The organism is Fibrobacter sp. UWR4, assembly GCF_003149045.1.
GTDB lineage: Bacteria > Fibrobacterota > Fibrobacteria > Fibrobacterales > Fibrobacteraceae > Fibrobacter.
On the sequence record NZ_QGDU01000030.1, the window covers coordinates 1 to 44317 of the forward strand.

A 44317-nucleotide genomic window follows, 5' to 3' on the forward strand; every position below is an offset into this window, starting at 1 on the left:
ATTAAATTTTAGAAAATAGCCCATTTTTTGTTTAATTTAGGCGAAAGTCAACAAAAAAGGGTGGCGAAGCCACCCACACATGTTGATGAAGAGCCTTATTTTTCCATACATCCTTGGACATAAATCCATAAGGCGTTACTACGAAGCTTCGAAGTTTTTCACCATTTCTAATACTTCTCCAATCGTCATTTACATCTGTTTTTCCGGTATAAATTTCTTGTACATAAGATTGTGTAAGCATATTTCTTAAGAACATTTCTTTAGAAACCGGACTCTTTTCTCCAAAGGTATAGTAGGGCGTTGTCACGGTCAACTTCCTTTCTTGCAAACCATTCGGAGCAGCAACCTTTGCAAGAGTTGCTGTCGGGGAACCTGTAACTGGATCAAATCTGTGGTTTTCCATTTCAGTTTTAGTCAATTTAGATTCATAATTTATCGTATCAGAAATGTCATAACCAGTCATCGATATTGTGTTTATCACGAATGCAGGGTAGCGAATATACGTAACGAAAGAAGATACTGCCTTGTCATTCTTTTCATACAAGTAGGGATAATTCTTCTCACAAACGTCATCATCACCAAAGCCCTTATCATTATCACCACAACTTAAACGATTTTCAACATTCCAATGTTCAACCTGACGACCGACTTTCTTCTTAATGTCAGTATTGTTTGCATCTACAGCACTATCAAGTACATCCGTTGCCATTGTACTGAAAACGGTGGAATCAGCCTTTATTACAATTTCATTCTGATTTCCACGGAAGAATGTTGTCTTATAGTTTAAGCCGAGGAATGCAGTCAAATCATGGTAAGTTACCTTCTTTTCAATATCTAACTTGACCTCTTCTTTGTCAACATCACTCTTTTTAATTCCCTGCAAAGTATACCATTCCTTAGAATACTCAACATTCTTGTAAAGAATGGGGAAATAACCATCTTTGTGTGAGCGAAACCATTTCTTATGAATCTTTAAATATTCCTTACCAAATTGCGCATCATTTGAAATAGCAATCTCGTTATAATCCTTAAGAGAACCCTTTAAATCAATTGTATTCGAAAAGGAAGTTTTAGGATTAATTGAAACAGTAACCTTAAGTTGTTCAACGTCTCTTATGTTATCTGCATAGAAATAAACAGATTTATGTTCATTTTCAAGCATCGGAATACATCTTTCCTCTTCAGCAATACGAGCAGAATTGCTACCAAGCAATTCATAGCAAACCTTGTATGAACGATACGTCTTTTCATGAGATTTTTCACCCCAATACATCAGCTGAGCATTTATCTTCAAGAATGGTTTTAAAAGTTTCGCAGTTTCAGAATCAACAAATTCTTTAGGAACACCTGTTTCTGGAGTAACATATTTGAACTCGGTTCGGCCATTAACTCGAGATGTATCTCCTCCCGTAGTATTCTTGACAGAGACCACAGGATAAGTAATTTTAGAACCAGGAACAAAATCAATATCATCATCGTTAAATCCAACAATTCTTGACATAGGTTGCATGGAAAGATCCGGCAATGGGTACATAACTTTTGTTGTATAATACCTATTAGCCAAAACTGCATTGTACGCAGAATCAGGAAGCAAGGCTAATTCACCAACGCCATAGTCGTAAGAAGTTTCTGCAGTTCGATCAATGTCATATCTTTTAAGTTTCGTAACACGAATATCACCACCTTTCATTATATCAAGGCGATTTTCCGCCCACATAAAGCCACCACGGTCTTTTTTTTGTGTTTTCCAATCATAATCAGGATCAGGATTAATCTTTTCTGCAGCGTAAACAAAAGCATCACTGATGGTTTTATAGTCTCGATTTAGAACAATTAACTTTGATTCTTTATCGTTTCTATCTAGAATATCAACAACTTTACCGTCTGCAACAATAGCAGCAGAGCGAGGTCGATCACAAGTTGACCAAATACCACAATCAACAGTAGTTTTTACACCTGATGTCAGGTTAAAATAAAGGTTGCTTTGCTTAGCTTTGTCAATACCAAGGTATTCGAGATATTCAAAGCCGTCACCTGTATATCCAACAGGTTTTTTGACATCCCAAAATTCGGCCTTTGGACCAAGACATTGTTCACGCCAATACAACTTTTGTATTTCAACGCAAAGATTCTCTTTCAAATTATCAGCAATTGTTCCAACGACACTGTATTCACTGCACTTATTAAATCCAATCACAGGAACATATTTCTTATCATCCCCATAATCTTCGCCATTACCATAAGTGTCTCGTTCGTATTCAACCTCCATTACGCCACCAGCAGGATCAATGACCTTGTTTAGGCTCCATGTTGCCGCACTATAATCTGCCAGCTTTTGATTAGTTTTATGGTTTTCCTCGGTAGCTCGATACTCCCAGAAGCCCCATTCGTCAACAGAGTTGTTTGTTGCCAAAATTGAAGCATCCACATCTGTAATACTACTATAGTATTCCTCAGGATACATCTGCGTAACGGTTTCAGAAGAACCTTCTGTTATGCCCTTTGCAAGAGTAGTCCATCCATCTTTTGAACTGAGTCGTGTCGACGTTTCAGAAGGAGAATTATAGTCAAACTTAAACGGCGGAAGGCTTGCACAACGATCGCCCAGACAGCCATATTCTGTTATACCTCTTAGAGTCAATTTTCCATATAAATAATTCTTATCCAGATTTTCCGCACAAACATTAAGGCCAACGGAATCCGGAGAATTTACAATATCATCATTAGTCAACGGATAATGGTTATCACAATATGAGTTTAAAGTCTTTGGTTGTAATGAATAGTCGTAAGCAAATTCAAACTTCTTGTACGGCTTCTCTACATTTTTCTTATAAAAATCAATTCTCTTAAGGTAACGCATGGAATTTTCGGCGTCATTTTCAAGATCTTTATTCCATACCATATTACCCCAGTTTATGTACAGGTTTTGTTTATAATCACCATTTTCACCCACAATCAAACTTTCATCTTGTTCTAAAGAAGGGTTGTCACCCTTTACTTCCTGGTGGAAGGTTATTTTACTCTGTGGTGGTAGTGAAACCTTTAATCTATAAAGTCCATTCTTTACATCTGCTCCTGTAGTTTTTTCTACCTGCGACGTATTTTCATCAACTCGTACTTTTACAAGTTTACTATTTAATCCAAACATGTCATTATCTAAGCCCAGTATATTTATATAGCCACGCTTTTTCATGTTGGCAATCACAGCATCTGGAATTTCAGAATTTACATAAAGCCATCCATCCTTTGCGACATATTCGTACTTAGTCTTATTCGATGATTTATTTTTACCTTGATACTTTAACACTAAACCCAAAGAAGCTTGGATAAAAATGGGAATTTGATTATTCTCACTTTCGACATCAGAAAGGGATTTTGGCATAAATCCTTTGCCATCTACTCTTTTTTCTGTCGTTATATCATTTAGAACAAACTTCGCCTTGTGTGTTGAAGTTTCAATGGAATCCAGGTAAACATATTCCTTCACGCCCATTGCAGCCTGATACATTCTTGTGTCGCATCCACTGGGAGTAAACCCGTTTTTGGGAACACGACTGTTTGGCATATCTTCTGGCATGATATCCGGACGAGCAAAAGGTGTTCTCCAGCGGTAAATTTGAGGCTTAGTATAGCCAAACTTCACATTAAAACCAATATTTTTCTCTATGTTATTTTCATCAAGCTTTACGAAATCTGCCCCCTGAATTTCTGTAATCAGCCATTGGGTTGCAAATGGATTCGTATTAACATTGTAAGAAAAGAAATATTGATCGTCTGATTTACCATCAACATCGATACCTTTACAAATGTTTTCTACACTTTCGCCAGAAAGATCATCCTGCCATTGCTTAATACCAAAAATCGAATATCTTGTTATTCCATCGATCCATCGGTTTACAACTCCCTTTGCAAACTCGCCAACGCCCTCTAAGATTGTTTTAAGAAAGTCCTCATCGGCATCTCCATTCTTATCCCGAAAAACAGGGACTCCCTTTTCAGCATTAAGAGAGTAGTCTATTTTCAAATATGATTTCACAGGTTGGGTGAAGAAATATTTTGCACCGTCAGATTTTGTAACTACAAACCCTTTAATTTTTCCAACCGGAGAATCATCTTCCAAGATAGGTTCTATTTTTCGAGATCCATAAAGAGCGTAGGTATAGTCACCGATTTTCTTGCTGAGGAGCAAAGAAGACACACTCTTACGATCAGTTTTCTTTACATTTTCGGGGACGTCACTTTCATAGTAGCCGCCAGCATCTCCTGCAAAGAGGAAGTTAATGCCAGAGTGAATCGTATCCTTTACATCCTTATTTTTCCTATATACAAGCCTATTACCACCATTTCTGAAACGAGTTTCATAAAGGGCGTACGGGGAACATGATTCCTCACTCAGACAAAATCCATAATCATAATTATTCTTTTCCAAAGGATCAACAAATTCATTAACATATGAAAATCCATCAGCAGAATCCATAAGAACTTGAGTATAATCCTCTGAATTATTTTTTGTTGTCCGTTTATCGCTATGATATACATAGATGCTATGATTTTCTCTTGCAAATGGTCTAAACGAACCAGACAAGCCCTCTGAAGAAACAGAATACATATCATACGCCGGAGACATGTTTTGACGGCCTACAGTTTCAAGAGATCTTCCCTTTATCGTCCAATTCCATGGGATATCACTACCACTTTCCCTATAGTCCTCCATTCCTTTAGGCAAGTAAGAAATTTCATTAGCACCATCAGCAACAATTGCCGGTCCTGCTTGATACATATATCCATATAAATAATCGGATGTTGCTGATCTTAAATGATATTCATGCAAGGATTGACTATAACCAAACGAAAAAACGCCGACATAGGTCGGAATAACCAGGGCAAAGCCCGCAGTAGATGTCTTATTATGGCCTTTGGAGTTATTTGCATTTGTTACAGAAGCCTCAATTGGTTTAGATGCAATGGTTTTACCTTCTGAATCTTTAAGTGTATTAGACGCTTCTATACCAACACCACTGGAAGATACTGTCATTCCAATACGATTCGTTTCTGTCACATCTGTATTGGGGTTTGTCTTAGAATCGCTGACGCCAAAACCAACACGATTAGACACCTTCTGTCCCGGAGTATATTGAACCCCAGCAGACACATCGACTGTCGAGCCTAAACGGCCGCCAACACCCACAGTTGGTGTCCCATCTTTCGTCGAGAACATCAAACTTGTATTTACACCGACATAATCGTTTCCAACACCGGCACTTAATCCGATTGCATCTGTGCCTACAGTAAAGCCAACGTTAACGACACCGGCAATCTGTGTACCAACAGTGGCTGAGTAACCCATGCCACCCTGACTTGTGCAGCTCATTCCGGCACTTACTACGCCATAACTCCAACCAAGATTAACACTCCACGTGCGCATTGCAGAGTATTGATAAATAAATCCTAAGGTTCCACCATGAAACTGATCATCAGGAACACCTCGAATATCACGGTTGATAACACCAGGATTCAAAACCCAGCCAAGTCCAACCCACGTTGCTTCCTGATTTGGAGTAATTCCAGCATGGTATGCAATGCTAAGTGGATAATTACCATATGGACCCGGCACTTCACCAAGCGGCAATGAATACGCAAAATCACCAGTTTGCATATTAACCATATCTGACATTTTTGAAGGTTCAAACTGCATGTAATCAGGTTGAACAGGTCCCCCCCTGCAATGCATAAGAATAAATACTTACAAGGACTAGAAAAACAGAACAAAGTTTAAGCTTATTCATATTTTTTACTTTAATCGGATGTGTTGACAATTTTTTGCTGTAATTACAATGTTTCCAATTCGATCATTATAATTTTGAATGTGCAATTCAGTTTTTTGAGGTTTTTCACCAAATACAAAAGAAAAAGAATCCGTATTACCGGTTTCAAAAAGAGGCGTTTTTCTTGTTGCTAAAGGTCTAATGGTGTCCTGTTTAGAAAGAATAAAAACGTCACTAAAAACAGCATCACTTCTTGGATAAACCCATAAAAGAACCCTATACGAAGAATCTAGAGACGAGCCCCACTTCGCCTTTTCATAACCTGGGGTCAATTCCATAATCCTAAAGACAAAATCACTTTGATTTACTTCCGACATGCATCTAGACTCGTAGTATTTCACATAAGTGTCTTTATCCAACTCTGTGGAACATGCAGAAAACACCCCTATAAAGGATGCCAGGAAAAGAAATCTATTCATAAAATAAGATTTCATTTTTACTTAAATCTTTTATTCAGGAAAACAAGGAAATCTGCCGTGATATCAGCCTTTGAACCATCTCCATATACAATACTACCATTGCTAGAGGCAAAAACAACATCCAAGCCTTTTTCACGGGCATAATCATTCATGGCTGTATTAATTTTTTGGTAAATACTACCAAGTTTTTCAACACGCATATTTTGTATGCGATTAGAATAAGACTGATTAAAACGGCCGAGTTCCTCAATTCGACGAACTTGTTCATCTTTAAGCTCAGTCTTCTTTTTTACAGAGGCTGTATCATAAATCAAAGAGACTCGTTGTTCAAAAGCCTTAAGAGAGTCTTCAATGATTGTTCTACTTTCAACCCATTTTTTTTCTTCGGCCCTAATTTCTTCCATTGCACGGTTGGATTCAACAAAGGATTCAAGAAGTTTTTCTGTATTTACAAAGCCATAAGATATTTGACTCTGCTTAGAAATTCCCAACACTAAAAAGCCTGCTATTGCTGCTGCAATAGCAAGTAAACTAATCACGTTCTTATTTTGCATTTTTACCTTCCATAAATTTGATGAAACTATTTGAGACATCAGCTTTACTACCTGTACCAAAAACAATCGTGTTATTGCTGGTGCTAAACAAAAGGTGTAATTTGTTTTTTTTGCAATATTTGGCAGCCATCTTATTAAACATGTCAATGGATGTTTTCAACTCATTTTGAGCATAAATGCTTGTTGAGTCAACAAGTTTATGTCTTTGTATATTGCTTTCTAGATTAAGCAAATTCAACAGCTCCTCTTCTTCACCTCGACGAACAGAGAGAGAGTCCATTAATCTTGCCAAGGAATCTTCATAAACCTTCATCTTATTTTCAATTTCTTGATCCCTGACACGTACCGCGTCATTAGCCAAAAGCAATGGTTCGTATTTTGCTAGAACTTGATCAGAATCAATGAACGCAAAAGGCTCTTGCTGCTGATGAAAAAAAAACACCGCAAGAATCAAAAAAACTGTGGACAAGCCCAAAGCCAAAATATTTAACGAGTTTGTTATTTTCATATTCATCACAAATTATCTAAAAGTCCCCTGTTTCTAAACAAGGAAAAATTTTCTAATAATGGAAATTAAAAATCCTCCAGAATAACCCACATAAATTAGTCCTATCCCTCCTTAGATAAGAAAATCTACAAAGCCGTCGCGAAGATAGAAAAAGCCAACAAAAGTGACAAGGCTCACACTTTGTAAAACAAACAAAATCAACAAACAATTTATCAACACAAACAACTCTATTTGTTAACAAACGTTTGGTTTATATTTAATTTGAAAATCATAATAAACTACGTAATCTCATAAACCACAATGAGTTGCTAACTTATAAAAAAACGTTTGTTTATTTTTACATTCTTTGTCTAATTAGGAATAAAAAAAGGCGGGATTTTCATCCCACCATTACTGTTAAAATCAATCCTTCACGCAACGAATGTACAATCCAACAGGTTTGTAATTTGAATAAGGTATGAATGTGGAATCGTAGTTTACCGCATAGCGGTAATACGCGTTACCTTCATCGATTTCCGCGGTACTCCAGAAAGAGCCTTGTTCTCCCTCTTTTAAATAGCGTCCATTTATACCTCTTACACCACCAGGCAGAACGGTAAAGCCGATTTCGTCATAGCCGTCATAACGGGCAAAAAAGCCTCCCTCGTCAAGCCAACCACTAGTTGACTTGAGAATGCCGCCCACATTCGGGCATTTTTCCGTATCGCCGCATTTCTTACCGCCAACAACGGTGGCAAAACTCGACCATTCCGCCAAAGTAGGCACATGCCATCCTTCGGGGCACACACCTCTATGAGGCACATTTGGCGTACAAGTAGTTTCATTACCGCACGCAGCGTCTGCGTTCGCAGAGGAAACCAATCCTGCGCTATCCATTGCAGCACTCCAGGAATAAAGGCGGCCATATTTAGAGCAATTTCCAGCATCGTCATTGAAGCACCAACTTGAGGAATCGGTCATGCCCTTCCCTTCACAGCAATCATGTTTCACGCCCACATAGCGATAGTTCAGGTTCTCGGCCATCCAAGTCTGTCCACCAATAGTCAAGGTCTTGTAAGACTGACCATCACGAGAGTCCGTCAAGGTTCCATAGGTTACATTGTCATCAGCGCTACTTGAAGAAGAACCACTTCCACAAGCAATCAACAAAATAGAGGCCAACGATGCTACGCAAGCTCCGATTAAACGATTTTTTTTCATAAAAATCCTCCTGTAAAATTGAACTTAAATATAAAAAAAATAAAGGCCTTCATCAAATTTTAAAGAGTTCCCAACAAAAACACATTGCAACAAAAAAATAATATTGATTATCAACAGTTTTTACTAAATTTGGCGGCGAACGGGGGTTCTCATGAAGAAATTCTTTTTTCTCTTAATACTCGCATCGCTGGCAATTTCCATTACCGCATGTCTTCAAGATGAAGACAGCGACAACCGCATTCCTGTGCGTTACACGGTGATCGTCACCGACAAGATTTCTGGCGAATCCGTCAAGGATGCCAATGTGGAATTGACAAACGAAGTTCAGGCCGCACAGAATCTCAAGACAAACTCCAGCGGCACAGTGATCTTCCCTTCTGAAGAAAGCTATGTGAACCAGATTGTCGTCACCAAGGAAGGCTACTTCCCCAAGGACACGGTGGATGTGATCAGCAATCCCGACACGGCACTGAACATTATTCTGCGTTCCATCAGTTTGTTCCTTGTTCCGACCGACACCGCCGACACCGACAACGATTAATCCAATCGTTCAAACTCCAATGTCCTTCGAGCTTAAGAATCCGCCTTCACAAAGCGCCTTGCGTTTCTTGACGCAGGAGCAGATGCTGCGGTTTTCCGCATTGCCGGTGGATTACAACGAAGAGTCCCGCATTCTTTCTGTAGCCGTAGCCGATCCCTACGATTTTGACTTGATCAACGATATCCAGGTTTGCGCAGGCGTTTTCATTCGCCCTATCCAGGCCAGCGAAGATAAGATTGTTCAGTGGATTGCCGCCTTCGCCGAAAGGGCTGTTCCTAATTTCGGTTCTGATTCTGCAGCAAACAAGTCAAACTCCCCCGTTATCCGACTTGTGAACGAGATTATTTCCGAAGCCATGCATACTGGCGTTTCCGACATTCACTTCGAGCCGGGCGAAAAATCGTTTCTGGTGCGTTTTCGCAAGGATGGTGTGCTGAAGGTGGCCCGTAAGCTGCCTTTGCGTTCCATTTCCGAGGTGATTTCTCGTTTGAAGATTATGGCAAGCATGGACATTGCCGAGAAAAGACGCCCTCTCGATGGTCGTATTCATTTCGACGATGGCACCAAGAATGTGGATATCCGTGTTTCTGCACTGCCCACGGATTACGGGCAGAAGATGGTTTTGCGTCTTTTGGACAAGGGCCAGATTATCCATAAGCTGGATTCCCTGGGTATGAACCCGCAGCAGATTGCCTTGTGCGAAAGCGAGATTCGCAAGCCCTACGGCATGTTCCTGATTACAGGGCCCACGGGTAGCGGCAAGACTACGACATTGTACACCTTATTGCAGATGATCCGTAGCCCGGAACTGAATATTTCCACTATCGAAGAACCGATCGAATACAAGCTGGATGGTATCACCCAGACCGCTGTCAACACCAAGATTGACTTGACTTTCGCGGCAGCATTGCGTACTTTGCTTCGCCAGGATCCAGATGTGATCATGGTGGGTGAAATCCGTGACAGCGAAACGGCGGAGCTGGCTATTCGTGCGGCTCTTACGGGCCATCTGGTTTTCAGCACCTTGCATACTAACGACGCTCCCTCTGTAGTGGTGCGCTTGATCGACATGGGTATCGAGCCGTTCCTGGTGGCCTCGGCGGTGAACTTCATTATGGCCCAGCGCCTGGTTCGTAGGGGTTGCCCCAAGTGCGGCGGTAAGGATCCCCAGTGTCTGACTTGCGGCGGCAGCGGTTACAAGGGCCGCGTTGGCCTTTACGAAATGATGCCCATGTCCGAGACTTTGCGCGAGATGGTTCACAAGAACGCCACCTCGGCGGAGCTCAAGAAAAAGGCCATTGAGCTGGGCATGAAAACCTTGGCTGTGGACGGTGCCGAAAAGGTGGCCGCAGGCCTTACCACCGATGCGGAAGTTTCTGCAGAAGCCATTGTGTAGGACTTTATGTTTGGCAGCAAGCAAGGCTACACTCTGCCACTGACCATTGTCATTTTGCTCGTTATCGGGTATCTTTCCTTTTCTTTCTATGAAATGGTAAAGCAGGAGCGCCAGGATTCCTTCAGACGATACAAAAATATCCAGGCGGAGCTGGAGCTGGAATCTGCAGCCAATTATTCCTTTTACCGTATGGCCCAAGAGGGCAAGCCCTGGCGAACGGACTCCTTGACTTACTCCTCCAAGGACAGGTCTATCGGATTCTTTATTAGGCATTTTCAGGATGGCGCCTTTGCCAGGTTGGAAGCTCATAACAGGGACTCCTCCAAGACGCTGTCGGTACACACCGGATTTATACCAAAATCTCGCCCGGCACTGGTGTTAACCGCCCCACAGTCATCCATCGCCTTAGTGGGTGACGCTCGAATTGAGGGTGGTACCGCCACAAAAAGGGGCAGCGTTTCTTACAGCACAAACTACAAGATGAGAGCCTCCAAGGAGGCTTTCTACGACACGGTTTATGTGGGTGACACCCTCCCCTATTTCGACACCTTAAAGTACTATCCAGAACTTAGCAGAAAAAACTTTGCCGATAAATTTTCTCAGCAGAACTGTGTTTTTGACGGCGTAGACTTGGTGCCAGAGGAACTTAGCTGCGCTACAGTCGTACTGCAGGGAGATTCCCGCTGCAAGGGCTGCAAAATTCAAGCAGAACGGGTCTTTATTAGGGAACGTTCAAAAATAGAGCATGGCGATATTACAGCAAGAACTATTTCTGCCAAGGAAAATGTCAGACTGAACGGTGTATTTTTCGCACAGGATTCTTTAGAAATCAACGTCAATACGGTGCAAAACGCCAAGAACACTTTTGTGCTTCAGGGGCGAAAGGTTAGCGACGTTGACTATACGGGAAAAATGGCCTTCAAGAAATTAAAGGCCAAGGACGCATCCATTATTTTCCTGGGAGACAACTGGGATGAATCGCTGAGGGGCATTCCGGTGGAAATCTCTGGAGAGGTGGACATTACAGGTGCCATCATCGTCAACGGCACGGTCGATTTCAGAGGAAAGCTGAAAGGTTACATGACCATTTCCAACTTTTCATTTTATGAAGGAGAAACGCTGTGGCGCGGGTTCCTTCGCGGTGGTCAAATCAAGGGCGACACGTCGGTACACGTGATGTTGCCAGACATGGTCTATTTCGGCGGGGATCCTAGCTATGAATAAAATTTGCATGGCCGCCCGAGGAAAACGCGGATTCTCCCTGATGGAAGTGCTTATCAGCTTCGGTATTCTGGTTTCTACCGGAGTTCTGCTTTCTGGTTTCTTGTACAAGGGTCCCGTGACGCAGAAAGCCCGCAACGAGAATTACGGCATGGAGCTGGGCAAGGTAACGCTCCTTACCGAGAACGTTTCAAGCGACACGATTATATCCCACCGCGACGGCAAGGGTATCGCCTGGGAGATTCTAGTCAAGTTGACTGAAGATGGGGACGAAAAATGCTTCAAGGCTACACCCGTCAGGAACATAGTTGACTCCACAAGAACTTTGTTCTACTGTCGCTACAAGGTAAGCAATGGCAAGTAAGCGCGGATTCACACTGATCGAGTTGATAGTGACCATGGCTGTGTCTGGTATTTTCTTTACGCAGGCCATGAACATGTTCAGCACGGCCAACGGTTCCTTCGTAAGTTACAAGAAGGCCCACGAGGAATACTTCGAATACAATGTCAAGAAGGCCAAGGCCAACAGGATGCTTCTGGATAATACAGGCTCCTGCCAAGAAAATGGCGAATTCCATTTCACTGGAGATTCTGCGGATTCCCTGGATATGGAGTTTCCTTTTCCTCAGCCAAAGTGCAAGGATGTAGACCGCAAGAGAACCTTGGTCTATTTCCTAGGCGCCACCGATTCTACCTCAAAAGAAATCGTTGGATATAGCCACTTCTATTTAAAATAAAATTCAGAACGCAAGAATAAGGCGAAAAAAAACGACGCAGCCCGAAAGCTACGCCGCTCTTTGTGGTCTCCTAACCAACAAAGCCCCTAACCATAAGCTTCATTAACCACAATCATTATACGCAAAAACAGGAGAACCTGCTTTAGGCAAACCGATAACGACAATACACCAAAATGTCAAGGAAAAAACAGGCGGATTAACCACCTTCCAAACACCCCGCGGCAAAGGAAGAAAAAAACTTTGTTTTCTTCAATAAAATCAGGGAATTCTACGAAAAGTCCTATGGATAAGTTGTCTATAGAAAAAAAAGAATCCCCCGCATTTTCTGCGAGGGACTCTTTCGCTAAAGCTGATGCCGAACCAAGTTCGGCATGACCGCTGGATTACTTGCCAATGGTGAACAAGGTAACGGTACGCTTGCCAACCTTAACCGGCTTGGAAACGTCCACATCCTTAGCCTTCTTGGAAGGATCGTTAGCCCAGCCTTCCTTCAGCTTTTCGGAAGACTTGTCAAGAACCTGCATCTTAGCCTTACCCTTGAAGCCAGGAATGTCGAGCTTCAGTTCGTAATCGCTGTAGGGGCTCTTGTTGATGACCATGAGGGTCTTCTTGCCACCGTTTTCGGTGTAGTAGGTGGTCAGGAGAGATTCCTTGTCACCCTTGATTTCGGTCTTCAGAAGCTTGCCGCGGAGAGCGTCGGATGCCATCTGGAATGCCCAGTAGCTGGGACGCGGGCAGTTCATGCATTCTTCTGCAGAACGAGTCAGGTAACCATAGTCACCGCCTTCCGGAGTGATGTCGTTATGGATATCCCAGTACTGAGCATTGTCAACATTTTCAGTTGCAAGCATACCGAGGTAGTCAGCAACGAACAGACCGTTTTCGAGAGCGATGGTCTGGGGACCCGGGTTGAAGTCAACGGAGTTCCATTCGGTGAGCCAGAGTTCCAGCTTCTTGTCCTTACCCTTAGACCACTTGTCAACAGTCTTGTGGAGACGGCTGTAGATCGGGGTCAGGTCCTGCGGAGCGGAGAGCATTGCGAAGTCGTTTTCTTCACCGTAGTGCTGCGGATAGTGATGGACGATGATACCGTCGGCAATATCGGCAGTTTCCTTAAGAACGTTGTCGTTCCATGCGCCATCGAGAACGCCGAGCACAGCAACCTTAATGGTCGGGTCAACCTTCTTCATGGCTTCGATGAACTTACGAGCGCGCTTACCGTAGATGGTACCGCCATCCTTACCATACTTTTCGTAGTACGGATGCCAGTTACCGTAGACTTCGTTACCCACTTCCCAGTACAGGATGCCGGCCTTCTTGTCAACGTTGGTATGCTTCACCCATGCTGCAGCTTCTTCCGGAGTACCAGAACCGAAGTTGACAGTGAACATAGCATTGGAACCAGTCTTCTTCAGCCATTCGAGGAATTCGTCGGTATCGACCATCCAGTCGTGGTTGTCGAGGATTTCCTTCCAGTGGTCGTCATCAGCACGGAGACCACCCGGATAACGGATAATGCCGTGGTTGATGCGCTTTGCATATTCCCAAGTCTGGGTCTTGAACTTCTTGTTGTCCAGCATGTCGCCATCCCAAAGGGCAGCGTTGATACCGAAGAGGCCACCAGAGATGTTCGGGTTGAGGACGTCGGAAGTACCCTTCACGTCAACCTTAACAACTGCCGGGCGTTCAGCCTGCTTGACTTCCTTCTGGTTGGTGAGCTTAATGTTGTCGATTTCGAAGGAACCGTTGGAGCCTTCTCCACCCGGTTTGAAGTCGAGGGATACAACACCCTTGAGGTCAAACACGCCGTTTTCCTTAGCGGTAGGCGGCTGGTAGTACGGGAACTTGCTGAAGGTACGGAACGGAACGATCACAGTGGTACGACCGCGAGGTACACCAGTGTTGGAAACGAAGAGTTCGTTACCAGCGTCGCCGATCTGGACAGTGATGGACTGCCATGCACGTTCAGAGTAGACGTCGAACTGAATGCCCCAGTGGTTGGTCCAGTCACGACCCTTAGCGTCGTGGTTTGCACCGTTCTTGGTGAAGTCGAGAACGAAGTCAACCCAGTCGGACATTTCGAAATGCTTAATCCAGAGAGAGTTGCCATCGAGGTTTGCAGACTTGTGAGGCATTTCGATTTCGGCCTTGGACTTAGGACCGAAAGACGGTTCCCAGTTATCCTTAGCGAACTTACCTTCGAAGTCAGAAATAACCATATCCGGAGCCTTGGACTTCCAGTTATCCCACTTGATATCCGGGTCAACCCAGTCGATGGTTTCGGTGAAGGTAATCTGGTCAACGAAGATGGTCACAGGAGCCGGCTTACCCGGTTCGCCCTGGTTTTCACCCTTGCCAACAGAGAAACGGATTTCCTGGATCTTATCCCACTGGATATCCTTAGCAACTTCGGCCTGCTTGTTAGCGTCCCAAGCCTTACCCTTGTCGCCGAACTTCTTCAGAGGAATCTTAACCAGCTTCCAATCGGTGCCGACCTTGGAGCCTTCGATCCAGTCGTTGAGGCTAATCTTGGTCTGGCTCTTGATATCGTTGCCCTGGTTGTCCAGAATACCAACGTATACCTTTTCGCCACCAAGCTTACCCTTGATCCAGAAGTAGAGACCACCCTTGTTACGGACGTTCTTCAGGTTGATGTACTTGCCTTCACCCAGAGAGTAGGTAACGCCAGACCAGTCATTGTTATCAATGTACATGGCCAGAACGTTCGGGTTACCCGGGGTCTTGGAATCAGCTTCGCGCTGAGCGGAAAGACCACCGTAGCTGTAGCTGAAGCCCTTCAGGCCGTTGGAGTAGAACACGCCGTTAGCAACCGGCTTAACCTTGCCGTCCAGCTTTTCTGCATTCTTCGGGCCATCGATGACGTCTTCATTTTCATCCCAGTAGACAATCTTTGCCTTGGGCTTGGCCTTCTTGTTGCCCTTCACCACTTCGATATTGTCAACCCAGACTTCGAAGTCGCCTGCGCCGCTCTTATCGATGGAGAAGCGGATTTCAGCGATCTTGTCCCAGTCAATACGAGAGGGGAATTCGGACTTGCGGGTGTTGTCCCAGTAGAGACCACGATCCGGGAAGTCAACCAGAGGAATGGAAACCTTCTTCCAATCGGTAGTGACAGCGCCACCTTCGATGTACTTGTTCATGGGGAGAACGACCTGAGTCTTCTTGCCGTCAGAAACTTCTTCATCGAGGAGACCAATCTTCAGCTGTTCGCCGCCCTTCTTACCCTTGATCATGAATTCGATCTTGGAATCAAGCATGAACTTGTTCAGGTCGAAGGTTTCGTTGTAAAGGCAGACGGAAGCACCGGAATATTCGCTGGGGTCCAGCTTAATATTCAATGCAGCCTTAGACTTATAGCCGCCATCCTTAGTAATGGTGATGCCCTTACTCTTGCCACCGTAAGCGTAGTCAAAGCCCCCTGCGCGATATGCATCGTCAAAGAACTTGTAAGGAACTACACGAGGAGCTTTCGGCTGGGCCATGGATGCAGTCACACCGAAACCGAGAACGGCTACGGTAGCTGCAGTCAGTGCGCGCTTCATCATATATCGTATCCTTTTGGGTTAGATTAGTTAAAAAAATCAGTTGTAAAATAAGTTATTCAGTTCAACAAAATGCGCTCGCGACCTGAAGTCGCGTACACAGAAAGAACCAGAATTACTTGGCTTCCTTCAGGAGCTTTTCAACCAGATCCGGGCTGAAGCGATCCTGACGCTTACCATTGATGTAGAAGTTCGGGGTACCCTGTACGCCGACCTTAGCACCCAGGTTGAAGTCCTTGTCGATACGTGCATTCATCGCATCGTCGAGAACACGGTCCTTGTTGAACTGGTCAATATCGAGGCCCACTTCCTTAGCCACAGCGACGTAGATGGAGTCGCCCAGTTCACGGGAGTGCGGTGCCAGAGCATAACGGTATTCCCAGAACTTACCCTGCTTCTGGGCTGCAATTGCAGCAGCTGCAGCGGGCTTAGCATTGGGGTGGAAGGACAGGGGGAAGTTCTTGTAGACGAACTTGATTTCGTCCGCGTGCTTGTCCATCAGTTCCTTGACAGTGGGAGCAATGCGAGAGCAGTACGGGCACTGGAATTCAGTAAACTCAACAATAGTGAGCTTCGGGTTGGTGGTGTTGCCGAAAACCGGAGATTCGTCAACAGGAATGTCCCAGACCTTGTTGGCTTCTTCCATTTCCTTCTTGGCATCTTCAATAGACATGCCAGCGCGCTTTTCCAGGATGTAGCCTACAGCTTCCATGCTGGCTTCCATTTCGGCAACCTTCTTTTCGAGTGCGTCGATACGGGCAGCAGCATTGTTGGAAACAGCACCACCGGCGGAGGCCTGATTGCAGGCGACCAGTCCAGCAGCAAGAATTGCAGCAGCGGCAATAGAGAATCGTTTCATGTTTATCCTTTTAGTTAAAAGTCTAGCAGGCGCAGTCCGCCCGCAGTTTTGTGGAAATATATATAATAGAAGTGAGCCGCGAATAGCGACTCACTTATTTTAAAGGGGATTTTAAGGCTATTTATCGTCTGATAAAGTCCATTAGCCCTGGGAAGTTTCCGCGAACTTCAAGTTCTCGTAGTTCTTGATAGCCAGGTTCAGGCGATATTCGTTGGGGAACAGACAAACTAAGTTACGTTCCTTGTCGAACATGCAGTCCATGGCGTATTCTTCCGCAAACTTGCTCACGTCCTTTTCGGGACCGGAGACCCAGCGGATGCCGTGGGCAGGCACGCGGTCCAGGGACACGTCGGCGCCGTATTCACTCTGGAGGCGGAACTTGAGCACGTCGAACTGAAGCTCACCCACCACACCGATCACGGGGATTGCGGACTTCATGGGTTCGTACAGCTGGGTTGCGCCTTCTTCGGAAAGTTCCGCCAGGCCCTTGGCCATCTGCTTGCTCTTCAGCGGGTTCAAGAGGGTCACGCGGGCGAAGTGTTCCGGAGCAAAGTCAGGAATGCCGGTGTAGTTGATCTTTTCGCCATCGGTAAGCGTATCGCCAATGCGGAACAGGCCCGGGTCGTTAATACCCACGATATCGCCTGCCCAGGCGTGGTCGATGACTTCCTTGTCCTTGGCAAGGAATGCGGTAGGCGCAGCCAGACGGATGTCACGACCGGTACGGACGTGGAACACCTTTTCGCCACGGGTAAAGCTACCGGAGCAAATGCGCAGGAATGCAGTACGGTCGCGGTGCTTGGGATCCATGTTAGCCTGGATCTTGAAGACAAAGGCACTGAAAGCTTCCTCACCCGGATCCACAGGACGCTTGTCCGTATCGCGGACCAGGGGCGGAGGGGCCAGATTAGCAAAGGCGTTCAACAGCTGGCGCACACCGAAGTTGTTCACGGCAGAGCCAAAGAACACAGGGCACATCTCCCCCTTCAGGAACTTTTCGTGGTCGAACGGGTCCATGGCTCCGGTGACCATCTCGTATTCTTCCTTGAACTGCTCCACCCAGTTCTCGCCACACATTTCCACCAGTCGAGGATCATCGGGGCCAGTCATCTGGATGAGCTGCTGCTCCCCTTCTTCCTTGTTGAAGGTGTGGAAGGTGTTGTCGGCGATGGAATACACTCCCTTGAAAAGCTTCCCTACGCCAATGGGCAAAGTAAAGGGAGCCACCTTGATCTTCAGGATGTTCTCGATTTCGTCCAGCAGGTCCAGCACATGGCGACCATCCAGGTCCATCTTGTTGATGAAGGTGATGATGGGCGTGTGACGCATGCGGCAGACGTTCATAAGGCGGATGGTCTGCTTTTCCACACCGTTCACGCTATCGATAAGCACCAGGGCAGCGTCCACGGCAGTAAGGGCGCGGTAGGTGTCTTCGCAGAAGTCCTGATGCCCCGGGGTATCCACCAGGTTGAACATGCAACCTTCAAAGGGGAAGTTCAGCACGGAGCTGGAAACGGAAATACCACGCTGCTGTTCAATCTTCATCCAGTCGGAAACAGTGTAGCTGCGGTTGGACTTTGCACGGACATGGCCCGCTTCGCGGATGACGTTTCCGTACCACAGGAACTTTTCCGTAATGGTAGTCTTACCGGCGTCAGGATGGCTGACGATAGCGAAAGTACGGCGTTTGGAAATTTCTTCGTTCATAAATTGCCCGATTTAAATTTTACGCCGCAAAGGTAGTAAAAATTACATCTCAGTGTAAATCTGATAGCTGTTTCTACCCGAGTTCTTCACTTCGTAGAGAGCCTGGTCCGCACGGTCAAACACACCCTGGTAGCTCATATCCAGATCATCCGTAAAGGCAGCGCCAATGGAAATGGAAATCGAGTTCAACTTAGGATCATTGCTAAAGGTTTCATCCACCCTAGAAATCAAATCGCTGATACAAAGAGTAAGTTCGGAGATGGTTGTTACGTTGGGCAGAAGCACCGTAAACTCATCACCGCCGAAGCGACAGATGGTAGCCTTTTCATACTTGTTAAAAACAGACTTGAGGATATCTGCAAGCTGCTTGAGGGCCCTGTCCCCTTCCAGATGACCATAGGAGTCATTGACGTATTTCATGTGGTCCATGTCCACCACCAGGAAGGCAGCCTGGCTATGCTGCACAACGACATACTTATCGAAGGCTCGGTCTACATAGCGGCGATTCCACAAGCCCGTTAGCTGATCCGTATAGGCCTCTCGTTCCGTATTGTTCAGGCTCACTTCGCTTGTGTACATCGTACGAAGATGCTTGATCATGATTTCGTTAATGAAACAGCCGCCGGTAAACATTATCAGAAATTCGATGGTCTGCCCACCGACACGTCCAATGAACCATGGAACCGCATCAATGTCGATACGCAAATTGGCGGAATATTCAGCGATTTGCCAGTTACTTACAAGCAACATCGCATATCCGAGTGCGCTCATGAGAAAGAACGTCCTGCGGCTGCAGTAAAGCAGACTTATCATGGGAACAAAGAAGTAACTCAGGTAAATACCAATATTGTCGACGCACATGGTATAGATGGTCACAAGGGTTCCCAGAAGGCCGATATACTTGATAATAGGACTTTCGGGTTTGAACTTAAAAAGGACCGTATGACCAATAGCAAAAGCCAGCGTCACCAGTAAAGCCTGCAGGCAAGCACCGTAAGAAAAACCATTTTTTTAGCGATGGTGATAAGGATGATTCTGCATAACCATCTGAACGCGATAAAGCTGTTCTGCAGTGATAATGCGTGCGTGGTCATGAGTGAAGGTCAAGGGAGACAAGCTAAGCAGCATATCCGCAGACTTCTTCAGGTTTTCATCGATACCGTATGCAGATCCTATCAGAAAAACCACATTCCCGGGAAATCGGTCACGAAGTGTATCGGATAATTTAACAGTATCCATCAGCTTGCCTTCCTCGGACAGGATCACCCGCTTGAATTCTGCCTTAGGGAACTTCTTCTCGAAAAGTGCCGCTTCCTGGGCAAGGGACTGCAGACGGTCGTCCAGCTTGGATTCCTTCAGTTCCACCACTTCCAGAGGGACGGCTCCCCCACGAAGCCGCTTGACGTACTTATCCACCTCGTCGGCGATATAGGGCGAACCCGCCTTGCCAAAAACAGCTAGAACCCAACGCATTAGCGACCAACAGCCAGACGTTCGATGAGGAAGCTGGGCATACCGGCCTTACGCATGCGTTCCTGAGTTTCCGCAACATCGTAATCCACACGGATCAGTCGGACGCATTTGGTTTCGGAATCCAGCAGGCACCAGCAGGAACGGGGATCTCGGTCGCGGGGCTGCCCCACGCTACCCACGTTCACCAGCAGGCGTTCCGTATCCTCGATGGTGTATTCGTATTCGTCCAGAATCTTGGGAATGGCCATGGGGCGGCTAGCAACGATTACAGGACTATGGGTATGACCCACAAAGCAGTAACGACCGCTAAAATGGTCGAAAGCATCCAGGGCGTCTTCCAATTCCGTAACGTACACCCAGTCGGCAGGGCTCAAGGGAGAAGCATGCACATAGCAAATATCATTATCTTCGTAGATATAGGGCAAGGTGCGCATGTACTCGATGGATTCCTTGGAAAGATTCTTCTGGGTCCATTCGATTGCCTGCTTGGCATAGGGATTAAAACCGGTGCTGGACTCATACTTGATAGCAACGCTATCATGGTTACCAATGAGACAGACATCCATATTTTCACGGGCAAGACGAACACATTCATCAGGATCAACGCCATAGCCCACCAAATCACCAAGACAAATTCGACGTTCCACCCCATTTTCCTTCATGGATTCCAGGACCGCCTGGAAAGCCACGGCATTGGAATGGATATCAGAGCAAATTCCATATAGCATGGGCTTAATTTAATAAAAGTATGAAGTGGAAGGTAGGAAGTAAGAAGTATTTTAGCTAATTCTGCAGGGGATTGCCTACGAAACGTACAATGAAAATTCTATCTTTAAAATTGTATGGAAATAATTCAAGACAAGCTGAAGGTCAGCATTGCCTACACATTGAAGGAACTTTCTGGTAAAATCCTCGAAGAAGTTCCTGCGACCCATCCTTTTGTCTATATCCACGGATACAACAACATTATTCCGGGTCTGGAAGAAGCTTTGACAGGCCACAAGGTCAACGACATTTTTTCCGTGGAAATCCCTACCGAAAAAGGTTATGGACCGTTCCGTGAGGATCTGGTCATCGAAGTCCCCAAGGAAGAACTGCGCGAAATTGGCGAAATCTGGCTTGGCATGGAACTGGAAATGTGCCAGGACGAGGATATTCGCGAATTCCAGCTGCCTGAATCCGAGGACGAGTTCATCGAGGGACTGAACCTGGACAGCGACGAAGACGAAGCCGATGGAATTTACACCATCAAGGAAATCCGTAAGAATACGGTCCTCGTAGACGGCAACCATCCTTTTGCCGGCAAGGACCTGATTTTCGACGTACAGGTGGTGGCAATCGAATCCCCCAGCTTCACCGAACTGGAATCCGGATTCCCGGATAAAAACGAAGACGATTTTAATGAATTTGAAGACGAAGACGGCCAAGGCTTTGGTGACGACTTCGGACACAACCCCGAAAACTACAGGAGATGGCGCTAATGGCATCCATGGACGAACTGAAGAAGGCAGCTGGCGTTAAGGCTGCAGACATGATCAAGGACGGCATGACCGTCGGTCTCGGTACAGGCAGTACCGCAGCCCACATGGTGAACCGCCTTGCAGAACGTATCAAGACCGAAGGCATCAAGGTCACTGGCGTCTCTACCAGCTGGAGCACTACCTTGCAGTGCCGCGCTCTGGGCATTCCCCTGAAGGAAATGGGCGAAGTTTCTCATCTTGACATGGTGATTGACGGCGCAGACGAAATCGACGGCAACCGCAACCTCATCAAGGGCCGCGGTGCAGCTCACCTGCTGGAAAAGATCGTCGCATCCATGACCGACAACTACGTCATTATCGCGGACTCCGGCAAGAAGGTGGACGTCCTGGGCACCAAGTTCGCCGTACCTCTGGAAATCATCCCGGGCGCAATCGCGGTAGTTACCGAACGAGTCGCAAAGCTGGGTGGTGAAGTGAAGGTCCGTATGGGCGCTCCTGGCAAGGATGGTCCGGTCATTAGCGATTCCGGCAACCTCATCGCCGACGCCAAGTTCCCGCCCATCGCAGATGCAGACAAGCTGGCCCGCGACCTGGAACATATCGTAGGCATCGTGGGTCATGGTCTGTTCATCAACATGGCAACCAAGGTGATCCTTGCCGACGCTGACAAGGGCCTCATCGAATTCTAAGACCTGCCCGCCCATTTAAAACTTGAAGACAAAAGTCGCGGTACGTACCGCGACTTTTTCTGTATGCTGCGTCCCCGAAATTTTCCGGCAAAATTCGGCTGAAAAAAAAGAACCCCGGTCCTTTCGAATCGGGGTTCCTTTTTAAGCTTTATAGCTTGCGCAATTATGCTTCGTCGTCAGAGAGTTCCGGAGCCTTCTTGATCACGTTGCGGCGGCCGTAGCGAACCTTGGTCGGATCAAAAGTGGTTTCGACGGGAGCGATATCGTCTTCGGCGACAACCGGAGCTGCAACGGGAGCTGCTGCAGGTGCTGCAGGAGCGGCCGGAGTTTCAACCGGGATACGCGGAGCGAGGGGACGGCGTTCTGCTACTGCGGGAGCTTCGGCAGGAGCGGCTGCGGAGACCGGAGCTTCAGCTGCTGCTACGGGAGCGGCGGCTTCGGCAGGTGCTGCTGCAGCGGGAGCGTTGAATTCACGACGCTGGCGTTCCGGACGGCCTTCACGGCGGTCACGGCGGTTGCCGCGTTCGTTACGCTGTTCGTTGTTGCGTTCGCGGTTAGCGGCAGGCTGCTGAGCGGGAGCTGCGGCAGCGGCCTTGTTTTCGCGATTTTCCTTTGCAGGACGTTCCTTACCGTTGTTCTGGCGATTTTCCTTGTTAGCCTTTTCACCGCGCTGAGCCATTTCCTGGCCGCTGATCGGGCGGCGGGAGTTCGGCTTCAAGTTCATGTCCGGTGTGAGCTTCTTGAAAATCGGAGTACGAAGCATAGTAAGGAGCTTGTTAACCTTAGACAGGATAACGATGCTGAGCACTACGGCGACAACGGCCAGTGCGAGAGCGATGTGTTGTTCCATTCGGGGCACCTCATAAGTAAGGGTTGACCACACAGGCAGGCTGGAAAAAGACCTGCAAGCGGGGTGGCTGTCGTGTGTTTAGGGGATCGGACTTAACCTAGGAGTCTCCGATCTAGCTTAAAGCCATCTTAATAGCGCCTCCTGCGAGGCTTGACGGCCATAAGGCTTCGGGCAAATTGGGCCTGCGAAGCTTTGAAAGGGGGTAGTCGCCTTGGCGACGTACCTATCAGCCACGGGCGCAAATATATAAAAATGTATCGGGAAACGAACTAAAAAACTGCCATTTAGAGCAGTTATTTAGGCACTTAAATGCCCATGTCCAACTTTTCCAGGGACTTTTTCACGGAATCCCCCTGGGCCTGCTTGACGGTAAGCACCGATTCCAGGGAATCGATCTGGGCGCGTAAGCCGTCATTTTCCGCCTGGAGCCTTGAAATCTCCAACTGTGCCTGCTCGTCCGAGCAGGAGGAAAGAGTGAAAGCGGCAAAAAGGGCGGAGACAATCAGAAGTTTAGGCATCATGTCCCAAATCTAAAAAAATTACGGGCTTTTCTATCTTTACTCGCAATAAAAGAATAGGCAGGCAAAATGGACGTTTCCAAGAATAACTCCCCAGAATTACTCCTCCCCGTTGGCACCCGCGACATGCTGGAAGCTGCCGTAAAAAATGGAGCCAATGCGGTGTATTTCGGAGTCCCCTACTGGAATGCCCGCGGCCGTACCGAAGACTTTTCCATGGACGACGTACGAGACATGATCAGGTACGCCCGAATTCATGGAGTACGTACATACCTGGCCATGAACGTCCTGGTGTTCGAGCGGGAACTGCAGAACCTGCCGGAATATCTGGAAAAGATCATCTCCTTCGAGCCCGACGGATTTATCATCCAGGACATCGGTCTTGCCCGCCTGATTCGAGCCATCAGCCCCACCCAGGAAATTCACGCCAGCACCCAGATGACATTGGCCAGTGCGGAAGGCGTCAACCTGGTGAAGTCCATCGGCTTCAACCGCGCCGTGCTTTCCCGTGAACTTTCCGCAAAGCAGATTGCGGAAGTCAAGAAGGGCACCGATCTTGAAATTGAAGTTTTTGTCCACGGGGCACTTTGCGTCTCCTATTCCGGACAGTGCCTCACCAGCGAAAACTTCGGTGGCCGTTCCGCAAACCGCGGGCAGTGTGCCCAGAGTTGCCGCCTCACCTACAGCATTTACGTAGACGGCAAGGAATACCGGGACACCAACGCCATGTACCTGTTCAGTACCCACGACCTTTGCGCCCTCCCCAAGCTGGAGGAGTTGACCCAGATTGGAGTGGAATCCCTGAAGGTGGAAGGTCGCCTGAAGAGTCCCGAATACGTAGCAGCCGTCACCCGCGCCTACCGCAAGGCTCTGGACAATTCCGTAGCCGACCTGAACGCCAAGGATTTGGAACCGCTGGAAGTATTGTTCTCCCGCGGCCTTACTACAGGCTGGCTGGACGGTGACAACCACCAGGAACTGGTGGACGGCACCTTCAGCAACCATCATGGACTTTACCTGGGGCGCGTGGCCAAGGTGGAACGAAGCTCCGTCTTTGTGGAGCTTTCCGACAAGTTCATTAGCGATTTTATGGACGAGGGACTCCCCTATCCCGGCGACGGCATCCTCATCGAGGACAACAACTTCGGCGTAAGTCTTGGCAGCCGCCTCTATAGTGCGGAAATCGTGAAGAACGCCCACAACAAGCGTGGCGACGGCATGCGAGGCCTTGGCCCCCTGCTGCGTCTGGATTTTGGCCGGGATTTCGATACCCGAAAGATCGCCAAGGGCATGGACGTTTTCCGCAACGACTCCCCCGCCCTGGAAAAGGAACTGCGCAAGACCTTCACGGATAGGACGCTGGAAGTGAAGACTCCGATCAATATGAGTCTGGAAGGTTCCGTCGGTAATCCTTTGAAACTGAAGGTCTGGATGCCCAAGTATGCGGTGGAAGTCCGGAGCGAAACTGTTCTGGAGCAGGCCAAGAACGCCGGCGACATCGAAGGACTGGCCCGCAAGGAACTGGGAGGACTATCCTCTACCGCCTACGAGCTTGGATATCTGGAAGTCGCCCTCCAGGGAACGCCCTTTGTACCCGGGAAAGTTCTACGAACCATGCGTCAGCAGGCGGTACAGAAGCTGGACGAAGCACGCCTTGCCTGGCATGACCTCAAGATTAACGCCTCCCGCGGAAAACAGTTCCTGCAGGATATTTCCGCAAAGCACGCCCCTGCAAAGGCAGAACGTCCCGAGATTTCCGTGCTGGTCCGCAACCCTCAGCAGATTTCCGCCCTGAAGGGGCTCGACATCGACAACGTCATTATGGACTTTGACTGGGGCGTGAAGTACGATGAACCGCTAGAACAGATTCGTGACCTTGGGTTCAAGGCGGGCATGGCGACCCTCCGCATTCATAAGCCTGGCGAAAACCATTACCTCAAGAAAATTCTGGAACTTTGCCCCGACTTCGCCCTGGTCCGTAACCTGGGATCCATCTCCATCCTGAAGGATAGCGGCATTCCCCTGAAGGGAGACTACAGCCTGAACGCCGCCAACAGCGCAAGCTACGACTGGCTTTTGTCCCAAGGTCTCGACACGTTACATCCCTCCTGGGACTTGAACAGCGTGCAGCTTTTCGACTTGCTGAAAAACATCGACGGACGCCGTCTGGAGTTGACCCTCCACCAGTACATGCCCGCATTCCATTCCGAATATTGCGCCTTCGCCCGCGGTCTAACCACAGGCCGCCGCTTCCCGGAATGCGGCAAGATCTGTACCCAGCACAAGGTGGAAATCCTGGATCATAAGGGCGAAAAACATTTCCTGCAGTCCGACGCAGAATGTCGCAATACTTTGTTCGTAGGACGACCCCAATCCGCTTTAAAACTTTTGCCGCAGTTACGCACCAGCGGCGTCCATCACTTCCGCCTGGAAATGCTGCAGGAAGATGCCGAGACCGTGCGCCAGAAGGTGCTGATTTACACTCAGGCCATCCGCGGGAAAATCTCCATCGACGACGCCATTCGCCAGGCCGGCATCCAGGAAAAATACGGACTTAGCGAGGGGCAACTCTTCAATGACAGCACCTGGCAGGACCGCAAGAAATAAGGAAAAAGGTTAGGAGAAAAAACGTGAGGCACTTATCATTTATAGCGATTTTCGCCCTGCTCTCAGCCAGTTTATTCATCGGCTGCACCGACATCGGCTTAAGGGATAATCCCAACGATCCCGGTGCAGAAAACTTTCAAGATGGGGATGTGGTATCTGAGGGGGGTGGATACGGCTATGTCTACGACAGCCGGGATAAGCAGTCCTATAGAGTCGTAACAATTGAGAAAAAATACTGGTTTGCGCAAAATCTGAATTACGCAGCCAGCAATAGTTTCTGCTATGACGGAGTGTCTTCTAATTGCAAAAGCAGAGGACGGCTGTACCGTTGGGCAAGCAAGGACCTTTGTCCCGAAGGTTGGGCCGTTCCCACCAAAAAAGACTGGAACGAACTTTTCGATTACGGTAATGGGTACGCTAGATGGTTCCTTTCCAACGAAGGTAGAGTTTGGGGCGATGATGCATGGAATTTGAAAAACAATTACGGATTCTCCATCAAGCCCGCCGGTTACCGATCCGCAGACGGAACCTATAGAGGATTTGACAATCTGACCGGCTTCTGGACCCGGACCACCGAAAGCGACGAAAAGGCCTACTCCGTATGGGTAACATACGAAGACCCTTACCCGGATATCACTCCATACGGAAAAGACAACGCACTCTCTATCCGCTGCATCAAGGAGATATAATGAAGTTACTGCATATATCACTCTTGATGATTTGCCTTCTTTCCAGTTCCGCCTTCGCAAAATTCGTTGCTATCCTGGAAACCATCAGCTATCCGGACTCCCCCGCCTCCCAAAGCGAAAAGCTGTTTATTACCGACGAACTCCGCTCCGACGCCCTGGCAGTTCTTGGAGAACACGACTATGCCATTATGAGTCGTGAAAATATTTCAGAAATGCTCCCCCCGGGAAAGAATATTGAAGACTGCGAAGGGGAATGCCTGGTGGAAACAGGTCGAAACATCGCTGCAGACTATGTGGTCCAGGGGCGTGTAGGTCGATTCGCTGATGAACTGACTTTGACCATTGAACTGTATGAAACGTCTACTGCAAGATTCCTGGGGAGCATTACCTGTAAGCACGAACTGATCCAGGGATTGCGCCTGGAAATGAAGGCAAAGACCTTGGATCTATTCGGCAAGCTCCTTCCCAAGGTAACGGAAAAGCCCGATGAGAAAACATCAGAAGATGTCGATCTGAACCACACGGAGTATAGCTACAACGAAAACGACGTAGAAACGGACATCACGTATGTGGACGAGCATGTGGTTCCCCGCTGGGTCACCTGGACAGCCTTTACCTTGGGCACTATCGCAACCGCCATGGGTGTCCTAAGTAATATGGAAGTGAAATACGCCCGTCAGGAATACGACGATATGGGCGCCGGCTACTCCGTAGAAGCATTCAACGAACAATGGCGGGATGTAGAGTATACCAAAACGGCCAGAAACATTTTTTATGGCGTAGGAATACCACTTCTCGTGATAAGTACAGGGTTATTTATCTTTGACTAACCCGCCATTTACTATATTTTCGCCGTAAAATTTTTACTTAAAGGGTAATACAATGAAACGTACTCATAACTGTGGCCAGCTCCGTAAGGAAGATGTTGGCCAGACCGTAACTCTCTGTGGTTGGGTGGATCGTCGCCGTGACCACGGTGGTGTGATTTTTGTGGACCTCCGCGACAAGTATGGCAAGACCCAGATTGTGTTCAATCCGGATTACAATGCCGACGTTATCAAGAATGCAGAAACTCTCCGTAACGAATACGTGATTTGCGTTACCGGTAAGGTCTACGCCCGTGAAGAAGGCAACGCCAACGAAAAGCTGGCAACAGGCGACATCGAAGTGAAGATCAGCGAACTCACCATCCTGAACGCTGCCCAGACTTCTCCCCTGGCCATCAACGACCCCAACGAAGAATGTAAGGAAAACGACGACCTCCGCCTCCAGTACCGTTACCTGGACCTCCGTCGTCCCTGGATCCAGAAGAAGCTCATGCTCAAGAGCCGCTTCCTCCGCGCTGTCTACGACTTCTTCTATGAAAACGGTTTCGAAAACATCGAAACTCCGGTGCTCTGCAAGTCCACTCCGGAAGGCGCACGTGACTACCTGGTTCCCTCTCGTGTGAACGCTGGTAAGTTCTACGCTCTCCCCCAGTCTCCGCAGCAGTACAAGCAGCTCCTCATGATCGCTGGCATGGACCGCTACTTCCAGATCGCCAAGTGCTTCCGTGACGAAGACCTCCGTGCCGACCGTCAGCCGGAATTCACCCAGATCGACGTTGAAATGTCCTTCGTAGACCAGGACGACGTGATGGGCATGTTCGACAAGTTCGTTACCGAAGTTCTCGGTAAGGTTTGGAACTTCGAACCTCCCAAGAAGATCCGCCGCATGAAGTGGGCTGAAGCTATGCTCAAGTACGGTTCCGATAAGCCGGACCTTCGCTTCGACCTAGAAATCCATGACGTTTCCGAAATCGGTGCCAAGAGCGAATTCGGCGTGTTCAAGAACTGCGTTGCCGCTGGTGGCAAGATCCGCGGTATCGCTGCTAAGGGCTGCGTTGACTTCACCCGTAAGCAGATCGACGAACTCACCGCCTACGTTGCAAAGTACGGTTCCAAGGGTCTCGTATGGATGCGCGTCAAGGAAAATGACGAAGTTGAAACTCAGGTCGGTAAGTTCTTCACTACCGAACAGCTCAACGAACTCCGCGACGCTGTTGGCGCAAAGTGCGGCGACATGATGTTCTTCATCGCAGGTCCGGAAAAGATCGCAGCTACCGCTATGGGTCAGCTCCGTCTCGAAGTCGCTCGCATCAAGGGCCTCCGCGACCCGAAGAAGCGCGAATTCGTCTGGATCACTGAATTCCCCATGTTCGAATACAGCGACACCGAAGGCCGCTACATGGCTATGCACCACCCGTTCACCAACCCGCTGCCGGAACACTTGGACATGATGCTCTCCGGCAACCTGAAGGATTGCAACGCCGAAGCCTATGACCTTGTTCTTAACGGTGTTGAAATCGGTGGCGGTTCTGTCCGTATCCACAACCCTGAAGTTCAGGAAAAGGTTTTCCGCCTGCTCGGTCTTACCGAAGAACAGGTTAAGGAAAAGTTCGGCTTCTTCGTGGACGCCTTCAAGTTCGGCGCTCCTCCGCACGGTGGTCTCGCCTTCGGTCTGGACCGCGTTGTTGCAACTATGGAAGGTGAAGAATCCATCCGTGACTTCATCGCATTCCCGAAGAACACCAGCGCTTCTAGCCCCATGGACCAGTGCCCCAGTGATGTTGACCTGCAGCAGCTGCAGGACATCCACATCGCCGTGCAGATGCCCAAGAAGGCTTAATAAGTCGATGCTGACGCAAGTCAGCATGACCATCAGTCCTTCTGAACTTGTTTCAGAACCTGCTAAAAAAAGAACCTCGCAAGCGAGGTTCTTTTTTTTTACAAGCTGATTTATTTATTCATCACTTGTTCTTGGAATAATATCCGTAATAGCCGTATCCATATCCGTAACCGTACTTGCCGGCTTCACGTTCACAGTGATTCATGACGAAAGCCTTAGGCTTGTCGCCAAAGCGGTTAATCTTGTTAACGGATTCCTTGATTTCGTTCATGCTATGCTTTCCATAATGGAGAACAAACAGACTCATGTCCACCACAGGATAAATCAGTTCAGCGTCGGTGACCATGCTCATGGGAGGCGTATCTACAATAACGACTTCAAACTGTTTACGAGCTTCATCCATCAAGTTCTTGAAATTATCACCGCGTAAAAGTTCACTGGGAGAAAGTCGAGAGTGACCCGAGGAAACAATAAACAGGTTTTCCGCTTCAGGAGACGGCTTGGCAACTGCAGCCAATTCGCAAGTTCCACCAAGCAATTCAGCCAGGCCCATCTTACTTCCGCTATGATGAACGCCACGGCGCATATCAGCGTCAATTAGCAAGGTTTTCTTTCCGGCTTCTGCATACAGGGCAGCCAAATTCAGGGATACAAAACTCTTGCCCACCCCAGGAATCAAACCAGAAATCATCATCACTGGATGGCCTTGAGTCGGCAAGGTAAAATCAACAGAAGTCAGTAAGCTACGGAACGATTCACTTACACGGTCTTCAGGATCGGTAATGACAATGGGCCTGCGTTTCTTGCTCTTGGAAGACTTGCCATGATGTTCAGGAATCTTGGCATAAACGCTGACACCCGTGGTATTTTCTACTTCGGTACTGCTACGTACACCGTTATGGAGCATTCGGAGCAAGTAGATCAGAAGAGCGGCCATTACGAAGGATGCGGCGATTGCACCCATCAAGATATGCGTCTTCTTAGGTTTGCTGGGGCGGTCTTCCACCATGGCGTAGTCCACCACGCGTACGTTACCCACTTCGCCAGCACGAACCACTCGAAGCTGCTCGATATTGTTGAGCATGGTATTATAGATGGCGTTATTCACCTGGACGTCTTCCTGAAGGCGAAGCACTTCCTGCTGGGTCAAAGGCATCTTTTCGGCATTGGCCTTCAACTTTGCCAGTTCAGCCCGAAGCTTGTTCTGCTGCTTGGCAATGGTTTGTACAGCAGGATGTTCCTGCTTGAACAGGCGGGTCGCCTCCTGGTACTGCTGGTCCAGTTTCAGGAGCTGTTTTTGCAAGTCCACTTCTTTCTGCAAGTGTACTTGAGTTTCTCCCGTCAAATCCACGGAACCGATCTTATGGCGGTAATCCGCCAGAATTTTTTCGGAAGAATCCAGTTTCGCCTTAATGGAGGGAAGTTGCTTTTCCAGGAATTTCAGGGACTTTTCCGCTTCGGCATTACGTTTTTCCACATTGCGGCGAACGTAGGTATCTGCAATGGCATTCAAGATAGAAGCAGAACGATCCGCATAACGATGCTTCAGGGACACAGTAATAATGCCGGTCTGCTTCCCCTTTTCGCTAACGGAGAGCTTGTGAGCAAGGCTACGGATTGCAGACAAGGGCGTAAGCTGACGCAAGACAAACTGCTGACCTTCAATGCCGCGCATGAGGCGCACGCGCATCACAAGGGTGTCGCCAGCATAGGGCGCACGGATAGTTTCACCAATATCCGCCTTAGCAAGAACCGCACCTTCGGGAGTGATGACTTCATAAGAATTCACGCCTGTAACCTGGGCGATCCACTTTTCCTTACGGGCAATCTCAGGAATGTCCAGTTCGTCAATATCCATTCGGCCTTCACGATGCAGCAGACGATCCATCTTTCCGATGGGAACCGCATTGAATCGCAGGTGTTCTTCTTCGACAACATAAGCGAGAACGCTACGACTTTTGACCAGCTCAATTTCAGCATCAGAGGGGCTTGCCATATCAAGCAAGGCACCCATTTCACCCATGGCCCTGGAAACCTTATTACCACGAATGTCCACTTGAATCATGGCATCGCTGGTGTATTCGGGACGAATCCAGTTCATCAGGAGAAAACCAAATAGGCCACCCATCAAGAGGAAGACGAAAATGATATGTTTCTTGGCCCATAAAATTCCAATGACCTCAAGCAGGTCAATGGAATCATCTGTCTTCAAGGGCTCAGAAGCCTGATTTACAGAGTTTTTCTGATCATTGCTGTCCATATTTTCTCCTGGATTGGATAAAAATAACTTTTTCATTTCCAAACATTGGAGGAAGGACGTGACTCAGTTCACATACCGCCTGTATTTTTGAAATTTCTTGTTAACATAACCTGAATTACAGGGTCTATCCAATATGCATTATGTATTTTTGCCGCAACCTTAACACCTCGGAGAGTTCCGAGGACTAATATGGAGATGAAAAATGAAACTTTCTACTCGTGCAATTGCAGAAGCAATCGGTACATTCTGGCTCGTATTCGGCGGCTGCGGTGCAGCTGTGCTGGCCTGCGGCGTTCCGACCAATGGCATCGGCTATGTTGGCGTTTCTCTCGCCTTCGGTCTGACCGTTCTCACCATGGCATACGCTCTCGGTCACGTTTCCGGTTGCCACCTGAATCCGGCTGTTACTCTCGGCCAGGTCGCAGGCGGCCGTTTCCCGGCTAAGGAAGCTCCGGCTTACATCATTGCACAGGTAATCGGCGGCATTATCGCAGCAGCAGTCCTTTACTGCATCGCTCAGCCGGACCTGACCAACGCTGGCATTGGCGCATTCGCAACCAACGGCTGGTCTGATTCCCTCACCAACGGCCTCAACGCCTTTGGCGGTAAGACTTCCGGCATGTGCAGCGCCTTCCTCATCGAAGTGGTTCTCACTGCAATCTTCCTGTTTGTCATCATGGGTGCTACTGACGGTCGCGCTCCCGCTGGTTTTGCTCCTATCGCCATCGGTCTGTGCCTCACCCTCATCCACCTGATTTCCATTCCGGTGACCAACACTTCCGTGAACCCGGCTCGCTCTACCGCAGTTGCAGTGTTCGTCGGCGGTGCAGCAATCAAGCAGCTGTGGCTCTTCTGGGTGGCTCCGATCCTCGGTGGTGTCATCGGTGGCTTCGGCTACAAGATGCTTGCCGAAAAGAAATAAACCCGACGTCATGCTGAACTCGGGTCAGCATCAGGGCGACTGCAAAAAAAACGGGACTATAGTTCCCGAAGTATTTGAAAGCAATGTGGCAATAGTCACATTGCCTTTTTTTATGCGATTTTTTAATGTAAAGAATTGCTCACAAAACAACTATTACGGGAAACATTATTTACTTTCAATCATGGTTTAGTGTTATGGGTTTTTGGATTGATTGAATTTTCAGAGGTTTCTCGTGAATAAAAAAATCGTCCTTCTTTCCTTGTGTACCGCTGGTGCACTCCTTACAGCTTGTTCTGACGATCCGTCCTCTCCTAACGTAGAACCCAATCTGGGTTATTCTAGCGCGATCGAAGAGCCTATTATCGATCCTATTACGGGTGAAATTATTCCCACCAGTTCTGCTGCAGTCACCGATCCCGTCATCGATCCGAATACCGGCGAAATCATTCCCGCAAGTTCTGCAGCATCCGCCCCTATTGTGGATCCGAACAATCCACAACCCATGAGTTCCGCCGTCGTCCAGCCTGGCATGAGTTCCGCCGTCGTCCAGCCTGGCATGAGTTCTGCCGTCGTCCAGCCGGGCGTAAGCTCCAGCGCAGCAGCCCCCGCGCAGAGTTCTTCCAGCGGTCTCAAGGATTACAACGACAACCACGCCCCTAAGGAAAGCTACCTGCCCGCAGCAGGCTTCTATTCCAACCTGACAATCCAGCCTCTCAGCGGAAAGCAGGGCGGCCAGGTCAAGTGTACTTTTGACGGTTCCTTCCCTACCCAGAATTCCGAATCCATTACGGCAGCCAAGCAGATTACCGAAAACACTGTCATCCGCTGTTCTGAATTCTTGAACGGCCAGGCCTTGGATACAACGACCCAGACTTACTTCATAAACGAAAAGGTTTCCATGCCGGTGGTGGCATTGACCGTGAATCATCACGACATGTTTGACTCTACCGACGGCCTGTACGCTACCGGCAACCTGACCAACAACGGCGGCGCGGGCGGCATGTGGGGCGGCATAGGCGTTGGCGGTGACGACACCAACAACCCCAAGTGTACTGAACCTTGTAAACAGGCCAACTTCTGGAAAGAAGACGAACTCCCCGTTCATGTGGAATTCTTTGAAAACGGAAGCTCCACCAAGACCAAGAACTGGGAAATCGACGCAGGCATTTCCATTATCGGTAACTACAGCCGTTACAAGCCCAAGAAGAGCGTCGCCATCAAGATGGACGATTCCCTCTATAACGACAAGAGTCTGAAGTATTCCCTCTTCAAGACCCGTCCGGAAGCCAAACGCTTCAAGAGTTTCAATCTCCGTAACAACGGTAACCGCTTCTGGACCGACTACGCAGAAGACGCCATGCTCACCAGCCTGATGGAAGGTACCGAAGTGGATTACCAGCGTAGTCGCCAGGTTGTAGTTTTCTACAACGGCGAATATTTTGGCATCCACGACATGCGTGAACGTTTGAACCGCAGCTTTGCAGAAACCAACTACGGCATCGACAACAAGTCCATCAATGTCGTCAAGAACTGCAGCAACGGCGACAAGGGCTATCAAAATGGATGGTGCCCCAGCGGTACCAACGGAGCCTCTGCCAGCGAATTTGCACAGTTGGTAAACCAAATTACTACCGGCAATTTCGAAGGTGAAAACAACCAGTCCTACAAGCAGGTTTCCGAAAAGTTGAACATGGTCAGCTTTGCCCAGTACATGATCGCAGAAATGTACTCCCATAATGGAGACTGGCCGAATAACAATATTCGATTCTGGGGTAGCCCCAACAAAGGCATCCCCTTCAAGGCAATGATGTTCGACCTTGACCATGGTTATGGTTTTACTCCGGGTATCATGGACTTTGATGTAGAAAACCAGAACATGTACCAATGGGTATTGGGTAGCGCCACCATGGACAACAATGGTGGAAACCAGGGCGGTCAGCAGCCAGGCATGGGCGGCTGGGACATGGGCGGCTTTGGCGGCGGTGCAAATACCACCCTCGGTCAAATGCTCAAGAAGCTTCTTTCCAATCCCGACTTCAAGCGTCTATTCATCAACCAGGCAAGCATTCTCCTAAACGAATACTTGACTTACGAAAAAGTGCAGAAGGCTTTCCAGAACATCATGTCCACCATCCCCTCCTCCGAACAGCAGCGAGACGAGCAGAGATGGCCCCGTAACCAGGCAAAATACCACTGGTCCCCGGATGGAAGCGACATCATGCAGTTTGCAAGGAACCGCACCGAAACCGTCAAGCAGGAAACCAAGCAGTACTTCGGTCTTTCCGATGAAGTAAGCGTTTCCATCAATGCCAGCGGAATGGGTTCCGTCCTTGTGGAAGGAACAAAGCTTCCCAGCTCAAACTACAGCGGAAAGTTCTTCAGCGGCACCTCCATGAAAGTTGAGGCTGTTGCAGGTTCTGGCGCAATATTCATGGGCTGGTCCGACGGTTCTACGGAAAACCCGCGAATCGTGCAGATCAACGGTGCAACCACAATCACCGCACAGTTCAAGTAAGCAGCAACGATTTTCCTCCTAACCCCCAGACCTGCGACCTTCACGGAAGCAGGTCATTTTTTTTGATATTCTAATGATTTTTTTTCGCGACTCTCGCTTGCGGGGTTTTAGAGGGTGAGTGAAAACACACCCCCTAGGAAAGGGGGTAGCGAACAACATGGTGTGAGCGAGGGGGACTTTTCCCCCGCCAAAATTTTGTTATATTTTATGCGTAGATTTTTTAACCCGCCCGCTTTTTTTGTGGGCTTAAATCCAAAAGGAAGAAACAATGGCTGACAATCTGTCCGTCCTCGGCAAGGCTCGTAAGGCCTACCAGCCGAAACTCCCCGTCGCTCTCCGCAAGGGCGCTCTCAATGTGGCACTCAACAAGGGTAAGGCTACCGAATCCGTCTCTGATCAGAAGAAGATCAAGGCTCTGTTCCCCAACACCTACGGTGCTCCCTACATTCAGCTCAAGGCTGGCAAGGCTGCTGCCGCTGCCAAGGCTTTGAACGTTGGCGTTGTTCTTTCTGGCGGTCAGGCACCTGGTGGCCACAACGTTATCGCTGGTCTCTTCGACGGTATCAAGTCCATCAACAAGTCCTCCAAGCTTCTCGGCTTCCTCGGCGGTCCGTCTGGCCTCGAAAACGGCAAGTTCATCGTGATCAACGAAAAGATCATGGACTCCTACCGCAACACTGGTGGTTTCGACATCATCCAGTCCGGCCGTACTAAGCTGGAAACTGAAGAACAGTTCAAGAAGTGCATGGCTGTTGCCAAGGCTCAGAAGCTGGACGCTATCGTCATCATCGGCGGTGACGACTCCAACACCAACGCTGCTGTTCTCGGTGAATACTTCCAGGCTAACGGCGCTTCCTGCGTTGTTTGCGGCTGCCCCAAGACCATCGACGGCGACCTCAAGAACGAATACATCGAAACCTCCTTCGGTTTCGACACCGCTGTGAAGACCTACTCTGAACTCATCGGCAACATCATGCGCGATGCCAACTCCGCTCAGAAGTACTGGCACTTCATCAAGCTCATGGGCCGTTCCGCTTCTCACATTGCACTCGAAGCTGCTCTCCAGACCCATCCGAACATCTGCTTGATCTCTGAAGAAGTCAAGGCTAAGAAGATGAAGCTGAAGCAGGTCATCAAGTACGTTGCAGACATCGTTGCTGCACGTGCTGCTGACGGCAAGAACTTCGGTGTTGCTTTGATTCCGGAAGGCCTCCTGGAATTCATCCCGGATGTTGGCGTTCTCATTTCCGAACTTTCCGAAGCTCTCGCTCATCACGAAAAGGAAGTCGAAGGTCTCGACACCGCTGCTAAGGTTGAAAAGCTCTGCAAGTGGGTTTCCAAGGCTTCTGCTGAAGTTCTCGTTTCCCTCCCGGCATTCGTTCAGGCTCAGCTCATGCTGGACCGCGACTCCCACGGTAACGTTCAGGTTTCCCTCATCGAAACCGAAAAGCTCATCATCGACATGGTGAAGAGCGAACTCAAGAGCCGCAAGAACTTCAAGGGCAAGTTCTCCGCTCTCAACCACTTCTTCGGTTACGAAGGCCGTTGCGCAGCTCCGTCCAACTTCGACGCTGACTACTGCTACAGCCTGGGCTACACCGCTTCCGTTCTCGCTTTCAACAAGATGAACGGCTACATGAGCTCTGTCCGCGACCTGACCAAGGGTATCGAAAAGTGGACCGCTGGTGGCATTCCTATCACCATGATGATGAACATGGAACGTCGTCACGGTGCAGACAAGCCGGTTATCCAGAAGGCTCTCGTTGTTCTCGACGGTGCTCCGTTCAAGTTCTTTGCTGCTAACCGCGAAGAATGGGCCAAGACTGAATCCTACACCTATCCGGGTCCGATCCAGTACTGGGGTCCGTCCGAAGTTTGCGACGTCACCAACTTCACCATCAAGCTGGAACGCGGCGCAATGAAGGTTAAGAAAGGCAAGTAAAGCGCGGGTGCTTGCACACGCATTTTCTTGCCGCAAAACCTGCGCTGCAAAGCAGCGCCAGGTTGCTGCTGCTAAGAAGCCCGCTAAGAAAAAGTAATTGTTGCGGTCACAGTCGATTAATAGCAGGCAACTGCAGGTTAAGTTCGGCGCGGCCTACACAAGCTTAAAGAAAGGTTCCCTCGCTACGGCGCGGGAGCCTTTCTTTTTTGAAGATCGCTTACCTTTCGGCATTTTTAAGCATTTCAAGGGCGTTTTTTCGGTGAACAAAGGACTAAACTTTCATTTTTTAGATTTTAGTCCTTTGCCGAACAGCATTTTTTCAAGAAAACGCAACAGACCAGCCTCCAACAAAGGACCATTTCTTTATTGAAGCTCATTTTAGTCCTTTTTTTATACAAGATTTCCCTGACACGCCTCACATTACATCACATACAACGTAACAAAGCGACATTTTCAGAGGACCAAATTATCATTAATTTCAATTTGGTCCTTTCTCACTACAAAAAATTGTGTCGCATGCGATTTAATTTTATCGCACACGATATATTTTACTATATTTACCCACAAAGAAATTCTTTACTATTAGAACTATGCACGAATCTTTGAAACTGGACAATCAACTTTGCTTTAGGCTTTATACGGCCTCCCGCCTAGTGACGCAGGCTTACCGCCCGTTGCTGGACAAGTTGAAAATTACCTACCCGCAATACCTGGTCATGCTGATCCTGTGGGAAAGCGACAACGTATGCATCAGCACCATAACGGAACGCTTGCTGCTCGAAACAAACACCGTTACTCCCCTGCTGAAGCGCATGGAAGACCTGGGCCTCATCAAGCGCATGCCTAGCAAAGAAGATGCACGCCAGAAGATTATCAGCCTCACGACAAAAGGCAGAAAACTGCAAGACAAGGCGAAAGAAGTCCCCACCTGCCTAGTCAGCGAAATGGCAAAAAGAAATGTCGACTTGCAAGGTCTCAGTTCCATAACCCCTATTCTCGACAATTTAATTCACGCACTTCAATAAAAGGAGAAGAATCATGGCTTGCGCAAACTGCAAAATTAGAGCTCAATACGACAAGAATCCCAAGTCCGTCATCGGCCGTCTTTGGCATTTTCACACCAAGTTCTGCCCAGGTTTTAAGGCATACCTGAAAAGCCTCAGTGACGAAGAACGTGCAGAAATCTGCGCCAAGTACGACATCAAGTAACCGCGACTCGCTAGCTATTCGCAAAATCAACTGCAAACTTATTCATAATCCCACCGGCGAGCCCCAAGGAGCCCCGCCTGTGAAAAAAGTCCTCCAGAAAATCAAGGAACAGTTAGCCAAATTGTCCTTCAGGACCGGCGTCATTGTCCTGTTTCTCTGCATCCCCTGCTACATTTTTTCCTTCGCCCAGATGGCGCTGGATATCGATGCAGCTGTCAAAGGCGTTCTTTGGGTAATTTTCTTCGGGCTTGCCAAAACGTTCCAATACGGAGGCCTAACCATCCTTGGCGTGGAAGGCGTAAAGCGGCTTAAGGCTAAATTCAAGAAGCGCTAATCAACATTTTTTCTAATTTGCTATTCATGGACAAATCCAGAGCATCAACAGAAGCACCCTCTGCTGAATCCCTTGGCAAAACAAGCCCCAAAGAATGTTGCAAACGAGAAATCTACGCGGACTTACTTCGCATTATAGCCGCCTTTACGGTCGTTTTCCAACACACGGTTACATCCGTCTGGTATACGGTTCCTGTGGATTCTAGCGATTTTGCGGCTTTAAACTTCTTGAATAGCTTGAGCAGGTTCGGCGTTGGCGTGTTCATCATGATCAGCGGAGCATTCATGCTTTCGCCCAAGTACCCGCACCCGCCAGAGAAAATCTTAAAGCACAACCTCCCCCGCACTTTGATCCCCCTAGTATTCTGGGTCATTTTCTACGGCGTCGTAGAACAGATTAACGTGAATATCGCTGACGGAAGTTTTGCTGCGGGTGATATCGCAGGCATCGTCACGGATGTGCTGTCAGCCCCACTCCTCCTGTTTACAAAACCCGCAGGACATCTCTGGTTCTTATACACCATCGCAGGTCTCTACATCCTGACGCCGCCCCTTCGGGTCTTTACCGAACACGCCTCCCGCAAGATGGTTCTTTACGTCATCGGGATTTTCTTTGCCTTCGGGCTACTGCTCCCTACGGCAAGTCACCTGCTGGCAAAGTTCGCCGACTTTAACCTGTACAAGAACATCAGCATTCAGGGAGCCACCTCCTTCGTGGGCTTCTACCTGACAGGATACTACATCGCGAACTTCGGGGTAAGCGCTAGAGCCCGCAAGCTTTTGTATGGAGCGGGACTAGCCTCGTGGATTGTGGCATTCGTTGCCGCCACCTACATTAGCGAACTTCACGACGCACCCAACGAATACTTTTTCGGGAACTTCAGGCCAACAACCTACCTGATGGCAGCGGGAATATTTGCGGCCATGCGGGCGGCCTTCAGCAAGGAATCCCGCGACGTACAATCCCGCGACGTACAATCCGATAACGTACAATCCCGCGAACAGTCCAATGCGCAAAGTCGCAAGATAATTCTCCGGAAGGTCACAAACATCGCCTTGAATTTTTCCGGATGCATGATGGGCGTATACCTCATTCACCCGCTGTTCATCAAAGCCTTCTACGGCCTTCACTTGACGGTGCTGGAGCCCCACCCCATCATTACCGCACCTATAGCAGCAGTGGTTTTCTTCCTGCTATCACTTGCCGTTGTATACGCCTTCCGGAAAATTCCAGGCATCAAGAAAATTCTATAGCCGACAGTCACCCTGATGAATATCAGGGTCTGCGTTTTTATTCTAGATGGGAATGCGGATGCAGACATTCGTCAACATGACGTTCTGATTAGCTGTTCTGCGTCTCGCTTGTACTCAGCAGATAGGCGTTAATAAACGGCTTAATCTTTCCGTCCAGAACGCCTGCAGTGTCGGAGGTTTCCACACCCGTGCGCAAGTCCTTTACCATCTGGTACGGCTGCAGCACGTAGCTGCGGATCTGGCTCCCCCATTCCACCTTCTTCTTTTCGGCCATACGTGCATCACGCTTGGCTTCTTCTTCCAGGCGGTAATGTTCAGCCACCATGGTCTTCAACATCTTGTAACAGGTTTCACGGTTCTGAATCTGTGAACGTTCGGTCTGGCAGCTCGCCATAATACCCGTAGGCAAGTGAGTCATACGAACTGCGGAGTCCGTCTTGTTGATGTACTGACCACCGGCGCCGCTACTGCGATAGGTATCCACACGGACATCAGCCATATCCAGATCGAACTCCACGTCTTCGTGTTCCGGGTAGAGATACACTGCGGTAAAGCTTGTATGACGGCGGGCGTTTGCATCAAAGGGGCTGATACGCACCAGACGATGCACACCAATCTCGGAACGAAGCAGACCGTAGGCATTTTCACAGGTCACTTCAATGGTAGCGCTCTTCAGGCCAGCGTCTTCCGCTTCCTGGAAGTCCACCACCTTGAAGTCCATCTTTTCACGTTCAAAGAAGTGCGTATACATGCGGAACAGCATCAAAGCCCAGTCCTGGGACTCGGTACCGCCGGCACCCGGGTGAATGGAAAGCAAGCATGCGCAGGCGTCATCGGGGCCATTAAGCATCTTCTTGAATTCCATTTCCTCGATCTTTGCCTTAAGGTCGGCTATGTCGGACTCGATGGACTTGGTCAAGTCTTCGGACTCTTCGTCCTTGCTCATTTCATAAAGTTCCGCCAAGTCGTTACAAGCAGTAGAAACTTCATTCCACTTGTTCAGAAGTTCGCGCAAATTGCCGATCTTCTTCATCATGGACTGAGCCTTTTCCTGGTCATTCCACAGGTTGGGGTCGTTAGAGTCTTTTTCGAGGACGTAGAGTTCTTCGGTCTTAGCCTCTAAGTCAAAGATACCCCCAGAGCTTATCGATGCGAGCGCGCAAGTCAATAAGCCCGGTATGTGTAGTCTGAAATGCCATTCTATTCTCCTATAAAAAAAGCAACGGCTTTGATTCGCCGCTGCTTCTTATTCAAATGTAAGCGAATTACTTAGCAGAGCCGATTGCCTGAGGCGGAGTGTACTTGGAGTCCAGGTACTGGACCTTGTAAGTCTTGCCCAGTTCATCCAGGTAAGCCTTCAACTGCATCTGGCGTTCCTGTTCGTGCTGCATCTTCAGACCGTTTTCGATCTGGTTCTTGTAGCTTTCGTACTTACCGTCGTTACGACCAGTAAGCATAAAGATGCAGACGCCATCCTTTTCGGTATAGACGTCGGAAATGTCACCCACTTTCAGCTTTGCGATAGCCTTTTCGAATGCAGCGCCGTGAGCCTTGGTTGTGGTAATCATCATGCCACCAGTCTTCTTTGCATCCGGATCGTCGCTGCTCTGGACGACCTGCTGGGCAAAAGCCTGCACAGCGTAGTTGAAGGGCATCTTCTTGACACGGACGCTGGAACGGATCTGGGCTGCCATACCCTTCAGCATGTCCTTAGTGTCGGCGATATCCTGAGCGGACTTACCCTTGGTGCTAACAAACAGACGGATACCGCTAATGGAATCGTTGATGGAAACCTTGTGCTTGTTCAGTTCCCAGTAAGCCTGCATCTGCTTTTCGGTCGGGTCAGCAGGATACGGAACCTTCTTTTCCAGGAGCATTTCGCTCTTCAGCTGGTCTTCAAGCTTGCCCTTGAACTGAGCCATGGTAGTGTTAGACTTCTTCAATTCCTTCTGGAAGGCATCTTCGCTGGGGAACTGCTTCTTGAAGAGAGTTGCCAGGCTATCGACCTTGGCTGCAGGAACCTTCAAACCCTGCTTCTTGGCTTCCAGCTTGATCAATTCCTGACCCACCAGGTTATCGATTACAGCATAACGGAGCTGAGTCATGGTCTGATCATCAATCTTCTTACCGCGAAGCTGCTGTTCACCCAGCATCTTTGCCAAGCTATCAATCTTACCGGCAGAAATACCAACCTTGTCAACGCGAATCACGTCAAGGCTCTTAGAATTCATCAACTGAGCAGAAGCGATACCTGCAGTCAAAAGCAGAGCTGCAGCACCACGAGAAATCAATTTAAGGGACATTATTTAATCCTTGTTAGAAATTTTTCACGGAAAATATAGAAAAAGTGACTACGATGAAGTACTTTTCCGCCCGAATTGGAATTGAAAATGGGTCAGAAATCGCTTTTGCGGGTCTTAGGCAGCTGGATTTTTTTGCGCATCACAAAAAGACGTAGTGCAAACGTAAAAGCAGTTGTTATTAAGATCTGCGGAGTGCTTCCTAGGTTTGAAAAATCCAGTGCATAAAACAAAATTCCACCAATCAGAGCCGCCGTCGCATAAAAGTCGCTTTTGAGAACCTGTGGAATTTCGCTTACCAGCAAGTCGCGAATCAAGCCGCCACCAGCCGCAGTAATGGCGGCAAACAAAATAACAGAGTAAGGTCCAGCCGCCATGGCGCTAGCCTTTGCTGCACCAACAGCAGTAAAGAAGCCCAATCCCAAGGCATCTGCCACAAGAATCAAAGTTCGGATTTTACGAATCCTCTTGCGCATGGCCAAATAGAAAAACGCACCCACAAAGCAAATGGGAATATAGATAGGATTGGTCAAGGCCGCCGGCGGCGTAGCCCCCAGCATCACATCACGCATGATACCTCCCCCAATTCCTGTAACCGTGGCAAGCACAATAAGGCCAAGCCAGTCCAGCCTGTAACGAACAGCCTTTTCCGCCCCCGAAATAGCGAAGGCGAAAGTACCCAGAATGTCAAGAACCATGAGAAGCATAAGTGAACGCAAATATAAAAATAAACTATCTTGTGTTCGTTGGGAAAAGGAGTCGCAATCAGCCATGATCAACCAGGTAAATCTTAAAGACGAAAAGTACCTGCAGGAGTACGAAGCACAAGTTAGCAAGCTTCCTCTTGAGGAACTTTACGAAATCCTGGACATGATCCAGAAAGATCCTTCCCCGGAGCGCATCCACATCGTAGAAGCACGCATCCGTTACCTCGAAGAACATCCTAGCGAAAAACCTGAGGGTCTGTTCCCCGACTTGGAAGAAAATGCCGAAGATTCCATAAAAACTTCAGACTGCATCACTTGCCCTAAATGCCTCGGTCAAAAAAAGAGACTTGAATGGCTATTCGGCAAATGCAAGAAATGCGACGGAAAAGGGTTCATCCAAATGGCAATCTGCCCCGACTGTCTTGGGGAAGGCAGAGCATCCGACCAAACCGTCTGTAAAACCTGCAAAGGCAAAAAGATCATTCGCGCAAACGAAGCGAAGCAGATTAAATGGTATCAAAGAATGTGCTCTGAATTTGTCGCCAAGCCCGAGATTCTAGTTCTTTCCAGCCTGGCTACCATTGGAGCCTTGGCGTTCTGCGCCAGAATCCTAAGCGGGTTGTATTTTTTAGACCGGCATTTTTTGGAAACTACAGAAGGGCATTGCATCATTGCAATTCTAGTAATCGCCCTCATCTGTTTTGGAATTATAGCAGAAATACTGCTTCTTGGATCAAAGCAACTGCCCGAAAGAAATCACATCAGAAACATCTACATTCTTCTCATCATTGCCGCATTGGGAGCAATGGTCATTGCGGGCCCTATCACGGGAAGCACCTGCGTCCTGGAATACAAGGCAAAGGAATACCTGTGCAACAAGATGGAATGTACACGAGTTACAATCCATAAAGATTTATCGGTTTCCGACAGGGAACAAGAACTTCTCAAGGACAGCCTGAATTTGCACACGCCATCCTTCTACAAAGGTACCGCCTATTTCAAGAATGGCGATTCAACGGAAATCTCTGTAATATACGACCGAACATCCCTCAACAAGCATTTGGGTACAGGTCGTTTCTCTATTCCATATTACACAATTACATATCGAATCTACGCCATTCCGGGTAAGTAGGTATTCTACTCCAGCACCAGGTGGTACGTCCTACGCTTGGCGGCTTCGTCGTCGCAAATGACGCAAAACCTACAATCTAAAATTCTTGACCAGAACACCCTTGAATTCAAAACTTTCGTGGCCTGCATAAACCACAGTTTTTTCGGCTCTTCATCAACATGTGTGGGTGGCTTCGCCACCCTTTTTTGTTGACTTTCGCCTAAATTAAACAAAAAATGGGCTATTTTCTAAAATTTAAT

General features: G+C 48.2%; 36 protein-coding genes. 19 read left to right on the forward strand and 17 right to left on the reverse strand.

The features are described from left to right. Positions 1 to 31: 31 nt before the first annotated feature. From BGX12_RS11840 to BGX12_RS11860, 5 genes are all read right to left on the reverse strand, one after another. Positions 32 to 5695, reverse strand: a complete 5664-nt coding sequence (locus BGX12_RS11840; RefSeq protein WP_146196326.1) for a hypothetical protein — start codon at positions 5693 to 5695, stop codon at positions 32 to 34. A gap of 96 nt (positions 5696 to 5791) precedes the next feature. Continuing rightward, positions 5792 to 6244: a hypothetical protein gene (locus BGX12_RS11845; protein WP_146196327.1), complete on the reverse strand. Its 453-nt coding sequence runs from the start codon at positions 6242 to 6244 to the stop codon at positions 5792 to 5794. Positions 6245 to 6261: 17 nt separating this feature from the next. Then, positions 6262 to 6798: an OmpH family outer membrane protein gene (locus tag BGX12_RS11850; protein ID WP_158278239.1), complete on the reverse strand. Its 537-nt coding sequence runs from the start codon at positions 6796 to 6798 to the stop codon at positions 6262 to 6264. Further along, a complete protein-coding gene (locus BGX12_RS11855; protein ID WP_109736271.1) occupies positions 6788 to 7312 on the reverse strand; it encodes an OmpH family outer membrane protein in 525 nt (174 codons plus the stop codon). The genes BGX12_RS11850 and BGX12_RS11855 overlap by 11 nt, the downstream gene beginning before the upstream one ends. A 396-nt stretch (positions 7313 to 7708) precedes the next feature. Further along, on the reverse strand, positions 7709 to 8506 hold the full coding sequence (locus tag BGX12_RS11860) for a fibrobacter succinogenes major paralogous domain-containing protein (protein WP_109736272.1): 798 nt from the start codon (positions 8504 to 8506) through the stop codon (positions 7709 to 7711). A gap of 151 nt (positions 8507 to 8657) precedes the next feature. On the opposite strand from BGX12_RS11860, the gene BGX12_RS11865 reads away from it, so the two are divergent. From BGX12_RS11865 to BGX12_RS11885, 5 genes are read left to right on the forward strand one after another with little or no spacing between them, the layout of a single operon-like run. Continuing rightward, positions 8658 to 9047 carry a hypothetical protein gene (locus tag BGX12_RS11865; protein WP_109736273.1) on the forward strand — a complete coding sequence of 130 codons (390 nt, stop codon included), beginning with the start codon at positions 8658 to 8660 and terminating at the stop codon, positions 9045 to 9047. A 19-nt stretch (positions 9048 to 9066) separates the two neighbouring features. After that, a complete protein-coding gene (locus BGX12_RS11870; protein ID WP_109736274.1) occupies positions 9067 to 10443 on the forward strand; it encodes a GspE/PulE family protein in 1377 nt (458 codons plus the stop codon). Between the two features lie 6 nt (positions 10444 to 10449). Beyond that, the gene (locus BGX12_RS11875) at positions 10450 to 11667 is read left to right on the forward strand and encodes a hypothetical protein (RefSeq protein ID WP_109736275.1); all 1218 of its coding nucleotides are present in this window, start codon (positions 10450 to 10452) and stop codon (positions 11665 to 11667) included. Beyond that, positions 11660 to 12028, forward strand: a complete 369-nt coding sequence (locus BGX12_RS11880; RefSeq protein WP_146196329.1) for a hypothetical protein — start codon at positions 11660 to 11662, stop codon at positions 12026 to 12028. Before BGX12_RS11875 ends, BGX12_RS11880 begins: the two co-directional genes overlap by 8 nt. Beyond that, positions 12018 to 12401 (forward strand): type II secretion system protein, encoded by a 384-nt coding sequence (locus BGX12_RS11885; protein ID WP_109736277.1) that lies wholly within the window; start codon positions 12018 to 12020, stop codon positions 12399 to 12401. Before BGX12_RS11880 ends, BGX12_RS11885 begins: the two co-directional genes overlap by 11 nt. A gap of 383 nt (positions 12402 to 12784) precedes the next feature. Here BGX12_RS11885 and BGX12_RS11890 read toward each other — a convergent pair whose 3' ends face one another. From BGX12_RS11890 to BGX12_RS11915, 6 genes are all read right to left on the reverse strand, one after another. Next, complete coding sequence (locus BGX12_RS11890; protein ID WP_109736278.1) at positions 12785 to 15967, reverse strand: carbohydrate binding domain-containing protein; 3183 nt, start codon at positions 15965 to 15967, stop codon at positions 12785 to 12787. 112 nt (positions 15968 to 16079) lie between these two features. Continuing rightward, positions 16080 to 16823 (reverse strand): thioredoxin domain-containing protein, encoded by a 744-nt coding sequence (locus BGX12_RS11895; RefSeq protein WP_109736279.1) that lies wholly within the window; start codon positions 16821 to 16823, stop codon positions 16080 to 16082. Between the two features lie 141 nt (positions 16824 to 16964). Then, entirely contained in the window at positions 16965 to 18530 is a 1566-nt protein-coding gene (locus tag BGX12_RS11900) for a peptide chain release factor 3 (RefSeq protein ID WP_109736280.1), read from the reverse strand. 42 nt (positions 18531 to 18572) lie between these two features. Further along, positions 18573 to 19499: a GGDEF domain-containing protein gene (locus BGX12_RS11905; protein WP_109736281.1), complete on the reverse strand. Its 927-nt coding sequence runs from the start codon at positions 19497 to 19499 to the stop codon at positions 18573 to 18575. Positions 19500 to 19541: 42 nt separating this feature from the next. Next, entirely contained in the window at positions 19542 to 20003 is a 462-nt protein-coding gene (locus BGX12_RS11910) for a 23S rRNA (pseudouridine(1915)-N(3))-methyltransferase RlmH (protein ID WP_109736282.1), read from the reverse strand. After that, entirely contained in the window at positions 20003 to 20731 is a 729-nt protein-coding gene (locus BGX12_RS11915; RefSeq protein ID WP_109736283.1) for a metallophosphoesterase, read from the reverse strand. The genes BGX12_RS11910 and BGX12_RS11915 overlap by 1 nt, the downstream gene beginning before the upstream one ends. A gap of 114 nt (positions 20732 to 20845) precedes the next feature. Here BGX12_RS11915 and BGX12_RS11920 point away from each other — a divergent pair, with 114 nt between their 5' ends. Both BGX12_RS11920 and rpiA read left to right on the forward strand, forming a co-directional pair. Next, positions 20846 to 21484, forward strand: coding sequence for a peptidylprolyl isomerase (locus BGX12_RS11920; RefSeq protein ID WP_109736284.1), 639 nt, complete (start codon positions 20846 to 20848; stop codon positions 21482 to 21484). Beyond that, entirely contained in the window at positions 21484 to 22173 is a 690-nt protein-coding gene (gene rpiA / locus BGX12_RS11925) for a ribose-5-phosphate isomerase RpiA (protein WP_233246381.1), read from the forward strand. The genes BGX12_RS11920 and rpiA overlap by 1 nt, the downstream gene beginning before the upstream one ends. Positions 22174 to 22336: 163 nt before the next feature. Here the strand turns inward: rpiA and BGX12_RS11930 are convergent, their stop codons facing one another. Beyond that, positions 22337 to 23023 (reverse strand): hypothetical protein, encoded by a 687-nt coding sequence (locus tag BGX12_RS11930; RefSeq protein WP_109736286.1) that lies wholly within the window; start codon positions 23021 to 23023, stop codon positions 22337 to 22339. A 305-nt stretch (positions 23024 to 23328) separates the two neighbouring features. Continuing rightward, positions 23329 to 23544: a hypothetical protein gene (locus BGX12_RS11935; RefSeq protein WP_109736287.1), complete on the reverse strand. Its 216-nt coding sequence runs from the start codon at positions 23542 to 23544 to the stop codon at positions 23329 to 23331. A gap of 66 nt (positions 23545 to 23610) precedes the next feature. Between BGX12_RS11935 and BGX12_RS11940 the strand changes: the two genes are divergently transcribed. Genes BGX12_RS11940 through aspS form a run of 4 tightly spaced genes read left to right on the forward strand, consistent with a single transcriptional unit; the run spans position 23611 to position 29504 of the window. After that, on the forward strand, positions 23611 to 26148 hold the full coding sequence (locus BGX12_RS11940; protein WP_109736288.1) for a U32 family peptidase: 2538 nt from the start codon (positions 23611 to 23613) through the stop codon (positions 26146 to 26148). A gap of 23 nt (positions 26149 to 26171) precedes the next feature. Then, on the forward strand, positions 26172 to 26837 hold the full coding sequence (locus BGX12_RS11945) for an FISUMP domain-containing protein (protein ID WP_158278240.1): 666 nt from the start codon (positions 26172 to 26174) through the stop codon (positions 26835 to 26837). Then, positions 26837 to 27667 (forward strand): hypothetical protein, encoded by an 831-nt coding sequence (locus BGX12_RS11950; RefSeq protein WP_146196330.1) that lies wholly within the window; start codon positions 26837 to 26839, stop codon positions 27665 to 27667. Before BGX12_RS11945 ends, BGX12_RS11950 begins: the two co-directional genes overlap by 1 nt. 52 nt (positions 27668 to 27719) lie before the next feature. Further along, positions 27720 to 29504, forward strand: coding sequence for an aspartate--tRNA ligase (aspS, locus tag BGX12_RS11955; RefSeq protein ID WP_109736291.1), 1785 nt, complete (start codon positions 27720 to 27722; stop codon positions 29502 to 29504). 121 nt (positions 29505 to 29625) lie between these two features. Here the strand turns inward: aspS and BGX12_RS11960 are convergent, their stop codons facing one another. Further along, positions 29626 to 31764 (reverse strand): polysaccharide biosynthesis tyrosine autokinase, encoded by a 2139-nt coding sequence (locus BGX12_RS11960; protein ID WP_109736292.1) that lies wholly within the window; start codon positions 31762 to 31764, stop codon positions 29626 to 29628. 202 nt (positions 31765 to 31966) lie between these two features. Between BGX12_RS11960 and aqpZ the strand changes: the two genes are divergently transcribed. From aqpZ to BGX12_RS11995, 7 genes are all read left to right on the forward strand, one after another. Beyond that, positions 31967 to 32686, forward strand: coding sequence for an aquaporin Z (gene aqpZ / locus BGX12_RS11965; RefSeq protein WP_109736293.1), 720 nt, complete (start codon positions 31967 to 31969; stop codon positions 32684 to 32686). 232 nt (positions 32687 to 32918) lie between these two features. Further along, the gene (locus tag BGX12_RS11970; protein WP_233246382.1) at positions 32919 to 35201 is read left to right on the forward strand and encodes a CotH kinase family protein; all 2283 of its coding nucleotides are present in this window, start codon (positions 32919 to 32921) and stop codon (positions 35199 to 35201) included. Between the two features lie 268 nt (positions 35202 to 35469). After that, complete coding sequence (locus tag BGX12_RS11975) at positions 35470 to 37143, forward strand: diphosphate--fructose-6-phosphate 1-phosphotransferase (RefSeq protein WP_109736295.1); 1674 nt, start codon at positions 35470 to 35472, stop codon at positions 37141 to 37143. Between the two features lie 590 nt (positions 37144 to 37733). Beyond that, the gene (locus BGX12_RS11985) at positions 37734 to 38168 is read left to right on the forward strand and encodes a MarR family winged helix-turn-helix transcriptional regulator (protein WP_109736297.1); all 435 of its coding nucleotides are present in this window, start codon (positions 37734 to 37736) and stop codon (positions 38166 to 38168) included. Positions 38169 to 38181: 13 nt separating this feature from the next. Continuing rightward, positions 38182 to 38352 (forward strand): hypothetical protein, encoded by a 171-nt coding sequence (locus BGX12_RS15660; RefSeq protein WP_199220769.1) that lies wholly within the window; start codon positions 38182 to 38184, stop codon positions 38350 to 38352. A 79-nt stretch (positions 38353 to 38431) separates the two neighbouring features. Continuing rightward, a complete protein-coding gene (locus tag BGX12_RS11990; RefSeq protein ID WP_109736298.1) occupies positions 38432 to 38686 on the forward strand; it encodes a hypothetical protein in 255 nt (84 codons plus the stop codon). A gap of 26 nt (positions 38687 to 38712) precedes the next feature. Continuing rightward, positions 38713 to 39939 (forward strand): acyltransferase, encoded by a 1227-nt coding sequence (locus BGX12_RS11995; RefSeq protein ID WP_109736299.1) that lies wholly within the window; start codon positions 38713 to 38715, stop codon positions 39937 to 39939. 88 nt (positions 39940 to 40027) lie between these two features. Here BGX12_RS11995 and prfB read toward each other — a convergent pair. The 3 genes from prfB to BGX12_RS12010 form a co-directional block, all read right to left on the reverse strand. After that, positions 40028 to 41138 (reverse strand): peptide chain release factor 2 gene (prfB, locus tag BGX12_RS12000; RefSeq protein WP_109736300.1). Its coding sequence is split into 2 segments (ribosomal slippage): positions 40028 to 41065 and positions 41067 to 41138, totalling 1110 coding nucleotides; the frame shifts between segments, so codons are not numbered across the junction. Positions 41139 to 41204: 66 nt separating this feature from the next. Next, positions 41205 to 42242 (reverse strand): SurA N-terminal domain-containing protein, encoded by a 1038-nt coding sequence (locus BGX12_RS12005; protein ID WP_109736301.1) that lies wholly within the window; start codon positions 42240 to 42242, stop codon positions 41205 to 41207. Positions 42243 to 42334: 92 nt separating this feature from the next. After that, on the reverse strand, positions 42335 to 42946 hold the full coding sequence (locus BGX12_RS12010; RefSeq protein ID WP_158278241.1) for a trimeric intracellular cation channel family protein: 612 nt from the start codon (positions 42944 to 42946) through the stop codon (positions 42335 to 42337). Between the two features lie 64 nt (positions 42947 to 43010). On the opposite strand from BGX12_RS12010, the gene BGX12_RS12015 reads away from it, so the two are divergent. Continuing rightward, complete coding sequence (locus BGX12_RS12015; protein WP_109736303.1) at positions 43011 to 44078, forward strand: hypothetical protein; 1068 nt, start codon at positions 43011 to 43013, stop codon at positions 44076 to 44078. The last annotated feature ends 239 nt before the right edge of the window (positions 44079 to 44317 follow it).

Excerpts from the sequence above, each read along its gene's own strand:
- BGX12_RS11975 (WP_109736295.1), top strand. The coding sequence starts at position 35,470 with ATGGCTGACAATCTGTCCGTCCTCGGCAAGGCTCGTAAGGCCTACCAG.
- BGX12_RS11930 (WP_109736286.1), bottom strand. The coding sequence starts at position 23,023 with ATGGAACAACACATCGCTCTCGCACTGGCCGTTGTCGCCGTAGTGCTC.
- BGX12_RS11950 (WP_146196330.1), top strand. The coding sequence starts at position 26,837 with ATGAAGTTACTGCATATATCACTCTTGATGATTTGCCTTCTTTCCAGT.
- BGX12_RS11855 (WP_109736271.1), bottom strand. The coding sequence starts at position 7,312 with ATGAATATGAAAATAACAAACTCGTTAAATATTTTGGCTTTGGGCTTG.
- BGX12_RS11910 (WP_109736282.1), bottom strand. The coding sequence starts at position 20,003 with ATGCGTTGGGTTCTAGCTGTTTTTGGCAAGGCGGGTTCGCCCTATATC.
- BGX12_RS11880 (WP_146196329.1), top strand. The coding sequence starts at position 11,660 with ATGAATAAAATTTGCATGGCCGCCCGAGGAAAACGCGGATTCTCCCTG.
- BGX12_RS11960 (WP_109736292.1), bottom strand. The coding sequence starts at position 31,764 with ATGGACAGCAATGATCAGAAAAACTCTGTAAATCAGGCTTCTGAGCCC.
- BGX12_RS15660 (WP_199220769.1), top strand. The coding sequence starts at position 38,182 with ATGGCTTGCGCAAACTGCAAAATTAGAGCTCAATACGACAAGAATCCC.
- BGX12_RS11920 (WP_109736284.1), top strand. The coding sequence starts at position 20,846 with ATGGAAATAATTCAAGACAAGCTGAAGGTCAGCATTGCCTACACATTG.
- BGX12_RS11850 (WP_158278239.1), bottom strand. The coding sequence starts at position 6,798 with ATGCAAAATAAGAACGTGATTAGTTTACTTGCTATTGCAGCAGCAATA.
- BGX12_RS12005 (WP_109736301.1), bottom strand. The coding sequence starts at position 42,242 with ATGTCCCTTAAATTGATTTCTCGTGGTGCTGCAGCTCTGCTTTTGACT.
- BGX12_RS11915 (WP_109736283.1), bottom strand. The coding sequence starts at position 20,731 with ATGCTATATGGAATTTGCTCTGATATCCATTCCAATGCCGTGGCTTTC.
- rpiA (WP_233246381.1), top strand. The coding sequence starts at position 21,484 with ATGGCATCCATGGACGAACTGAAGAAGGCAGCTGGCGTTAAGGCTGCA.
- BGX12_RS11995 (WP_109736299.1), top strand. The coding sequence starts at position 38,713 with ATGGACAAATCCAGAGCATCAACAGAAGCACCCTCTGCTGAATCCCTT.
- BGX12_RS12010 (WP_158278241.1), bottom strand. The coding sequence starts at position 42,946 with ATGCTTCTCATGGTTCTTGACATTCTGGGTACTTTCGCCTTCGCTATT.
- BGX12_RS11860 (WP_109736272.1), bottom strand. The coding sequence starts at position 8,506 with ATGAAAAAAAATCGTTTAATCGGAGCTTGCGTAGCATCGTTGGCCTCT.
- BGX12_RS11865 (WP_109736273.1), top strand. The coding sequence starts at position 8,658 with ATGAAGAAATTCTTTTTTCTCTTAATACTCGCATCGCTGGCAATTTCC.
- BGX12_RS11890 (WP_109736278.1), bottom strand. The coding sequence starts at position 15,967 with ATGATGAAGCGCGCACTGACTGCAGCTACCGTAGCCGTTCTCGGTTTC.
- BGX12_RS11940 (WP_109736288.1), top strand. The coding sequence starts at position 23,611 with ATGGACGTTTCCAAGAATAACTCCCCAGAATTACTCCTCCCCGTTGGC.
- BGX12_RS12015 (WP_109736303.1), top strand. The coding sequence starts at position 43,011 with ATGATCAACCAGGTAAATCTTAAAGACGAAAAGTACCTGCAGGAGTAC.
- BGX12_RS11985 (WP_109736297.1), top strand. The coding sequence starts at position 37,734 with ATGCACGAATCTTTGAAACTGGACAATCAACTTTGCTTTAGGCTTTAT.
- BGX12_RS11900 (WP_109736280.1), bottom strand. The coding sequence starts at position 18,530 with ATGAACGAAGAAATTTCCAAACGCCGTACTTTCGCTATCGTCAGCCAT.
- BGX12_RS11875 (WP_109736275.1), top strand. The coding sequence starts at position 10,450 with ATGTTTGGCAGCAAGCAAGGCTACACTCTGCCACTGACCATTGTCATT.
- aqpZ (WP_109736293.1), top strand. The coding sequence starts at position 31,967 with ATGAAACTTTCTACTCGTGCAATTGCAGAAGCAATCGGTACATTCTGG.
- BGX12_RS11840 (WP_146196326.1), bottom strand. The coding sequence starts at position 5,695 with ATGCAGTTTGAACCTTCAAAAATGTCAGATATGGTTAATATGCAAACT.
- BGX12_RS11870 (WP_109736274.1), top strand. The coding sequence starts at position 9,067 with ATGTCCTTCGAGCTTAAGAATCCGCCTTCACAAAGCGCCTTGCGTTTC.
- BGX12_RS11935 (WP_109736287.1), bottom strand. The coding sequence starts at position 23,544 with ATGATGCCTAAACTTCTGATTGTCTCCGCCCTTTTTGCCGCTTTCACT.
- BGX12_RS11895 (WP_109736279.1), bottom strand. The coding sequence starts at position 16,823 with ATGAAACGATTCTCTATTGCCGCTGCTGCAATTCTTGCTGCTGGACTG.
- BGX12_RS11885 (WP_109736277.1), top strand. The coding sequence starts at position 12,018 with ATGGCAAGTAAGCGCGGATTCACACTGATCGAGTTGATAGTGACCATG.
- aspS (WP_109736291.1), top strand. The coding sequence starts at position 27,720 with ATGAAACGTACTCATAACTGTGGCCAGCTCCGTAAGGAAGATGTTGGC.
- BGX12_RS11845 (WP_146196327.1), bottom strand. The coding sequence starts at position 6,244 with ATGAATAGATTTCTTTTCCTGGCATCCTTTATAGGGGTGTTTTCTGCA.